Raw genomic sequence first — 56551 nt, forward strand, 5'->3', positions numbered from 1 at the left:
CTGCGGGCCTTCGCCTCCGCCGGCGTCGCGCTGGATCCGCCGTGCGAGGCGAAGCGGGTCTCCGCCATGCTGGGGCTGGTGGCGGCGGGGCAGGGGGCGGCGCTGCTGCCGGCGACCGCGGCCCAGCAGCGCTGCGAGGGCGTCCGGCTGGCCCGCATCGCCGACGGCGCCCGGCTGCCGCGGCTGGCCATGGCGCTGGCGGTGCCGCGCCGGCGGCTGGACGCGCCGATGCAGCGGCTGCTGGCGCTGCTGCCGGCTGGCTAGAGCGTGATCGCTTGCGGTGGACGCAGCGAAAAGCCGGACTCCCGCACTCCAGCCTGCCGCGAAGATGAAGGGCGCGTCCGGCATCCCGGCGACATCACCGACCATGGCGCGGTAGCGGTCGTCGGCGGCGGCGCGCGGCCTCGGGGTCGGCGGCCGGGGAGTCGAGCCCGATCCGGCTGTGATAGCTGCTGCACAGCTGGTGATGCAGACCCGGTGCCCGGCCCTCCTGCACCGCGGCGAGCTCGGCAACGCGGGTGCGCAGCCGGGCCGGCTCGTCGCGCCACAGCAGGATCTGCCCTGGACCCGGATCGGCTCGGGGAGGACGTCCCAATCGGCCGGCGCCGCGCGTTCCCAGTCCGGCAGCAGGTTGCGCGCGGTGCGGAACAGGTAGCTCCCGGCACCGGCCACCGGGTCCGGCGCCGTGGTCGCCAGCCGCAGCGAGGGCTCCTGCGCCAGCTCCTCGGCGGCGGCCGGGCTGCCGAGGCGCTTCAGCAGGAAGCGGGTCAGCGCCTTGCGCCGGTCGAGGAAGGCGGCGAGCAGCTTGTTGCGGTCGCCGCTCATGCGCGGGCGGATCTCCGGGGCCAGGGTGGCGATGCCGGCAGCCCTTGGCCTGGATGATAATCCTTCGCGAACGCTCGACAAAACTCGGCAGGCTTTGCATCCTATGTTGTCCCGCCGCGCCTGGGACCTGCCCTAGACTGCCGCGACGGTTCCCGGCGGGCCGGGAGAAGGGGCGAGGGTGGCGAAATTCGAGCTCGGCACGGCCGAGGGCGCGGCTCTGGAAGTCTGGGTCTCCAACGCCCAGCCGCTGACCGTCGGGCTGTGGTTCGCCCAGGCTCGCATCTACGACGCCGAGACGGCCCGGACGCTGCAGGTGCTGCGCGGCGAGGGCACCTCGGCCGAGGCCGCCCGCAAGGAGGCGCTGGCCCTGGCCTGGCGCGCCGCCGGCAAGGCCGATTAGCCGACGCCGGGCCCTGACGGCGGCCGCAGCAGGCCCTGCCACGCCGGGCCGCCAAATCAGCAGAATCTGCCCGCCTGCGTCGTTGGATTGGCAGCCGCGCCAGTCCATCCTGCCCGCAAGATGATCGTGAACGGGGCCAACCCGTCGATCAGGGAGTGCAGTGCCAGCCGCCGCGGAAAGCGGAGCGTCGTGGCTGCGTGGGTCACGGCGTGCGCTGGCTTGAGCGCAAGGGGGACCCGAGCATGAACGACCATTCCACGGACAGGATCTTGGCGGCGCCGGCCTTGCGCCGCCGCGCTCTGCTGGCGCTGGGCGCCGGCGCCGGGCTGGCCGCCGCGGCGCCCGGCTTTGCGCCGTCGGCCAAGGCGCAGCCGGCACAAGGCATGCGCAAGGGGCAGGTGGTGGTCGGCCTCAGCCAGGAGCCCACCGCCTTCAACCCGCTGATGCCCGGCATCGAGGTCGACGAGACGATCTGGATGAACGTCTTCGACACGCTCTGGTACCCGATGCCCGATGGCAGCCTGGTGCCCAGCCTCGCCACCGAGGTGCCGAGCACCGGCAACGGCGGGATCTCGGCCGACGGGCTGCGCTGGCGGGTGAAGCTGCGGCCGGGCGTCACCTGGCATGACGGCACCGCCTTCACCGCCGAGGACGTGAAGTACACGCTGGAGCTGATCGTGGCGCCGGGCTTCAAGTCGCGCACGCGGCTGGGCCATGCGCTGGTGCGCGACATCGAGGTGCTCGGGCCGCATGAGATCGCCTGGCGGATGGAGAGCGCCTTCGCGCCCTACCTGGCCTTCCTGTCCAACACCTATATCGTGCCGAAGCACCTGCTGGCCGCGGCCTCCGACCCGAACACCGCGCCCTTCAACGGCGCCCCGGTCGGCACCGGCGCCTTCCGCTGGGACCGCCGCGTGCCCGGCGACCATATCCAGCTGGCCGCCAACGAGAAGTATTTCGGGAAAGGCCCGTTCCTGGAGCGGGCCATCCTGAAATACGTCCCCGACATGACGGCGCTCTATGCGCAGTTCCGCACCGGCCAGGTCGACGCCATCATCGGCACCGGCATCCCGGCCAATTTCGTGGCCGAGGCGGAGAAGCTGCCGGGCAAGCGGATCTCCAAGGTCTCCAGCGGCTCGCTGGAGGTGCTGATGCCCAATCTCGGCCAGCCGGCGCTGTCGGACAAGGCGGTGCGCCAGGCGCTCTATGCCGGCATCAACAAGAAGGGCATCATCGACGTCATCTTCTACGGCCTGCACAAGCCGACCGAGAGCTTCGCGCCGCAGGAAAGCTGGGTCTACAACGCCGACCTGCCGGCGCACCGCTTCGACCTGGCCGCGGCCAACGCCATGCTGGACAAGGCCGGCTGGGCGCGCGGCGCGAACGGCCTGCGCGCCAAGGACGGCGTGCCGCTGGCCTTCGACATCTCGACCACCACCGGCAACGCGCTGCGCGAGCAGAGCCAGCAGCTGCTGCTGCAGGACTGGTCGAAGATGGGCGTCGCCGCCAAGGTCAACAACATGCCGGCGGCGGTGATCTGGGGCGAGTTCTATGTCCGCTCCAAGTTCCAGACCCTGCTGGTCGGCACCGGCTTCCGCAGCGGCATCGACCCGGATCCCTCGAACCGCTTCGCCAGCAACGCCATTCCGGTGAAGGGCGGGTCGGGCGGCAACTACATGCAATGGGAGAATGCCGAGGCCGACCGCATCATGGTCGAGGCCCAGGCAACCTTCGACACCGCGCGGCGCAAGGCGCTGTATCTGCGCCTGCAGGAGATCGTGCGGGACGAGCTGCCGATCCTGCCGATCTACCAATACGTCACCGCCGAGGGCACCAAGTCCAACCTGATGGGCTATGCGCCCAACATCAACGCCCGCCAGAACACCTGGAACATGCGCGAGTGGTACTGGGCGTGACGCCGTTCCCGATGACCCGCCTCCGCGAGGAGGCGGGCGCATGAGCGGCTATGTGGTGCGGCGGCTGGGGCAATCCCTGGTGCTGCTGCTGATGGTCTCGATGATCGGCTTCGCCATCCTGCACCTGGCGCCGGGCGGGCCGCTGTCGCAATTCGCCGCCGGCGGCGACATGACCCAGGAAGACCTGGACCGCATCGCGAAGGAGCTCGGCCTCGACCGGCCGCTGCCGGTGCAATATGTCGAATGGCTGTGGCGCATGCTGCAGGGCGACTGGGGGCGGTCCTATCGCGACCAGCAGCCGGTGCTGCAGATCATCGGCTCGCATATCGGCGCGACGCTGGAGCTGATGCTGACCTCCACCCTGGTCGCCATGATGATCGGCGCCTGGGTCGGGATCCTCGGCGCCATCCGCCGCTATTCGATCTTCGATTCCCTGGCCACCATCGGCGCCATGGTGGCGCTGTCGATCCCGACCTTCTGGTTCGGCCTGGTCGTCATCTATGTCTTCTCGGTCGGGCTGGAATGGCTGCCGGCCGGCAACCGCTACACCATCGGCGATGAATCCTTGCTGGACCGGCTGCACCACCTGATCGGGCCCTGCATGGTCCTCGCCCTGGTCAGCACCGCGGTCTGGAGCCGCTACATGCGCAGCTCCATGCTCGACGTGATCAACCAGGACTATATCCGCACCGCGCGCTCGAAAGGCCTGCCGGAGCGGCGCATCCTGCTGAACCACGCCGTGCGCAACGCGCTGCTGCCGATGATCACCATCACCGGCCTGCATCTGCCGGCGCTGCTGTCGGGCGCGCTGGTCACCGAGACGGTCTTCACCTGGCCAGGGATGGGGCGGCTGTTCCTCGACAGCATCAGCTACCGCGACTATCCGGTGGTCATGGGCATCCTGGTCTTCACCTCGGTGATGGTGCTGGCCGGCAGCCTGATCGCCGACCTTTTGTACAGTGTCGCCGATCCGCGCATGGGGGCGCCGGGCTGATGAGCACCTCTGCCTCCCCTGTTGCCGCGGCGCAGGTGATCCGGCCGCGCGGGCCCAGCGCCTTCCGCCGCTTCGCCCGGCACCGGCTGGCCGCCCTCAGCCTGGTGCTGATCCTGTCGCTGACGCTGGCCTGCATCATCGTCCCGCCGCTGCTGCCTTTCTCGGACACCGAGATCGACATCATGCAGCGCTTCGCCGGCCCCTTCACCGGGCCGCATCTGCTGGGCACCGACCCGCTGGGCCGCGACACCCTGGCCCGGCTGCTGATGGCCGGCCGCATTTCCCTGTCCGTCGGCTTCTCGGCGATGGCCATCAGCATGGTGATCGGCATCGCCGTCGGGCTCTATGCCGGCTTCTATGGCGGCCGCATCGGCGCCATCCTGATGCGCTTCGTCGACGCCATGCTGTGCTTTCCCTCGATCTTCCTGCTGCTGGCCATCTCGGCCTTCCTGCAGCCCTCGGTGGGGTCGATCATCATGCTGATCGCGGCCACCTCCTGGATGGAGGTGGCGCGCCTGGTCGAGGCGCAGATCCGCGCGCTGCGCGCCCGCGACTTCGCCGTCGCCGCCCGCGCCATCGGCGCCAACGACCGCCGCGTCATGTTCCGCGAGCTGCTGCCCAATGCCGTGGCGCCGATCGTCGTCGCCGCGACGCTGAACGTGGCCCATGCCATCCTGGCCGAAAGCTACATCAGCTTCCTGGGATACGGCATCCAGCCGCCGACGCCGAGCTGGGGCAACATGCTCGAAAACGCTCAAAGCTATCTGACCAGCGCGCCCTGGCTGGCCATCATCCCCGGCGCCGCGATCACGCTCGCGGTCACCGGCTTCAACTTCATCGGCGACGGGCTGCGCGACGCGCTGGACCCGCGGCAGGAGGCGCGGTGATGGAAGACGGCACCGTCCTCGACGTCCGCAATTTTTCGGTCAATTTCGGCATCCTGCCCGCCGTGCGCGACGTCTCCTTCACCCTGAGGCCGGGCGAGACCCTGGCGCTGGTCGGCGAAAGCGGCTCCGGCAAGAGCGTCACCAGCCTGGGCATCCTGAAGCTGACCCCGCCGGTGCCCTTCTGCCGCATCGAGGGCCAGGCGCTGCTGCGCACCCGGAAGGGCGCGGTGGTCGACCTGGTGCAGGCCTCGGCCGAGGAGATGCGCGGGCTTCGCGGCCGCGAGGCGGCGATGATCTTCCAGGAGCCGATGACCTCGCTGAACCCGGTGCATCCGGTCGGCGCCCAGGTCGGCGAGGCGCTGCGCTTCCACCAGGGCCTGTCGAAGCGTGCCGCCCTGGCCCAGGCGGCGGAGCTGCTCGACCTGGTCGGCATCCCGGATGCCCGGCGGCGCCTCGGCGCCTTCCCGCACGAGCTCTCGGGCGGCATGCGGCAGCGGGTGATGATCGCGCTGGCCCTGGCCTGCGAGCCGGTGCTGCTGATCGCCGACGAGCCGACCACGGCGCTCGACGTCACCATCCAGGCGCAGATCCTGGAGCTGCTGCAGCGGCTGCAGCAGAAGACCCGGATGGCCGTGCTGTTCATCACCCACAATCTGGGCGTCGTCGCCGAGATCGCCGACCGGGTGATGGTCATGTATGCCGGCCGCGTCGTCGAGCAGGCGCCGGTGCGCCGTCTCTTCCACGCGCCGCTGATGCCCTATACCCGCGGGTTGCTGCGCTCCGTCCCGCGCCCGGATTTCTCCGGCGCCGAGCAGCCGCCGCTGGAGGCCATTCCCGGCAGCGTGCCCGACCCGCTGGCGCCGCCCCCCGGCTGCAGTTTTTCTCCCAGATGCGGGCATTTTTCCCCAGGGCTCTGCGACAGCGTGGCACCTCCGCTGACCCACGCCGAGCCCGGGCACCTGGTCCGCTGCGCCCGCTGGGCCGATGTCGCGGGAGCCGCCTGATGTCCGATTCTTTGCTCGCTGTCCGCGACCTGCGGAAGTATTTCCCCGGGCCCCGCCAGGGGATACTCGGAAAGCACGCCACGCTGAAGGCGGTGGACGGCGTCTCCTTCGACCTGGCCCGCGGCGAGGTGCTGAGCCTGGTCGGCGAAAGCGGCTCCGGCAAGAGCACCGTGGGCCGCACCGTGCTGCGGCTCGACAAGCCGACCGATGGCAGTATCCGTTTCGACGGGCAGGAGCTGGCCGGGCTCGACGACCGCGGCTTGCGCCCCTTCCGCCGCCGCATGCAGCTGGTCTTCCAGGACCCCTATTCCTCGCTGAACCCGAAGATGCGGGTGGAGGACATCGTCGGCGCGCCGCTGGAGATCCACGAGCCCTCGCTGTCGCGCGACGCCCGCCGCCAGAAAGTCGAAGACATGCTCGGCCTGGTCGGGCTGCTGCCCAGCCATGCCGAGCGCTATCCGCACCAGTTCAGCGGCGGCCAGCGGCAGCGCCTCGGCATCGCCCGCGCGCTGATCACCCATCCGGAGCTGGTGGTGGCGGACGAGCCGGTCTCCGCCCTCGACGTCTCGGTGCAGGCGCAGGTGGTGACGCTGATGCTGGCGCTCCGCCGCCAGCTGGGCCTGACCATCCTGTTCATCAGCCATGACCTGGCGGTGGTGGGCTATCTGTCGGACCGGGTGGCGGTGATGTATCTCGGCCGGCTGGTGGAGCTGGCGCCGACCCGGGCGCTGTTCACGTCGCCGCGCCACCCCTATACCGAGGCGCTGCTCTCGGCCATGCCGGTGCCCGACCCGGATGCGCCGCGCCGCCGCATCACGCTGGCCGGCGACATGCCCAGCCCGCTCGACCCGCCCTCCGGCTGCGCCTTCCGCAGCCGCTGCCGCTATGCCGAGGCGGCCTGCGCCGCGACCCGCCCGGAGCTGCGCGAGGTCGCTCCGGGGCATTTCAAGGCCTGTCTGCGGGACGATCTTTCGCTTATTGCCCCCTCCATGGGGGTGGCCGCATGATCGGACGACTGACAGAAATCTGGCGCTATCCGGTGAGCTCGCTGGGCGGCGAGCGGCTGGAGGCGGCGGAATTGCTGGCCGAGGGGCTGGCGCATGACCGCAGCCACGGGCTGTTCGACGCGCGCAGCGACGAGATTTCCTATCCCAGCAAGGGCAAGCGCTGGCGCACGGTGCCGATGGCCTCCTCACGCTGGTCGGAGACGGCCGGGCTTGAGGTTTCCGCGGATGGCGTTTCGTTCGGTTCGCCGGAGACGCAGTCGACGGCCCTGGAAGGCATCCTGGGCTTTCCGCCGGCGATCCGCGAATACGCCGATGAAGGGCCGCAGCCGCGCTACTGGCGGGCGCCGCTGCATCTGCTGACCAATGCCGACATCGCGCGGCTGCGGGCGCTGCTGCCGGATGCGGTGCTCGACCTGCGCCGCTTCCGGCCGAACCTGATGGTCGAGCTGGACGATGCCAGCGCCGCCATGCCGCAGGATGCCTGGCTGGGCCGCGAGATCCGCCTGGGCGAGGTGGTGCTGCGCGCCACCATCCCCTGCGTCCGCTGCGGCTTCACCAGCATGGAGCAGCCCGGCCTGCCGATGGACCCCCGCGTGCTGCAGCACCTGGTGCAGGATTTCGGCCGCAACTTCGGCATCTATTGCGAGGTGGTGGTGCCGGGGCGGCTGCAGGTCGGCGACGCCCTGGCGCTGGGCGCGCCGGTGGCGGAGACGGTGTCCTAGGCCGGCCCGGCCATCTTCTGCACCACCAGCTGCAGCGCTGCGCGGGCCGCGGGGTCGAGGCGGCGATAGGCGCGCAGCAGCGCCTCCTCGTCGCCGGCCAGCAGGCCGAGGGTCGCCTGGTCGTCCTGCAGCAGCTCGGCCGGGGGCGCGGCATCCGGGTCCAGCCCGACCAGATAGGCGACCGAGGTGCCGAGTTCCTCGGCCAGCCGGACCAGCTTCGGCCCGCGCGGCGCCGGCGCCTTGCCCGCCCGAAGCTTCTCCAGCAGGTCGGGCGCCAGGCCGGCGCGCCTGAAGGCCTCCTCGGCGGTCAGGTCGAGGCGGTCCAGCCGGCTGTCGATGCGCGCGACCAGGGGGGATGTGGCGATCTCCATCCCCCTGCCATAGCGCATGCCGGCCGCCGCGTCAGGATCGCCGCGTCCGGATCGCCGCGTCAGGGCGCCTCGTCAGGGCGCCTCGTCAGGGCGCCTCGTCCAGGGCGGGCGTCGCCTCCGCCCCGGGGTTCTCCCCCGGTTCGTCGCGCCCAGCTCCATGCGGGCCAGTTTCGTCGGACAGGCTGCGCAGCATCTCCGGCACCGAAGCCGCCGGCTGCGGCCGGCTGAACAGGAAGCCTTGCGCCTCGCGGCAGCCCCGCTGCGACAGGGTCTGCAGCTGGTTCTCGGTCTCCACGCCTTCGGCGGTGGTGACCATGTCCAGCCCGGCGCAGAGGTCGGTCACCGCCTGGACGATGGCGTCGCTCTGCCGCGACAGGCCCAGCTCGCTGGTGAAGGAGCGGTCGATCTTCACCTTGTCGAAGGGGAAGCGCTGCAGGTAGCTCAGCGAGGAATAGCCGGTGCCGAAATCATCCATGGCGATGCGCAGGCCCAGCGCTTTCAGCCGGTGCAGGGTCTGCAGCGTGGCCTGGCTGTCCTGCAGCATCACCGTCTCGGTGATCTCCAGCTCCAGCCGCGTCGGGTCCAGGCCGGAATCCCGCAACGCCGCCTCCACCACCTCGACCAGCCCGCGGCTGGCGAATTGCGCCGGCGACAGGTTCACCGCCACCCGCGGCGCGCCGGGCCAGCCGGCGGCATCGGCGCAGGCGCGGGCCAGCACCCATTCGCCGATCGGCACGATCAGCCCGATCTCCTCGGCCAGCGGGATGAAGGCGTCGGGCGGCACCAGCCCGCGCTCCGGATGGCGCCAGCGCAGCAGCGCCTCCAGCCCGGTCACGTGGCGCGAGGCGACGTCGACGATCGGCTGGTAGTAGAGCTCGAACTCGCCCAGCAGCAGGGCCCGGCGCAGCTCGATCTCCAGCGCGCGGCGCAGCTGCATGGCGGCGTCCATCGCCGGCTCGAAGAAGCGCCAGCGGCCGCGGCCCTCGGACTTGGCGCGGTACAGCGCCATGTCGGCGCCCTTCAGCAGCATGTCGGCCTCCAGCCCGTCCTGCGGCGCCATGGCGACGCCGATGCTGGTGCCGACCACCACCTGGTGGCCGTTCAGCTCGAAGGGGCGGCAGATGGTCTCGACCAGGCGGCCGGCCAGGGTGATGGCGTCCTGCGGCTGCTCGATGCTGCTCTGGATCACGGCGAACTCGTCGCCGCCAAGGCGCGCCAGGGTGTCGGTGTCGCGCAGCTCGTCGCGCAGCCGGCCGGCCACGGCGCAGAGCAGCGCATCGCCGATCGGATGGCCCAGCGTGTCATTGACCTCCTTGAAACGGTCGAGGTCGAGGCAGAGCACGGCGAAGCCCTGGCCGCGCCGGGCATGCGCCAGCGCCTGCTCCAGCCGGTCGCGGAACAGCAGCCGGTTGGGCAGGCCGGTCAGCGGGTCGTGCCGGGCGATATGGGCGATGCGCGCCTCGGCCTCGTGCCGGGCGGTGACGTCGATCAGCACGCCCAGGCAATGCCGCGGCCGGCCGTCGGGATGGTATTCCAGCCGGGCGCGGGCCTCGACATGGCGCAGCCCCCCATCCTCGCGCCGCACCCGCCAGGCGCCGCCCGAGCTGCCGGCGCCGGCGGCCACGTCCTCGGCCAGCCGCGCCTCCCAGGCGGCGCGATCCTCCTCGACCAGGCCGCCGAACCAGGTGGCGGCGGGGACCGGGGCCCCGTCCACCGGGTGGCCCTGCAGCCGCCGCGCCACCCCGCCGGCCTGCAGCGTGCCGCTGGCGAAGTCGTGGCGGAAATGGCCGATTTCGGCCGCCTCCAGGCAGAGCCGCAGCAGCGCCGCCGCCTCGCGCCCGGCGGTGATGTCCTCCAGCGTGCCGACCCACTCCTGCAGCACGCCGTCCTCGTCCTGCAGCGGCACCAGGCGGATGCGCAGCCAGCGGCCCTCGGCGCCGGCATGGCCGTCGATCCAGGCCTCGGCATCGAGCGGCGCCACGGCCTGGCGCGCCGCGGCCCAGGCGGCCTGCAGCGTGGCCGGGTCGGCCGGGCCCAGCGCGGCGATCCAGGGCGCGCCTGCGGGCGCCTCCAGCCCGTGGCCCTCCAGCACCAGCCCTTCGGCATCGGTGCGCCAGATGGCGCTGCCGGCGGCCTCGACGATGGCGCGGTGGCGCCGCTCGCTGGCGGCCAGCGCCGCGGCGGTGGTCTCGCGCGCCGCCATCTCGCGCTGCAGCCCGGCATTGGCCAGCCGCATCTGCAAGGGCGAGGGCAGCGTCAGGATGCGCGGCAGCAGCAGCCAGAGCGCCAGGGTGGTGGCGACCGAGACCGCCGCCGTCGCCGCCTTCACCAGCGCCTGAAGGCCATAGGCCGGCAGCCAGAGCGTCGCCAGCTCGATCCAGTGGCCGGCGCCGCAGAGCAGGATGAAGGCGGCGAACATCCAGAGCACGGGCGCATAGACCAGGTCCGGCCGCCGCCGCACCACCTGCATCAGCACGACGGGAATGGCGAAATAGGACAGGCCGACCAGGCTGTCGGCGATGATATGGGTCCAGACCAGCCCGGGCTGCCACAGCAGGCAGAAGCCGTGCGGCGTCAGCCCCTGCGGATCGACCAGCCATTCCAGGAAACGGTCCATGCGGCATCCCCGAGGCGCGCGCGACGGCGCGGGCGCGATGGGCGGCGCCCCGTTCTTGCATGAACCGCCCTGGGGAAGCCGCCATCGAAGCAGCGTGGCGGAAAAGGCTTACGCTTCCGTGAAGTCTGGCGGCGGGGAAGTCACGCTGCATGCCGGGGCCCCTCAGAGCGCAGCGGCACGCCCGCGCGCGGCGAGACCAGGAAGCCGACCCGCTTCGGCCGTGGATCGCCCGGGGCGAGCGCGGTGACGCGGCAGCGCGCCAGCAGCACGCCCAGCAGCATGCCCAGCAGCAGCTTCAGCTCGGACAGCGAGAACCGCGCGCCGGGGCCCATCCGCTGGCCGCCGCCGAAGGGGAAGTACTCCCAGGGGGCGAAGCGGGATTCCAGGAAGCGCTCCGGGCGGAAGCGGTCGGGCTCGGGATAGAGCTCCGGGTCGTGGTGCAGGATGGCGGCGCTGGCGGCCACCGTCAGGCCGGCCGGGATCTCCCAGCCGCCCAGCTGCATGGGCTTGGCCAGCACCCGGTTGACATCGGTCACCGCCGGCCAGAGCCGCAGCACCTCGCGCACCACGGCGTCCAGATAGGGCAGGCCAGCCACCGCCAGCGGGTCGGGATCGGGGCCGAGCGGCGCCAGCTCATCGAGCAGCCGGGCCAGGCCATCGGGCCCACTGTGCAGCCAGTGCAGCGCCCAGCACGGCGGGACCACCGAGGTCTCGTGACCGGCAATCGCCGTGGTGATCAGGTTGTCGACCAGCGGGGCCTCGCTCATGGCGCTGCCATCCTCGTGCCGCGCCGCGACCAGCCGGCCCAGCACGTCGCCGCGCGCCGCCCCCTCGGCCCGGGCGCGGGCGACCGCCTGGCGCAGCATGTCCTCCAGCTATCCCGGCGCGGTCGCGAAACGGCGGAAGGGCGGCAGCCCCTCCTGCTGGTGATGGTGCTGGCGCTGGTCTTCATCGACCTGGTGCTCTCGGCGCAGTTCGAAAGCTTCCGCGACCCGGTGATCGTGCTGTCGGTGGTGCCGGTCGCCATCGTCGACGCCGGGCTCGGGCTGATCGCGGTGGGCGGCTCGCTGAACGCCTACAGCTTCATCGGCCTGGTGACGCTGGTCGGCCTGGTGGCCAAGAACGGCATCCTGATCACCGAATTCGCCAACCAGCTGCGTGACGAAGGCCGGACCATCGAGGAAGCCGTGGCCGAGGCCGCCGCCACCCGCCTGCGCCCGCTCCCGCGAAGACCTCGGCGCGGTGATGGTGGGGGGAATGGGGCTCGGCCTCGCTCGGGCTGCGCCTCGATGCCGAGGGTGAGGGTGGTCATGCCCGTCTCCTGCCGTGTGCCAAAGGACGGCTAGAGCCGCCGCAGCGCCAGCGCCAGCCAGTGCCCCGGCAGCGGCTGCCACTGCGCGACGCGCCAGGCCGCGACTGCGCCCGTCTCCGGCGGCGCGAAGAGCAGCCGCGGCGGGCCGAGCGCGAAGGCGAAGCGCTCCAGCCCCAGCCCGATGCCATGCCCGGTCGCCTTCACGAAGCTTTCCTTCAGTGTCCAGATCTGCAGGAAGGCGGAGGGCTGCTCGGCCGCGGGCAGGGTGCGCAGCATCGCGGCCTCCTCGGGGGCGAAGAAGCGGTCGGCCAGGCCCGGGGTCAGCGCCGGACGCGACAGCGCCTCGACATCCAGCCCGACATCGTCGGTCGCGGCCACGGCGCAGGCCACCAGGCTGCGGCAATGCGACAGGGAAAAACGCAGCCATGGGTGTCCCTCCACCTCGGGCTTGCCGGCGGCGCCGGTGGCGAAGCACCAGTCCTGCGGCGGCCGGCCGCCATGGTCGGACAACATCTGCCGCTTCAGCGCATGGGCGGCGACATAGGCGCGGCGATCCGCCTCGAAATGGAAGCGCGCGGCGCGGGCCTGCTCCTCCGGCGACAGCAGCGCCTGCCAGCGGGCCAGCGTCGCGGCATCGGCCGTGTCGGGCCGCAGCCAGCCCAGCCGGACCTCGCCGCGGCTCAGCATGGCCGCGAGGCCTCTTGACGGGCGCGGCTTTCCGATAGCCGGGGCACGACGGCGCGGGGCGGGGTGACGGCCATGGGGGCGACTATCATGGCGGCGGGCGCGACGGCAATTCCGCCGGGCGCCGCCCGCACCGTCACGCTTTCGCCGGCCAGGGCTCGCAAGACGACCAGATGGGCCGCGAGCTCCATGCGCAGGACGCCGTCTTCCGCGCCAGCCTGGCGCGTTGCGACCAGGCCGCCGGCCCGGTCGAGGGCCGCCGCCTGAGCCAGATCATCGATGGCCGCCCGATGGCCGAAAGCGCTGGCTTCGACCGGCAGATCGAGAGCGCGCCGGCGCTGCTGGCCATCGTCTGGAGCCTGGCGCAGAGCCTCTTCGCCCGCGGCATCCGCCCCGACCTGCTGCTGGGCTACAGCCTGGGCGAGACCATCGCCGCCACCGTCGCCGGCGTGCTCACCCTGGAAGACGCCTTCTCCCTGATTGTCGAGAATGCGCGCAGCTTCGAGGCGCTGCTGGCCCCGGCGGCGATGCTGGCGGTGCTGGCGCCGGCTTCGCGCGTCATGGCGCTGCCCGCCGTCGCCGCGGCAGATGCCGAGCTCGCCGCCGTCAACAGCCCGCAGCATTGCGTCCTCACCCTGCCGCAGGCGGGGCTGGCCGGTCTGACGGCGGCGCTGGGAGCCGAGGGCCTCGTCATCGCGGCGCTGCCGGTGCGCTGCGGCTTCCACGCCTCGCTGCTCGACCCGGCGGAGGGCGCGGTGCGCGCGGCCCGATCCGCTTCGAGGCAACGATCCGCGCGCTGGCTGGCGAAGGCCGGCCGCTGCCCTTCGTCGAGGCCGGCCCCACCAGCACGCTTGTCGCCTTCGCCCGCCAGGTGCTGGGCGCGCAGGCCCTGGCGCTGCCGGCGATCAACCAGTTCGGCCATGACCTGCGCAGCGTGGCCCTCACCCAGCCGGCGCTCTATGCGGTGGAGGCGCCGGGCCAGCTGGCGCGGGTCGAGGACAGCGGCCGCGCCCCGGATTTCGTCGCTGGCCACAGCCTGGGCGGATATGCCGCGCTGTTCGCCGCCGAGGCCTTCGACTTCGCCACCGGCCTCCGCCTGGTTCAGAAGCGCGGCGGGCTGATGGGCGCGGTCAGCGGCGGCGGCATGATGGCGGCGCTCGGCCTGCCGCTGGAGCGGCTGCGCGATCTTCTGGCAACCGACCCGGCCCTGTCCGCCGTCGACCTGAGCCCGACCCGGAGTTCCGCGAGATCGGCCCCGGCCACGTGCTGACGAAATGGCTGGCCGACATCCGCAAGGCGCCGGTGCCGGCGAACATCGCGCGGCGGTTCCGAGCGCCAGAGCGAGGGTCTGGGCCCTGGTGCCCCGCCTGCGCGACGGCGGCTGAGACGGCTTGCCACGCTGCCCGGCGGCTGCGCAGATGGCGGGCACCACCGGTCCCGAGGAGCCCGCCATGAAGCTGCCGCCCTTGCCCTTCACCGCCGTCCACTGGGACGCCCTGCCGGCCACCGAGCACAAGGGCGAGACCGGCATGGCGCTGTGGCGCACGCTGAACAACGGCGACGTGCGCATGCGCGTGGTGGAATATTCCCCCGGCTATCTGGCCGACCACTGGTGCGACCGCGGCCATGTCATCTACGTCATCGAGGGCGAGCTGCAGACCGAGCTGAAGGACGGCCGCACCTTCACCTTCGCGGCCGGCCATGGCTACACCGTGTCGGATTTCGGCGATCCGGCGCATCGTTCCTCCACGGTCACCGGCGCCAAGCTGTTCATCGTCGACTGAGCCAGCCTCAGCCGCTGCGCTTCGACCGCCCGACCAGCTGGGTCGGATTGACGAAGCGCAGCGCGATCAGCAGCCAGACCAGCGTCACGCTCATGTAGATCACCGCCATGGCGTCGATCGACTGCACCGCCCGCACGCCCGAGGCGAAGACGGCGTAGTAGAGCGCCACCACCAGCGTCTGGCTGGTCGGGCCGGCGGTCAGGAAGGTCAGCTCGAACATGGCGATGGTGCGCACCAGCACCAGCAGCAGCGCCGCCATGACTCCCGGTGCCAGCAGCGGCAGCAGCACATGCAGGAACAGACGCCCGGTGCCGGCGCCGAAGACGCGGGCGGCGGCCTCGACGCGCGGGTCGATCTGCTCGATGAAGGGGATCATCACCAGCACGACGAAGGGGATGCTGGGCACCAGATTGGCCAGGATGACGCCGGCCATGCTGCCGCCCAGCCCGCTCTGGTACAGCACCGTCGCCAGCGGGATGCCGTAGGTCACCGGCGGCACCAGCATGGGCAGCAGCAGCAGCAGCATGGCCAGCCGCTTGCCCGGGAAGTCGCGCCGCGCCAGGGCATAGGCCGCCGGAACGCCGAAGACGGCCGAGAGCACCACCACCGCCAGCACCACCTGGAAGGTGGTGAGCAGCACGTCGCCCAGCTGGAACTCGCTCCAGGCGGCGGCATACCAGCGCAGCGTCCAGTCGGCCGGCAGCCAGCTGCGCAGCCAGCGCGTCCCGAAGGAGCTGACGACGACGGTCGCGATCAGCGCCAGCAGGTTGACGACGAAGAAGCCGACCAGGGTCCAGAGCGCCGTGGCCCAGAGCCGGTCGACGAAGCGATGGCGGATCTGCATCGGCTCAGCCCTTCGCGCCGCCGGCGGGGCCGCGATAGAGCAGCCCGCGCAGCCCCAGCGCCATGCCGACCACGGCAAGCTGCGTCGCCCCCATGATCAGCGCGACGGTCGAGGCCATGGCATAGTCGTATTCCTCGAAGGCGGCCTGATACGCGGCGATCGAGATGACCCGCGTCGTCCGGCTGGGATCGCCCACCAGCACCGCGGATGGCAGCACCGAATAGGCCTGCACGAAGGACAGGCAGAAGGTGATGGCCAGGCCCGGCAGCAGCAGCGGCAGCAGCACGTGGCGGAAACGGCGCGACGGCCCGGCGCCGAGCGTCGCGCCCGCCTGCTCCAGCGCCGGATCGATGCCGGTGACATAGGAGAGGGTCAGCAGGAAGGTGAAGGGGAAGCCGGTGATCAGCAGCGACAGGAAGACGCCGGTATAGCTCTGCACCAGCTTCACCGGCGCGCCGATCAGGCCGAGCAGCATCAGCGTGCGGCTGAACCAGCCCTGCGGCCCGAAATAGTTCAGCATGCCTTCCGAGACCAGCACGGTGCCCAGCGTGATCGGCAGCACCAGCACGGTGATCAGCAGCCGCTGCCGCCGCAGATGCCGCACGCGCAGCGCGATGGGCAGCGCCAGCAGCAGGTTCAGCAGCGTCACCGGCAGCGCCAGCCGCATCGTCACCCAGACAGTGTCGCGGAAGAAGGGATCGCCGAAGAAGCGCGCGTAGTTGCCGAGCAGCGACCCGTCCTTCGGCCTGAACGACAGGAACAGCCCGTAGAGGAATGGATAGACGAAGAGCAGCACCAGCAGCGCCACCGCCGGCAGCACCAGCAGCGTGACGCCGTCGATGCCGCGCGCCGCCAGCCTGCCGCGCACGGTCACGGCTGCATCTCCGGATAGGCCAGCACGCGGCGCGGATCGGCGCCGAGGCAGAGCGTCTCGCCCAGGGCCGGGCGCTCGGCCGCGCGGAAATGCAGCGCGTCGCCGCGGGCGCTGCGCGCCAGGCCGTGGAATTCGCGGCCGATGAACTCGACGGCTTCCACCTGGGCGCGCAGATGCGGCGTGCCCTCGGCCACCGGCTGCAGGTCGTCGGGGCGCAGCGCCAGGGTCGCGGTCTCGCCTGCGATCGGCGCCGCCTCGATGCCCTGCAGCTGGCCGATGCCGAGATCGAGCGTCAGCACATCGCCGTCGCGCGCGAGGATGCGGGCGGCGAGCCGCGTGCGATAGCCCATGAACTCGGCGACATCGAGATGCGCCGGGCGCGCGTAGAGCTCTTCCGGCGCGCCCACCTGGCGAATGCGGCCGTCACGCAGCACGACGATGCGGTCGGCCAGCGACAGCGCCTCTTCCTGGTCATGCGTGACATAGATGGTGGTGGTGCCGAGCTGGTTGTGGATGCGGCGGATCTCCTGCCGCATCTCGATGCGCAGCTTGGCGTCGAGGTTCGAGAGCGGCTCGTCCATCAGCACCAGCGGCGGCTCGACCACGACGGCGCGGGCGATGGCGACGCGCTGCTGCTGGCCGCCCGACATCTGCCCCGGCAATTTCTCCGACTGCGATTCCAGCCGGACCATGGCGATGGCGGCGTCCACCCGGCGCTCGAGCTCGGGCTTCGGCACGCCGCGCATGCGCAGGCCGAAGCCGATGTTGCGCCGCGCCGTCAGATGCGGGAACAGCGCATAGTTCTGGAAGACCATGCCGAAGCCGCGCTCTTCCGGGCGCAGCGTGTCGATGCGGCGCTCGTCCAGCCAGATGCTGCCGCCGGTCAGCGGCAGGAGGCCGGCGATGCAGTTCAGCGCGGTGGACTTGCCGCAGCCCGAGGGGCCGAGGAGGGCGATGAACTCGCCGCGCTGGATCGTCAGGTCGAGGCCCTTCAGCGCGTTCAGCGCGCCGAAATCGCGTTGCAGCCCGTCGAGCCGCAGCGCGTGGAAGGCCGGGCCGGGAGCTGCGCCCATCAGCGCCGCGCGCCGACAAGCTGGTCCCAGCGCCGGAAGGCCAGCACCATCTGGTCCGGCTTCAGCGGCAGCTCGATCGGGTTGTTGGCGATGAGCTCGGCATACTCCGGGCGGCCGAACTCGGCGATCACCTCCTGGCTGCGCTTCGGCGCCATGCTGACGGGGACGCCGCGCACCGCGGGGCCCGGGTAGAGATAGCCTTCGTCATAGGAATAGGCCTGCATCTCCGGCTTCAGCGCGAAGGCCATCATGTCCAGCACGACGGCCATGCGCGGATCGGGAATGCCCTTGGGCACGCACATGAAGAAGGCGTCGGAGACCCAGTGGAAGCCCTTGATCGTGGCGACCTTGGCTTCCTTCGGCACGATGCCCAGCGCGCGCGGATTGATGTCCCAGCCCGTCGTGGTGATGATGATGTCGCGCGAGCCCTCGCCGAACTCCTTCATCGTCACGCCGGTGCCGGCCGGATAGGAGTCGATGAATTTCCCCAGCTCCTGCAGGTAGGACCAGGTCTTGTCCCAGCCATTGACCGGATCCATCGGATCCTTGTCGCCCAGGATATAGGGCAGGCCCATCATGAAGGTGCGGCCAGGGCCGGAATTGCTCGGCCGCGCATACATGAAGCGGCCGGGATGGGAGCGCGCCCAGGCCAGCAGATCCTCGGCGGTCTGCGGCACCTGCGGCACGCGATCGGGCATGTATTCCAGCAGCGGGCCAGAAGGGTAGTAGTTCATCACCACGCCGAAGCCGGCGCCCTGGGCGCGGTGCAGGTTCAGCGCGGCGGGCTCGTAATTCTCCTCGATCTTCGGGAACTTGTCGTCGAAGTCGGGAAGGATCCTGCGCCAGAGGTCGAGGCTGAGGCCGGCGGCCAGCCCGTCGCTGCCTGTCAGCACCAGGTCGATATCGGCGCGGCCGGCATCCTGCTGCGCCTTGATCTTGCCGGCCAGCTCCGGCGCCGGCGCCTTGACGAAGGTGACGCGCGAGACCAGGCGCGGATTGGCGGCGCGGTAATCCTCGAAGGCCTTCTGCATCAGCGCCAGCGCGCCGCCGACATCCATGATGGTGATGGCGGCGGGGCTCTGGGGCAGCGGCGGCGACGCGGCGCGGGCCGGGAGGGCGAGCCCGCCGGCGGCGACCGCGGCGAGGCCGCCGATCACCCGGCGGCGTGGCAGAGGCAGAGCAATGCGGTCATGCGACATCGTCATTCTCCAGGTTCGGGGCGGGATAGGCGCGTTCGATCGGGCCAAGACGCAGGCTGCGAAGATGCAGGCCCTCGTCCCAGCGGAGTTGTGTGGCGGGCAGGGTGATGCCGCGCGCCGCCAGCGCCGGGCGCAGCAGAGCCACCGGCCGGGCGGAGCCCATGGCCAGCGCCGTCGCCGCATCGGCGAGGCCCCAGCGCAGCAGGTTGCGCAGCGCGGTGTCGAGGCAAAGGCCCGAGCCCGCCAGCGACAGCTGCCCGGGCAGCCGTACCGCGCCGGCGGCGTCGCGCTCCACCCGCATGCCGGCGAAGTCGTAGAGCCCGGCCGGCGCGGCGGCGGCGGCGACGGCGTCGGTGACCAGGATGGCGCGCTCGCCGGCGGCGCGCAGCAGCACCTTCAGCGCCTGCGGCGGCAGGTGGATGCCGTCGGCGATCAGGCTCACCGCCAAGCGATCCTCGGCCAGCTGGGCGAAGATCGGATTGGCCAGCTTCGGCAGGTCCTGCGGCAGCCCGTTGCCGAGATGCGTGGCCAGCGTCGCGCCAGCATCCGCGGCGGCCCGGATGGCGGCGAAATCGGCGGCGCTATGGCCGATGGCGACCAGCTTGCCCGCCGCGCGGGCCCGCCGGATGAAGACTTCGGCGCCCGGCAGCTCGGCGGCGATCGTGACCAGCAGGATCGGGCGCTTCAGCCCGGCCTCCAGGCTTTCGACCAGCGCATAGTCCGGCGGCTGCATCACCGCCGGCGGATGGCAGCCGTGATAGCCCGGCGCCGGATTGAGGAAGGGACCTTCGAGATGATAGCCGGGGCACATCAGCGCGCCCAGCGGGCTTGCCTCGAGGGCCGCGTCGAGCGCCTCGAAACGCTCCTGCAGGGCCCTGGCGTCGGCGGTGATGATGGTCGGCAGCAGGCTGGTGACGCCGGTCGCCAGCAGCGCCTCCAGCGCGCCGGTCATGGCGGCGGCCGTCAGTGCCGCGCCGGCGTTGAAGTCGACGCCGGCGAAGCCGTTGACCTGCAGGTCGACCAGCCCTTCCGAGATCACGCGCCCGCCGTCCTGGTCAGGAGCGAGGCCGAGTCGGGATCAAGAAAGATCGTGGTGTCGGCATGGTTCTGCAGGATCGAGGCCGGGTGCAGCGGCGTCACCGGCCCTTCCAGCGCGTCGCGCACCGCCGCCGCCTTGCGCCGGTCCGGCGTGGTCAGGATGATTTTCCCGGCGCGCAGGATCTGTCGCACGCTCATCGAGATGGCTTGGCGTGGCACGGCCTGCAGCGTCGGGAACCAGCCTTCGCCCAGCTGCTGTCGGCGGCAGGCCTCGTCCAGCGTCACCAGGATGAAGGGCTCCTCGGTTTCGAAATCTGCCGGCGGGTCGTTGAAGGCGAGATGGCAGTTCTCGCCAATGCCGGCGAAGCAGAGGTCGACGCGCCGGCCCCGCAGCAGGGCGCTCAGGCGCTGCGCCTCGGTGGCCGGATCCGCGGCATCGCCCACGACCGGGTGGAAAACCGGCGCATCGCGCAGCGGCGCCAGGAAGCGCTGCCGCAGATAGCCCCGGAAGCTGGCGGGATGGCTGTCCGGCAGGCCGACATATTCGTCGAGATGGAAGGCGGTGACCCGGCGCCAGTCGATGCCGGGCGCCGCGGTCAGCGCTTCCAGCATGGCGAACTGGCTCGCCCCGGTCGCGACCACGATGCAGGCCTCGCCATGCTCAGCCAGGACATCGCGCAGCGCGGCCGCGCCAAGCTCGGCCGAGGCCAGGCCGAGCGCCGCGGCGTCGGGGCATATCCGGACATCGATCATCTTCTTGGACGTTCCGATCGAGACAGGGTTTCACAAGACCGGTTAGGATCAGGCCAGGGAATCAGATCCGTTGCAATTGAATTCTGAAATCGCATGTTCATAATTATGCCGAGACTGCCGAAGGGTCGCCAATGATCCTCGCCTTGCCCGACGAAGCCCGTTTCGAGGAGCCCGCCGCGCGCGACCGCGCCCGTGTCCTGTCGGCGCTGGCCGGCGGAAGGCTGAGCTCGCGGCCGGAGATGGTGGAGCAGCTCGGGCTGCGCTCCACCACCGCCTCCCGCTGCGTGGCCGAGCTGCTGCAGCGCCGCCTCGTGCTGGAGGCGTCCGGCGAAAAGCTCGGCCGCGGCAGGCCGGCGGCGCGGCTGATGCTGAACCCAAGGCGGCTTGGCGTCGCGGTGATCCATGTGGTGAGCCGCGCCTTTGTCGGCATGCTGCTCGACCTCGGCGGCCAGGCGATCGCGCGCGAGGTGTTGCCGGTTCCGGCGGAGGCCGACAACAAGGCGCTTGGCACGGCGCTGGCGGCGCTGGCCGGGCGACTGAAGGCCACGGCGCCGCGCGGCATGGCGCATGCGGGGACGGTGGTCTGCATTTCCGGCGTGGTCGATGTCGGGCAGCGGCGCTGGCTGGTCTCCTCGCGCTGGCCACGCATGCGGCATCTCGACATTGCGGCCGCGGTCGATCCGGTGGCCGGGCCGGTGCAGGTGGTGCGCCAGCTGGATGCCGAGCTGCGCGCCCAGGCGCTGGCCGACCCGGACGCCTATGCCGAGGGCGCTGTGCTGCTGCATTGGGGCTGGGGGATCGGCATGGGCTATGCCGTGGCGGGCGAGCCTTTCGGCGCCGCCGGCGGCCCTTTCGGGGAGATCGGCCATTGGCGCGTCGCCGCCGGCAAGCGCTGCGGCTGCGGCGGCGAAGGCTGCCTCGAGACCGTCGCCGCGCTGTGGTCGCTGCTGCCGCTGCTGCGGCGCCGCTGGCCGGAGCTCGCCGATGATGAGGACCGGCTGCTGGAGCAGCTGCGCCATCTCGACCTGGTGGCCGTGCCGGCGATGCGGGCCGCCGCGGCGGAGGTGGCGCGCGCGCTGGCCAATCTCTGCCGCATCCTGTTTCCCGCCCGGGTGATGATCAGCAGTCCGCTGATGGGCAATGCTCGGTTCTGGGCGGAGTTCGAGGCGTTGTTCCGCGCCGAAGGTCTGATGGAGGAAATGCCGCCGCCGCCGCTGCACCACGCGCCGCCCAGCGCCGGGCGCGGCATGATGGGCGCCGCGGGGCCGCTGCTCGGCCGCGCCCTGGAAGAGCTGCTGCGCTGATCAGCGATCAGCCAGGGCGGAAGCCGAAGCTGACCAGGTGTCGCGCCGCGCCGCCCGGCGGCAGCAGGCGCATCGACGGCTTCTCGGTGATGTCGCCGGCGAAGCCGACGGGATCGCCATGGCCGGTCCAGGATTCGAGGCAGACGAACGCCGCGCCGGGCGGCGACCACAGCGCCAGATGCGGCATGTCCTGCATCCGCAGGCTGATCGTGCCGCGCGGACCATTGTCGAAGCGCAGGCTGCGGCTGGCGAGGTCAAGGAAGCAGACGGCCTCATTCGCCAGCAGGGCGCGGGTGACGGGCAGCGTGCCTCCGGCCAGCGGCACCGGCCGGCGCTGTTCGGAAATCAGGCCGCCAGGGGCGATGACGGGGACTTCCGGCGTCTCCTCGGCAGGGAAGCGGAGCCGTGCCGACGCGGGATCGAAGTCGGTCAGGAAGCCGGGATGCAGGCCCAGCGCATAAGGCAGCGCTTCGTCGCCCGGATTGCGGATGGTGAAGCGCGCCGAAAATCCACTCGGCCGCAGCCGGTAGCGAAGCTCCAGCGCAAAGGCGAAGGGGAACTGCCTCCGGCTTGCCGCGTCGTCCTGCAGCCGCAGCGTGACGCGGTCCTCGGCTTGTGCCACGAAGCTGAAGGAAGACTGCGCGGCGAAGCCATGCACGCCCATCGGGTAGGCGCGGCCGCGATGGCGGATCTGCGCGTCGCGGCACCAGCCGACGACGGGGAAGAGCACCGGGGAGATCTTCGGCCAGTAGGCGGCATCGCCGTGCCACAGCAGATCCTGGTCGCCGACGCGCCAGCGGCGGGGCTCGGCGCCCAGCGTCGCGATGTCGAGCTGCGCGCCGTCGCGGCGCAGGGTGATGGTGCTGTCCGGCATGGCGCGGCCTCCCACGGCGGTTGAAGCCGGGAAGGCCGCGCCTGGCAAGGGTTGTCAGGCCAGCCGGGCCGGACGGACGTAGATCAGCACGGCGATGACGCCCAACACCGCGATGGCGCCTGCCAGGATGAAGGCGCTGGTGAAGGAGCCGGTGCTCTGCACCATGTATCCGGTGACCGCCGGGCCGATGATGCCTGCGGTGTTCGCCAGCCCGTGGATGAAGCCGCCGACGCCGCCGACATGGCTGGCCGGCACCGTATCCTGCACGATCGCCCAGTAGATGCTGCCCGTCAGGTACAGCGCGCAGACGGTGACGGCGACAAGGGCGACGGCGCTGGTCGCCGTGGTCATGAAGCCAGCCAGGATGATGGCGATGGCGGCGACGCCCAGGCAGGTCGACAGCACGATCTTGCGCGAGAACAGCGCGTCGCCCGTGCGGCGATAGATGGCGTCCGACAGGAAGCCGCCGCCGATCAGGCCAACACACCCCAGCAGCCAGGGGATGACGGTGACGAAGCTCATGTCGTGCAGCGACAGCCCGCGCGCCATGGTCAGGTAGCTCGGGAACCAGGTCAGGAAGAAGAACAGGATGTAGTTGTAGCCGAAGAAGGCGAAGGCCGTCGCCAGCACCACGGGGTTGCGCAGGTACCGGCCCAGGCCGCCGGCCTGGCCGCCGTCCTGCGCCAGCGGAGCAGGGCGGTCTGCCGCGATCTCGCGGCGCTCCTCGGCAGTGACGCGCGGGTCGGTCGCGGGATCGTTGCTGGCGAGCGCCATCCAGAAGGCCAGCCACACCAGCCCGATGGCCGCGACAACGAAGAAGGAAAACCGCCAGCCGAACTGCACGACGCAGAAGCCGACCAGCGGCCCGGCGATGGCGCCGCCCAGCGGCGTGCCGCCATTGGCGATGCCGACCGCGCCACCCGCCTCGCGGCGAGGGAACCAGTTGCTGACCGCCTTGTTGGCGGTGGCCGAGAACGGCCCCTCGCCGATGCCGAAGCCGATGCGCACCAGCATCATCGAGACGAAGCCGGTGGCAAGCCCCGTGGCCGCGCAGAAAACCGACCAGACGCCCATCGAGGCCGAGAAGATGCGGTGTGGCCCGGCACGGTCCGCCAGATAGCCACCGATGAAGTTGAAGATGGCGTAGCCGAAGAAGAAGCTGCTGAAGATCAGGCCCATCTCGCTGGGCGAAAGGCCAAGATCAGATGAGACCGCCGGCGCCGCAATGGAGAGCGCGCTGCGGTCCATGTAATTGATGATGCCTGCCAGGAACAGCAGGAAGACCACCAGGTGTCGACGCTTTTTCCACACGCCCGTTGCTCCCAATCCATTGTCTGGAACGGCGGGCGGGACCGGTTCGGGCGGCCGACGGGCGCCGGACAATTCCCTTCCCGGCCCCGGCGATGCCCGGGGTTCCTCTGTTGTGCCGGAAGATGCATGCTAGAATGGTAGAATGTCAACGGGCCCAAGCCGGCGCTTCCCAAGCCCGGCCGGACCGGTCCAGACTGGTAGTGAAGCGAGGAAAGCCATGCACGCCTGCGTCCTGCACGCCGCCCGGGATCTGCGCATCGAGACGCGCGATCTGCCGCCATCGGCGCCCCATGAGGTCCGCCTGCGCGTCCGCGCCGGCGGCATCTGCGGCTCCGACCTGCATTATTTCTTCCATGGCCGTGTCGGCGATTTCGTCATCCGCGAGCCGCTGGTTCCCGGTCATGAATTCGCCGGCGAGGTCGCCGAGGTCGGCGCCGCCGTGCAACGCCTGGCGCCCGGCATGCGCGTCTGCGTCAACCCGTCGCGCAATTGCGGCGCCTGCCCGCGCTGCCGCGAGGGACGGCCGAACCTCTGCGAGCGTGTCTTCTTCATGGGCAGCGCCAGCAAGTTCCCGCATATGCATGGCGGCTTCGCCGAGTTCACCACCGTCGCCGAAGGCCAGTGCTTCCCGGTCTCGGCGGATTTGCCCTTCGCCGAGATGGCCATGGCCGAGCCGTTGTCGGTGGCGCTGCACGCCGCGCATCGCGCCGGCAATCTGATGGGGCAGAAGGTGCTGGTGACCGGCGCCGGGCCGATCGGCCAGCTGGTCATGCTGGCGGCGCGCCGCGGCGGTGCCGCGCATCTGGCGATCACCGACATGATCGACCCGCCGCTGGCCGCCGCCCGTGCCATGGGCGCCGATGCCAGCTTCAACGTCGCCGAAGGCACCGGGGCGCTGCAGGAGGCCGCGGCGGCCATCGGCGGCTATGACGTGGTCTTCGAGGCGTCCGGCGCCAATGCCGCGCTGAATGCCGGACTGCTGGCGGTACGGGCCGGGGGCATCGTCGTGCAGGTCGGCTCGCTGCCCGGCGGCGAGACGCCGGTCATGGCCAACCGCATCATGGCGCGCGAGATCGACCTGCGCGGCGCCTTTCGCTTCGGCGAGGTCTTTGCCGATGCCGTGACCTGTCTGGAGAGACGGCTGATCGACATCCGCCCGCTGCTGACGGCGAAGTTCCCGATGGCCCAGGCGAGCGCCGCCTTCGACGCCGCCCGCGACCGCGCGACCAACCTCAAGGTCGTTATCGAGTTCTGATTTCTGTCGGGCTGCCGCCTTCGCGTGGCAGCGCTGCTTCCGGCACTCAACCTGCGGCGCGATCGTTCGCGTTGCGCCGCATGTCTGTCAGGTCGCGTCGAAATGCGACGGGAAGCGCGTGGCCAGCTGCGGCAATGAAGAAAGCACCTCGGACAGATGCTCGGCCATGGCGGCCTCGGCGGCGTCGGGGTCGCGCGCGGCGAGGCCTGCCAGGATGGCGCGATGCTGGCGCAGCAGCACCGGCCCCGGCGTCGCATGCGTCGGCACGCTCAGGAAGCGCACGCGGTCCATCTGCAGCTTCACCTCGGCCAGCGCGTCCCAGGCGGTCTCCTGTCCCATGCAGCGCGCGAAGCCCTGGTGCAGCGCGTCGTCCAGCGCCAGGAAGCCGGCATGGTCGCCGCGCTCCAGCGCTTCCTCCTGCTCGTCGACGTTGCGGCGCATGGCGCGGAGATCGGCGTCGGCCACGGCGCTGGCGGCCTGGCGGATGATGGCGCGCTCGACCGCCTGGCGGACGAAGCGGCCACCCTCGACGGCGCGCACCGAGATGCGGGTGACCAGCGTGCCGCGCTGCGGCAGGATGCGCAGCAGGCCGCTTTCCGACAGGCGGATCAAAGCGTCGCGCACCGGCTGGCGGCTGACGCCCATGATCTGGGCGAGCTCCGCCTCGGGCAGGGTCTGGCCGGGCTGCAACTGGTTGCGGATGATGGCGTCGCGCAGGAAACGCGCGATGTTCAGCCCGACAGGGCCGGAATGGTCCATCCGGCTGAAGGATTCCAGGACCTGCAGCGGCGCCATTGTTTGTCCAGTTCTCTGTGGTCACGGTTCTCGCGGCCCGGCGGGGCCTGCCGGCATACTACTATACGATTGCTGCTACCGTGCGAAGTCGGGATGACCATTCTGTTAGCCAAGGCTACCGGCATTTGTCCGCCCAGGCATACCAGTGCTCCAGCCTCAAGCTAATTTATTGACTTTGAAGGGTTTTACATCGAGAGCTGGCAATTCACCGATCCCCCATCTCGAAGCTCCAGAGCTATTCTTTCAGCGACAATGTTAATTCAGGCGGCTCCTATCAGCCAGACCGTCTGTTCTTCTTCAGTGCTGGCCCAACGCTACTTGAACGCACCACCTGTATGCAACCTGCAGCCGGCAGCTGCTTGGCCCAATTGGCCTTTGCTTCAGTAATCGGCACCCTGTCTCGGCAGCAGCCCCGACCCACGGAGCGTGATCGGGTTGGCGGTAAGCCGATGGGAGGCGCACTCCGCTAGCCATCGGAGGTAGTCGTCGGCATCCCGGTGCGGCAGTGGGGCCAGCCCCACGTCACCGATGGTGACAAGCCGAGCCCCGTGCGGCGGGGCGGATGTGGTGACCGGTGCGGCGCCGACTAGCATGGTGGCCGCCTCGACCAGCGCGGCCGGGTCCAGCGGCCCAACGGTCACCGTCGCGGCCCGCAGCAGGTTCAATGGCAGTCATGGAGCGGGCGCTGGGCTGAAGCCGTCGGCCGGGCGCCAACTGCGATCATGGTACGGACGGCGCCGTTGCCGTCCGCAGGGCAGTACCAGCGACCCGAGCCGTCGCGGCGGAACTCGGCGCAGCTCGGCTCGACCTTGCTGATCCGGCCGGTTCGTGGCGTCGTTGCCTTCAGCGGGACCTCGTCCGAGGCGTGGATCAGAATGCGCCGTGTGTCGGCGACAGGGATAACCCACTCGGCACCCGGGACCTCGACCAGGAGGACCGCGTCCGGCTCCCGCACCCTGCCATGGAGGTTCGGGGCGGCCTCGAGCAGGCGCCGCAGCATGGCAGGGGCCGCGGCCTCGGCGGGGTCGTCCAGGCGCACACGCGATGGCTGGTGTACGAGCAAGGCCGTCGGCTTCCGTGCCTGCGGTGGAATGGGGCCGAGCTGGGACGCTCGTGGCCGATCTCTTCCCTGACGGCCTCGGCCAACCCCTCGATGCCAAGGACCAGCGGGCCGCCAGCCAGGGCGGCGGCGCCTGCCATGCCGCCGGGCGGCAGCGTGGGCGAGGGGCAGGATGCGGAAGTGCTGGCGATGGGATCCGGCAGGGTGCCACCGCAGGCCCAGGGTGCAGGCCTTGTCGGCGGGCGGCGGCGCGAATGGCATGAGCCCGCGCGGGGCGCCGAGGCGATAGAGGGGGTCAACCTGCGCGCCCAGCCCACGGTCGGCGCGTAGGCCCACAGATTGGCGGTGCGACATGAAAACTGCCCCAATGATCCGGCTTGACTGGCTGCCTACACCCCGGAGCCAGCAGGGTCCAAGCGTCCGTCGGCCGCCTGAAATTTTGCCTCATCGTGACGTCACGGAATGATCTGAGCTGCTGCAGCCAGGTCGCCTGCTCCATCTCGCTGCGCGAGGCGGTTCTTTCCCGCCGCTCCCATGGCCGCTGCTGCCATGCTCACGCTACCGCTGCGTACCCCTCCCGGCGCGGGTCGGCCGCTCCCACGAGGACGCCACTGTCAGGATCCCTCGAAATGGCCTGCATACCTCCCGTCAGAATTGTCCAGGGCGGCGTGTCCTCGATGACATGGCCGCGGCTGCTGAGCTCGGCGAGGACGGCAGCATCGATGCGGCTTTCGGGATTGACCAGACGCCCGTCCCAGAGACGGGTGCGCGGCGCCTCAATGGCCTGCTGCAGCCCCAGGCCGAAATCGAGGTACTGGACGAGGGCTTGCGGCTGCGTCTGGAGGATGCCGTAGCTGCCGGGGGTCCCCAGGGCCAGGATGGGCTGACCGTCACGGGTGCTGATCGTCGGCGCAGTCGGGAAAGCCAGTGGCTCGCCCGCGCGAAGTGGATTGCCGCCGCGGAGGTCCGCCTCGGCCCAGTAGAGGAAGTCGTTCAGGCAGATGCCGGTCCCGGGCACGACGACGCCGGAGCCGAAAAGGTCGCCCAGGCTCTGCGTCACGCAGACCATGTTGCCGAACCGGTCGGCGACGGAGAAGGAGGTGGTGTTCTCGCGGTTCGGATCGGGCAGCCGCGGCAGCCATTGCTCGGTCGGGCCCTCCAGGGCTTTCCCGGATCTTATCGCGGCGATCAGCCTGTCGCGGTTGTCGTCCCCGAGCAGCCGCGCCAGCTGTCGTGCATCCGGCTTGTTGTTGTAGATGCGCTCCCCGGCGGCTAGGCGGATCGCGCGCCACATCAGGTCCAGATGCTCGACGCTCTGCGGCTCCATCGCCGCAATGTCGAAAGCTTCCAACATCTTCATGGTCAAGATGAACTGGAAGGACTCGCTCGGCGGCGGCAGCGTGTGGATGGTGATGCCGCGGTAACCGGTTGTGAGCGGCTCGCTCCAATGCGGCTGCACCTTGTCCAAGTCGGCCATGCTGATGAAGCCACGCATCCCGCGGAGATGCTCGACCAGCTTCTCGCCCAGCGGGCCGCGGTAGAAGTGGTCAGGGCCGCGCGCCGCAATGGCCTCCAGCGTCTCGCCCAGCGCCTGCTGCCGGAGGATCTGATGCAAGGCGACCTGCCCGGTGCCGCCGGTGTAGTTCGCGTTCCATGCCTCGAACAACGGAAGGTCGCGGAGCACATCGACCGCCTTGTTCAGGTGCCGGGTGTTCAGCTCGCTCAGCGGGAAGCCCTCATGGGCGAGGGCAATGGCGGGGGCGAAGGTCTCGGCCAGCGATCGGGTGCCGTGCGCCCTCAGCAGTTCGCACCAGCCCGCCAGGTTGCCCGGCACGCCAGGAGAATGCGCCCCGCGGCGCATGTCTTCGCGGACCTTGTACAGGCCCTCCGGGAACGCCATCGGTACGTGGGTGATAAAGTTCAGAGTGCGGACGCGCCCCTCTGCGGCGACGTAGCAGGCGGCAACGCCCTGACCGGCCAGCCCCGACATGCCGGGCTCCACCACGTTCAGCGCCGCCGCGGTGGCCACGGCCGCGTCGAAGGCGTTGCCGCCCTTCGACAGGATCCCGGCCCCCGCCTGGGCCGCCAGGGGATGCGCCGCGGCCACCATGCCGGTCAGCGAGGAAACGATGGGTCGCGAGCCATCCATGGCCGGTCCTCCGGGAGCGAGCGTTTCGTCGGGCAGCGGTGGCGCGTCAGCTGCGCCGGATGCTCCAGGGCAGCGGCATGCTGGTGGAGAGGCGGCCGGTCAGGTCGCTGCGCAGCGCCGTGGTCGGATAGTATTGCCCCAGCATGATGGTGGGCGGCGCGGCCCAGGCCTCGAACTGGATGGCGTCGACCAGCTGCTGGCGCTCGTCATCCGAGGCTGCGTCGACCCAGCGCTCGACCAGGCCTTCGATCGTGGCGTTCTCGTGCCAGCCGAAATAGCCGCCGGCGCCCAGGCCGCGGACATAGTCGTTCAGCCCGGGGTTCATCATGGTCGTGGCTCCGGCCCAGCTGTGGAAGATGCTCCAACCGCCGGACTCGACCGGCGCCTTGGAGGCGCGGCGCTGCACCAGCGTGCCCCAATCCATCGATTGCAGATCGACCTTCATGCCGAGCCTGGTCAGCAGGTCGGCGGTGACGAAGCCGAGCGGCGCGATCGAGGGGAAATCGGTGGGGTTCATGATGACGACCTTTTCCCCGGCATAGCCGGCGGCGCGGATCGCCTCCCGCACCTTGCCCAGATCACGCGGGCCACTGAGCAGATCGCTGCCGAGCTCCCGCGAGAAGGGCATGCCGCAGGGGAACATCGAGGCGCATCGCTGCCAGCGGATAGCATCGCCGGTGACGGCCTGCATGTAGTCGGCCTGGTCGATGGCGCCGAGGATGGCGCGGCGCAGGCGGCCATTGTCGAAGGGTGCCGCCTGGCAGTTGAAGCGCAGGAAGGACAGCAGGCCATGATTGTCGATCGGCTCGAGCCGGACGTCGCGGCTGCGCGCGAAAGTGGCGTTCAGGTCCGGCATGGTCTGCTCGAGCCAATCGACCTCGCCGCGGACCAGGGCCGCCGACGCCGTCGAGGCATCCGGCACCGTGTGCCACTCGACGCGATCGAAATGCGCCCGCTTGCCGCCTGCCAGGAAGCTCGACGCCTCGTCACGCGGCCGATAGCCATCGAAGCGGGCATAGGCGGCGCGGTTGCCGATCGACCATTCGTCCTTGAAGAAGCGATAGGGACCGGATCCCACCATCTCGGTGACCTGGGTGGTGGGCTCGGTCAGCGCCAGGCGCTCCGGCATGATGAAGGGCGGGAAGTTCGCGCGCTTGGCCAGGGCATCGAGCAGCAGCGGAAAAGGTTTTTTCAGTGCCAGGCGGATGGTCAGGTCGTCGACGGCTTCCCATTTCTCGGTCACCCGGCTCAGCATCTGGCCGTAGGCGTCGCGCTTGCCCCAGCGCAGCAGGCTGGCGATGCAATCGCGCGCCCGCACCGGCTCGCCGTCATGGAAGGTCAGGCCCGGCCGCAGCCGGATGGTCCAGACGCGCCGGTCGTCCGAAAGCGCGTGCCCGGCGGCCATCTGCGGGCGCGGCTGCAGCGTGTCGTCGAGGGCGTAGAGCGTGTCGAAGATGGCGTAGCCGTGGTTCAGGGTGACCGCGGCCGTCGTCCAGATCGGATCGAGGTTGGCCAGGTCGGCCTGCGGCACGACGCGCAGCGTCCGGGCGCGGGCGGATTGCGCCAGGGCAGGGCGCGCCAATCCAGCGGCGCAGCCCAGGGCGAGCAATCCGCGGCGATACATGGCCATCTGGTCGCGTCTCCAATCCTGTTCGGTTGCGGGAAGCCGGGAGGGCACCCGAGTGTCACGACGGGGTGGCCTTCTCTGGGGCGGTGCACAGCGCCCGCCGCACCGCGTCGACGGCCTGTGCGACGGCCTGGTCATCGATGCGGGCGTGCGTGACGAAGCGGAGCGTCGTCTCGTCCAGGGCCAGCGCCAGCACTTGCTCGCGGCGCAGCCGGTCGACGATCTCGGAGGCGGCGCTGCCCGCGGGCAGGGTGAGCAGGACGATGTTGGTGTCCGGCGCCCGACCCGCGAGGGGGCCGAATGCCTCGGCGAGCTCCCCGTGCAGACGCCCGGCACGCTCGTGGTCGGCGCGGAGCCGTTCGGTCCGGCCGTTCAGCGCCTCGATCGCCGCCGCCGCCAGGAACCCCACCGGGCGCCAGGCGCCGCCCAGCGTGCCGCGCACCGCGACGGCCTCGCGGATGAAGTCGCGGGGACCGAGCAGCAGAGAGCCTGCCGGTGCACCGAGGGCCTTGTTCAGGCTCAGCGACAGGCTGTCGGCGCCTTCGGCCAGAGGAGCTAGCGGAAGGCCAGTCGCTGTCTCAGCGTTCCAGAGACGCGAACCGTCCAGATGGACCCGCAGGCCGGACGCGCGGCTCAGCTTGCCGATGGCGGCACCCCAGCCTGCCGGAGCCAGCGTGCCGCCCGCCCTCATGTGCGTGTTCTCCAGCCAGACCAGGCGGGTTGGCTGGGTACCTGGCCCGTGGGACTGTGCCAGCGCCGCCTGCACCGCCGCCGGGCCCAGATGCCCGCACCGCCCCGCCAGCCGCCGGACGGCGACACCCGCCAGCCCCGCCGTGCTGGCGGCCTCGCTGCTCGCCACATGGCTGTCCGAGGCGGCCAGGATGGCGTCACCCGGGCGGCACCAGAGCCGCAGCGCGATCTGGTTCGCCAGGGTGCAGGTGGGCACGAAGAGAGCATCCTCGAAGCCCGCCAGCTCGGCGACTTCGCGCTCCAGGCGCAACTGGAAGGGATCGTCGCGAAAGCCCATCTCCGGCATGCCCCGGGCCGCCTGGAGCATCGCCTGCAGCGCGGCGGGCGGAATGCCGGACATCAGGTCCGAGCGGAAGTCGGCGATCCTCGGCATCGCCGGGCCTCAGCGCATCGGGGGCGCATAGACCAGGCCCCCGTCGCGCCACAGCCGGTTGATGCCACGCTCCAGGCCAAGCGGCGTCAGGTTGCGGTCGTAGCTCTCGCCGTAATTGCCGACCTGGCGGATGATGTCGAAGGCCCAGGCTGCGCGGAGGCCCAGCATCGGGCCGAAATCGCCCACCACGCCGAGCAGGCGCTGCACGGTCGGATTGTCGCTGGCGCGCATCGCCTCGGCATTGGCGGAGGTGACGCCGTACTCTTCGGCCTCGATCATCGCCCAGATCGTCCAGCGGACGATGTCGCCCCAGCGGTCGTCGCCCTGGCGGACCACGGGAGAGTAGGGCTCCTTCGACACGATGTCGGGCAGAATGACGTGTTCCTCAGGCCGGGGGATCGTGGCGCTGAGGCGCGCGCCGAGGAGCCCTCGATCGGTGGTCAGGACATCGCAGCGGCCGTTGACATAGGCCTGGGCGGCGTCGTCGCCGCGCTCGATGACCACCGGCGTGAAGCTCATGCGGTGCTGGCGGAAGTAGTCGGCCAGCGTGAGCTCGGTCGCGCTCCCGGGCGAAACGCAGATCGAGGCGCCGTCCAGGTCGCGGGCCGAGCCTGCGCCGGAGGCGCGGCGGACCAGGAAGCCCTGGCCATCATAGTAGTTGATGGCGGTGAAGTTGACCCCGAGCCCTGCATCGCGGGCGAAGGTCCAGGTGACCTCCATGGTCAGCACGTCGATCTCGCCGCTTTGCAGCGCCGGGAAGCGGGTTTGGCCGGTGACCGGCCGGTAGCTGACCTTGCTGGCGTCGCCGAAGATCGCCGCGGCCAGCGCCCGGCACACATCGACGTCCAACCCCCGATAGGTGCCGGTAGAATCCGGCGCGGCGAAGCCCGGCACGCCGCTGTTGACGCCGCAATTCAGCACGCCGCGTGCCCTCACCACCGCCAGGGTATCGCCGGAGGGCGGAGCCTGCGCCTGCAAGGGCGGTGGGATGGCCAGAGCCAGAAGCAGGGCGGCGGCCAGGGGCAGGTGGGTGCGGCGGTGCATAGGTTCCTCCTGGGAGGATGAGGAACCCTATACGATTTAGAGTCAACATATACGATTGGAGTCGCCGCCCCCTTGCCATCGGCGCTCGGGGATCGGACATAGTGACGGCTGTGACACCGCCTGCCACCCACAAGGCCCGCCGCCCGGCCTCCCGCGCCGACACCACCCAGCCGTCCCAAACGGATGACCGGCAGGATCGCCTGCGTGCCATCGCGGCCCGGATCAGCCGGGAGGCCAAGCCGGTCCCGGCCTTCGTCGCCGCCGTGCTGCGCGAGGCTATCATTGTCGGTCTGCTGCCGGGCGGTGAGGCGGTGCGCATCGAGCCACTCGCCCGCGCGCTGGAGGTCAGCACCATCCCGGTCCGCGAGGCGCTGCGGGAGCTGGAGGGCGTCCGGCTGGTCGGCTTCGAGCGCAACCGCGGCTTCGTCGTTGCGCCCGAAAGCGCGTTGGAGCTTCAGGACGCCTGGGAGGCGCGGCTGGCGCTGGAGCCCCTGGCGCTGCGCCTGTCCATCCCGGACCTGACCAGCCGCGACACCCGGTTGGCGCGCGCGATGCTGGCGGAGGTGGAGCAGGGCTTCGCCGTCGAGGAGCTCTTTGCCTGGAACCTGCGCTTCCACATGGCGCTCTACGCCCCATGCGGTCGGCGGCACATCCTGGCCTTCATCGAGCAGGCGCATGCGATCTCGCATCGCTACGGCAACGCGACGCTGGTGGCGCGCGGCGTCGCTGCGGTGCCGGACTACATCACCGCAGAGCATGTGGCCCTCGTCGAGGCTTGCGAACGGCGGGATACGGAGGCGGCGCTGGCCATCTTGGAGGGGCATTTGTCGACGGCGGCCGAGCGGGTCCAGCTGAACTATGCGAAGCTGCTGGGAGAGCGGCGGTCCCGGGATGCGAAGGTGTCGTCGTCCCTCAAGTGACCCACCGAGGCAGGCGGCTTCTCACCCACTGTGGTCAGCTCTGTGGACCCAAGATCTATGAAGCCCGAGGTCCATCTGGTCCGTGACGCCGTGACCGAACGAGCCGAATCGCCGAGCGCTCCGGCGATGCGACCATCGGCCCCCCGTGCGCGGAGGGGAGCCGGAGGCTAAACTCCGGCCAGGAGCCCGCGGACGGGACGACTGTCCGCAGCCGCACCCGCGTGCGGCCGCGCGACACCGCACCATCGGCTGTGAAGCGGCGGCACAGCAGATCGACGTCCAGCACACCGCGCTCACGAGCCTCCTTCCCCAGCGGAGGCACCATGGCGATGTCATCCTGCTGGGGTGCATCTACTGAGAGGAGTATTACCTCTCCTGCGAACGAATATTTTCTTGCTTACGCAGCGCGTCGTTCCCGGCGGCTAACGCCTGAGACCGTGCTCCGGAGACCTCGCCGCTTGCGATAGACGCGCCGCCTTTCTCACTCACGACCCACTGCCATTTGTTTGAGCCACGCGGGAGAATTTTTACTTCGAGTTTCGGCTTGCTAGGTTTCGGCAATTCCTGCCCCTCCGGCTTCGTCGCTCGTATGTCGTCGTGCCCCTTCATTAGATCGGGTGGTCGGAAAATTGCAAAAGCTACTTCGAGCCTTGGCTACTGATACACTTGGCGAGCCGCAGCCGCTCTCCCGACACTTCCTGATGTGGATGCGCGCTGCATGCTGCTGGCTGCGTGGAACTCAGCTCAGCCTGACCACCATGAACTCTCGGAAGGCGTCGGTGAACCTTCTATGCGGCCAGACCTTTCGGTTCCAAGGGCGGGGAGCAGGCGATGAGCCGGGCAGGCTGCATCCTGAACCTGGCGGCCGGCGGCCGGCGGCAGGGCTCTTGTGCTCCTAGGGACAGGTTGGGCATAGCGGCGCATTTGGGTAGTCTGGCGCTGTTCGAACCGTATCTGCTGAATTCTTGAGTGGCTGTTCCCGAGGGATTACAGGCTCATCCTTCGTCCTCTCCGAATAGCCTTCGTCTGGCCGCATCGTCGCTCGGTGCCAGCGGACCTAGCCCGACGTAATCCACACGGCGGCTGGGGTCCGCGACGATGCGGGGCAGGGCGCGCGCACGAAGGGCGACAGCTTCGGGCCGGGGGTCGAGGAACAGTGTCCTGATCCACCCGGTGATGCGGCGGACCGCGCCATAACGGCCGTCATGCTCGGCAGCATACTCCCGGGCTGCAACCTCCCAGTCTTCGTTTGCAAGGAGCCGGTCCCGCAGCGACCGAGCATCGCCGAGTGCCAGCGAGAGACCAGCGCCGAAGGAGGGATCGCTCGATGCAGCCGCGTCCCCGATCAATGCCATGCCATCGCGGTAAGGATTGGGGACCCAGTTGTCAGCGCCCGGGAAAGAGGCAATGGGACCGATGAGCTCGGCGGAGGCAAACCATTCCGACGGGGCTCCGGCGGCAATGCTGCCCGCCGCGAAGTCCGCCAGACTGCGCGGCCCGGCAAGGCGACGCCGCCCATGGCTGCCTGCGACATCAAACCATGCGAAATAGCTGCGACAGCGTCCGCGGCTCAGCGGCGCGCTGAAGGAGAGGCGCCCGCCGGCAGGATCCATGATGGAGGTGATTCGGTCGGTGGGTGCCCCGTACCCATGCATGAGTGCTCCGGCCACAATCATCCGGTCCGGTTCCCGGTGCACTTGGAAGCCACCCCAACCCCGACAGGCCGAGTTGCGGCCGTCTGCCCCCACAACCAAGCGCGTGTCGAATTCCTCATTGGCACCCCCCGGCGTCCGCACGCGGATGAGCGGGCGTTGCCCCGGCGTAACGCCTTGCACCACCACGCCTCGGCGCACCTCGGCCCCGGCTGCTTCTGCGGCCTGCAGCACGACCTCCTGCATCTCCGGGTGGTGGAAGTTGAGGGCGGGCAAGCGGTGCGGCGTGGTGTCGACCAGATCGCGCGGAGACCCCGAGGGAAGGCCGCCGACGCGCGACGACCAGAGCCGCACCTCATGGCCACCTTGGGCCCGAAGCAACTCGTGCAGCCCAAGGAGGCGCGCTTCCGCGACGCCCCAGCAGTGCAGCTGCTCGCCCCGCACCCGGTCGCGGAACGCCGTCTCCCGCTCAAGCACAAGGACCTTTGCGCCAGCCCTGGCAAGGGCATAGGCCAGTGATGCACCGGCTATGCCGCCGCCCACGACAGCCAGGTCATGCCGCACCGATCCCCTCCATCGCCAAGCTGGGACCTGAGCGAAGGGCCGCGTCAGCATCCCTGCCAGATGAACTCAAGGGAAGGTACGTTATCGAAACGGAAGGTGTGGAGCTATAGCGCTCTTCGACCTGGTCCTGCAGGGGGTATGAGGCCGAATCCAGATGGCAGGAGAAGGGCAATGCTCGAACTCACTGTTCAGCTCAAGTCAGCAAATTAGAGAGCGGCCTGAAGCGGGTGGTCACCTTGTCCTCGGCATCATGGCCAAGCAATTGCTGAAGCCCTCGCTCCATGGTGGCGGTCCGAGGCGGAAGGGCGATTGAGAGGTCATCCTCGTCGGCCGGCACGTTCCGGAACGTTGCTCTAGCGGGATCGTTAGAAGCCGTATGACCAACGGCACCTGGCTTCCTGAACCCTATATCGTTGCCTTCACCTGCTTCGGTATCCTCATCGCCCTCGTTGCCTGGCTGCCGCTGGTTCTGAGGCGATTGCCGCTGTCCTTGCCGATCATCTGCATCGGGCTCGGGGCAGCGCTGTTTTCCTTGCCGCAGGTCGCGCTGAATCCGTTGCCGCTCGCTCACCCCGAGATCGCCGAGCGGTTCACCGAGTTCGTGGTGATCATCGCGTTGATGGGCGCAGGGCTGAAGCTCGACCGCGTCTTCAGCTGGCGCCGGTGGGCTGTGACATGGCGCCTGCTTGGCATCACGATGCCACTCGGTATCGGCCTTATCGTGCTTCTGCTGGGATGGGGGCATGGCTATCCCTGGACCGCAGCCCTGTTGATGGCGGCCAGCCTCGCGCCGACCGATCCGGTCCTCGCCTCCGACGTTCAGGTTGGTCCCCCAAAGACAGGGCAAGAGGATGAGGTGCGTTTCGGCCTGACCTCCGAAGCCGGGCTCAACGATGGCCTCGCCTTTCCGTTCGTGCATCTCGCCATCGCGCTCGGCGCCGCGGCCAGCACTGGCGAGCCCTGGTTCATCGATTGGGTCACCTACAGGGTGCTCTGGGAAATCGTCGGTGGGGTGGTAGCCGGTTGGCTGATCGGCCGCGCCTTCGGCTGGCTCACCTTCCATGTTCCGGCCAAGACCAAGTTGGCCAGGACGGGCGACGGGCTCATTGCGCTCTCCGCTACCCTCGTCTCCTACGGCTTGACCGAGATCATCCACTGCTACGGCTTCCTGGCCGTCTTCGTGACGGCGCTGACGTTCCGCAGCACGCACAGGGACCACGACTTCCAGGTCCAAATGCATGAGATGACCGAGCAGATCGAGCGCATCGCCATGATGGTGCTGCTGCTGCTGTTCGGCGGCGCGCTGGTACGGGGCCTGCTCGCGCCGGTCACCTGGGCCGATGCCATTGTGGCCGTCATGGTCCTGCTGGTCATCCGACCGCTGACCGGCCTCGTCGGCCTGCTCGGCTTCAAGGCCGCTCGTACCGAGAAGCTGACCCTCGCCTTCTTTGGCATCCGTGGCGTCGGATCGCTGTACTACCTGGCCTACGGGCTCAACCACATGGAACTGGCCGAGGTGGAGCGACTGTGGGGGCTGGTTGGACTGATCGTGCTGCTGTCGGTTCTCCTGCACGGGCTGACGGTCACGCCGATCATGCGGTTCCTGGATCGCGCGCAGGGCCGGAACCCGGATGCCGAGGAGGCGGCGCCACCTCCCGGGTTGAAGGGGCCCGGAGGAGCGCCCGAGCCGATAGAACAAAGGTGAGGCAAACGCTGGCACCCACATAGTTGGGCTCAAACCGCGCCTCCGATGCACGACGCATTGGCTTCCACTTGTCCGCCGGGCAACAGCGTCGGGTCACCGTCTCGCCGTGAGCCTCAGCGAAAGTGAGGGAGGCCGGTAGCTCCGTCGCCCGCCGTCGCAGGCTGATCAACCCACGGGGCCAGGTCACCATCTGCCAAGGCGCGGCCAAAGGACATGTCCTAGATCCGGTCGAGCGTGCAGTCCGCAAGGACCGCTTGGCTCGGGCCCTGCAGCACAAGGCGCCCGCGCTCCATCATCAGCAGACGGTCGCAGCAACGAGACGCCAAGCTCAGTTCGTGCAGCAGCACCAGCGCGGCGCCGCCGGGCGTTCGGGCGCGCAACCGCTGCATCATCCACCACTGCTGCGCGATATCCAGCGCAGCGCCGGGGTCTGCGGCCAGCAGCAGTGGCGGCTCGGCGGCCAGGCTGCCGCCGGGTCTTGAACGCTTCCTGGCGGAGCAGGCAATCGTGGGCACGCCCCCCGAATGTCTGCGGTCCATCCTGGCCCTGGAGGCGTCGACTGGCATCGGCTCGCTCAGCTGCGTCTTCAACGGCAATGGCGTGCTGGGGAATGAAGCGACGCTTACGGCGACGGCCCTGTTTGAACGAGAGGTGTTGCCGGGCCTTTGATTTCCGCGCCGCAGGGCGGCGGCTTTTCGATACAGAAACACGGAGCCATACGAAGTCGCAGGCTCGACCAGGCAACCAAGGGCATTGTTCTGTGATGGAACGCTCCAGCTTTCGAGGCGTTTAGAGGGACTCACGGCACCGGAGGACAAGATGACCGACCATCCGCCTGAGGGCCCCAAAGCCAACTACACTCGAGAGCAGTCGACTGGAGGCTACATCCCCAAGCCTCCGTCAGCCAAAGAGGTCGACAAGATTTCCGAAGCTCAAGCTCTAATCACTGACGAGTGGACGGGCGAGCCGCGTTCAGGAGATAAGCGCAACGCGAAGCCGTAGGAGCCAGCTGCAGCAATGCTGTAGGGAACAGGGCGAAGACACTCTCGCAGACGACTAGCCTGGCCACCTACTCTTTGAAGATGGCGGCTATCGCTCCGCCCGTTACATTCTTGATCATTTGCGATGAGCCAATGCCCTCAGGCTGACTCGACGGTGTCCTGGATTCAGGGAAGACCGTCGGAAAGGCAGCGGTCGTGGCGTGCATGTAAGTGGCAGGCGTGACCACCACAGCGGAGGGCTCGGCCCGGTTCGTTTGGCTTGCATGGGCATTCTGGTAAGAGCTCCGCCGCCCGGCCGAAAAGCATGCTTCAGGCCGCACGGGCGGATCGGGTCATGCCTAGCCGGTAGGGAACGGATGTTTGCCCACCGGCGTCAGTGCTAGGGCGACCGATGAGGCGCGCTCGCCGGAGCTAGAACGAGGTCGGAAGTTGCGCAGGCCACCGTCATTGCCGCATGCCTTGTGAGGCAATGTCTCTGCCTTCGGCGGAGCTTGGTCAGATTGGGCTAGACCTTGCCCCCGATCAGGCAGCGCAAAGCTGGCGATTTGCGGAGATGATCCCGCTGACGGCCCGCTGGCCTTCGGGTGTACTGCGTTACCCTGCGCAACGAGCCCGGCAACCGGGTGTTGGGACGATCATGATCGCAGACCAAGACACCCCAACGATGGAAACCGAGATCAAGTTCCTCCTCCCGGATGACATGCAGGAAGCGGTAGACGCGCATCCACTGCTGCAAGGTGCCGAAAGCCAGTCATCCCGCCAGGAAGTCACAACCTATTACGACACCTCGGCCCATGCATTTCGGCGGGCTGGTGCGTCGCTCAGGGTGCGCGAAGCCGGCGGCCGCTTCGTGCAGACGCTGAAGCTACCGCGCGAGGAGAACGCCTTCTCCCGTCTCGAATGGGAATGGACGCTGCCGGGGGAAGAGCTGGATCTGTCGCTGTTACGGGACACCCCATTGCGAGACCTGGCTTTGGAACAAGTGGAACCGATCTTCACCTGCGGCGTCACCCGCACCGTGCGCGCCCTGCGGCCGTCCTCCGGCGGCCTCATCGAGGTGACCACCGACTTCGGGTTGATCCGCGCCAACGACCGCATGCTGGCATTGAGTGAAGTTGAGCTTGAACTCAAGGGTGCAGCACCTGTCGCGCTGTATGAGGTCGCACAGGCGCTGCAATCGACCCTTCCTTTGCTGCTCGGTGCCGAAAGCAAGGCTGCACGTGGATGGCGCCTCGTGACCGGCGCGCCGCCCGAAGCGGTCAAGGCGGATGCCCCCACTGTGTCCGTAGGCATCACGGGCACCGAGGCCTTCAGCCAACTCGTATCCAGCCTCATCGTGTCCTTGGTGGACAATCAGCCTGCCGCAGCTGCAGGGGATGCCAAAGGCGTGCACCGCATGCGCATAGCAGTGCGTCGCCTGCGCACTGTCCTGAGCTTGTTCCGGCCCCACCTTGCCGAGGGGGATGAGGCTCGCTTCACCGAGGCACTTCGCCGTTTGGGCCGCATTCTGGGCGAGGCCCGGGACTGGGATGTGTTCTGCTCGGAAACCCTGGTGGGTGCCGCAGGCAGCGTCCCGGCCCCGTTCCTGATGGCCCTGCGGGAGGCTGGGGAGGCTGAACGGCAGAATGCGCATTCCAGGCTTTCTGATGAATTCGCGCAGCCTCATCTGACACGCCTCGTCATCGACCTGTCGGCCTGGGCCCTCGATGCAGGGTCGGAGGGAGATGGTGTTGCACTGTCTCGTCCGATCGAAGGCATCGCACCGGATATGATCAAGCGACTGGAGCGTAAGGTCAGGAAGCGGGGCAAGCACATCCGGCGCCGCGGCGACGAAGAATTGCATGCGCTACGGAAAGCCTTGAAGCGCTTCCGCTATGCTCTGGAGTTCATGACGCCGTTGATGAAGGCGGGGCAGGTCAAGGACCAGCTGCAGCACTGCAGGGGGTTGCAGGAAGATCTGGGCATCTTCAACGATGCCGTCGTGGCCGGGACACTTGCTCAACGTCTGGCCGACGCAAAGCCGGAACTCGACCCTGCTGCAGCAGCCCTAACTGCTTGGGCGGAGGAGCGACGAAGCGCAGCGCTTAAACACCTTCACACGGCATGGCGCGAGTTTAAGGAAGCTCCGAAGCCTTAGGCGGCGAAGTAGCGTCGAGCCAAACGTGTCAGTGCTTGATCGGGCTCAAGGAAGCCGAACTGGCCAGTTCTCGATTGGCATCTGACGCCTGGCTGTCGATCGTCGCCCTGGCAGGCGCCGACGGCATCACCTCATCGCGGCTGCGGGCGAGAGCCGGCCAAGCTACGCTGGTGCATGCCGTGGCACGAGCAGTACGGCAGCTAACCCGTGACGAACATCCACAGCGGCTACGCCAGCAAGAGGGCGCCTTCATTCTGCGAAATTTCGGAAGGGGCCTGCAAGCAGCCGCACCTTTGGTCTTTTTGGAGCTTCGAGCCGGGCGCACGGCGGCGCACGATGCCTTTCACCGCGGTCGCCTTTGGTCGCCAGCTCAGCACACCTTGTCGGGACTTCGGCCAGGAGAGCGGCTCCGTTGCGTCGTCGACCGGCATCCCGCCGGACGGTTGGGTGCACTCGGGGGGCAGATCGAGCGCGCCGGCGACGAGGTCCTCATCCTGGCGGATCACTCTCTGAAGGATCTTCAGGGCCTCCTTGCTGACGGCGCGGAGGAGCGTAACGAAGAGCTCAACAGCGTCAACACGCTGCGCTTGTTGGGCCGCTGGACGCGGATGATACTGTGGCCGATCAGTCCTCGATCCCGAGGCGTAAGCACCATTCTATGAGCTGGGCCGCATGCTGCCGGAGCCGCTCTACCACCGCGTGGCCGACGTCATGGAGGCGCTGGTGAAGTTCACCCTGCTGACGCGGACGTCTCCACGTCCCTGAACGATCGATACAGTGAGCGGATGCCGCGGACGGAGAAGCAGGCCGACGCCATTTTGGCGGTGGCCTGTAGAGCAGTGGCGTAGAGCGTTCAGAAGCGCCGCAGACTGCTGATCTGTGTGGCAGCAACTGGAGGACGCGTATCGGCCGGATTGGCCGGAAGCTGCCGGTCAATCCCGAAGAAAGCCTTCTAAAAAAGCAGACATGAGCCGGTCACCCACGGCGTCCGACTCATGATGCGATCCTTGACAGCAGAGAGGCGGGGAAAAAGGGTAGCAAGAAGGACAGTGCAGAAGAAAACCTTTGCCGCCGTGAAATCCCCGGCCTACCTGAATGCAATGCGGGCCTTCGAGGCCAGCGCGAGGCACGGCAGCTTCTCCGGGGCTGGCGAGGAGCTGAACGTGACGGCGGCAGCCGTCGGGCAGCTGGTTCGAGGCCTTGAGGAGTGGCTCGGCGTCGCCTTGTTTCATCGCGGCACCTCGGGGCGGTCCCGCCTCGTTCCAACCGAGGCAGCGGAGCGGGCCCTGCCAGACATCCGGGCCGGGCTGGACCGCCTGAGCCTCGGCTTGGAGCGGCTGAAGGAGGCATCGGCCAATGGTGTCCTGACCGTGACCGTCAGTCCGGCTTTCGCGGCCAAATGGCTGCTGCCGCGGATCGAGCGCTTCCAGACTCGCTGGCCGGACACGGACGTCCGGCTGGACACCAGCCTGAAGCTGGCAGACTACCTGGCGCAGGGCATCGACGTCGGCGTGCGCTACGGCACCGGGAACTGGCCGGGTCTTGCTGCTGACAAGCTGATGGATGAGGAGGTCTATCCGGTCTGCTCCCCTCTCCTGCGCGACAGGTTGGACCTGCGTGCGCCGGCTGACCTGGCGCGGCAAACCTTGATCCACGACCTGTCCGTTGACGCCAGCATCGGCTTCCCGAGCTGGGACACCTGGTTTCGGACAGCCGGCGTCGAGGTTGCTGCCGTTGAGCGCGGCATGCGGATCAACAACTCCGCCGCCGTGCTGCAGGCCGCTGCTGAGGGGCGTGGAATCGCGCTGGCCCGCAGCATCATGGCCCAGGATGACGTGGCGGCAGGGCGTCTGGTGCGCCTGTTTCCGGAGACCAGGCTACCCTCAGCGCTCGCCTATTACGTGGTGTACCGACCGGAATGTGCGTCGTTGCCCCGCTCCCAGGCTTTTCGAAAGTGGCTCTTCGAGGAGGCAGAGCAGCGGGCGTAAGCGGTGTGGACCAGCCCAGAGAGCTGCCCTGGGCAGGTTCGGAAAAGTTTTTCTTTGCGATCCCTCAAGTTCTTCCCATTCGCGAATTCCTCCAGGACAGGCCACATCATCTGTCGAAGGCCCGCCGCCGTGCGACCAACCGGTTCTCGGCCGCAGGATCGTCGACGGGCAGCGAAGGCGGAAATGTCGGCCTCCGCGCTCCTGAAGGTGACACGATGTCTCTCCCGGTTCTTATCGTCGGCGGCGGCCTTGCCGGACTGACCGCCGCCCACCTGCTCCACAGGGCCGGAAACGACGTCCTGCTGCTGGAAGCGCGCGAGCGTTTGGGTGGCCGGATCCTGTCGGCGGATGCCGCAGGGCAGGTGTCGGAGGACGGCTTCGACCTTGGGCCATCCTGGTTCTGGCCGGACATGCAGCCCGCGATGGGCAACCTCATCGCCCAGCTCGGGCTCTCCGCCTTTCCTCAGCATGACGAGGGCGACGTTCTCGTCGAGCGCAACACGCAGGCGGCACCTCAACGTTACCCGGGCATGCGGCAGATGCCGCGCTCTATGCGCCTCGCGGGCGGCACCGGCGCGGTCGTCGCGGCGCTCGCCTCCACACTGCCGCAGGACACCCTGCGGACCGGCGCGCGCGTGACGCACCTCGCGCTCGAGGGAACCGATGTCGAGGTCACCTTCTCGGCCGGGAACGGTAGTCCGGGAAAGGTCAAGGCAAGGCACGTCCTGATGGCCGTGCCGCCGCGCCTCCTGCAGGCGAGTGTCACCTTCCGGCCCGCCCTCGATGCGGCGACCTCCCGCCGCTGGCGCACGGCCCCGACCTGGATGGCACCCCACGCCAAGTTCGTCGCGATCTACGACCGCGCGTTCTGGCGTGCCGGGGGCCTGTCCGGCATGGCGCAGAGCATGGTCGGACCGCTGGCCGACATCCACGATGCGACCACCGCGACGGGCAAGGCCGCCCTGTTCGGCTTCCTCGGGGTTCCCGCCGCCCGTCGGACGGCGGTCGGTCGCGAGGCCATCATCGCGGCGTCCGTGCAGCAGCTCGCACGGCTGTTCGGCCCGGAAGCCGGTGTGCCCCGTGCGACCCTGCTCAAGGATTGGGCATTCGACCCGCTGACGGCGACGCCGGACGACCAGGCCCCCGGTGGTCACCCGATGCCAGCCACAGAGCCGTGGGTCACAGGTGAATGGCAGGGGCGCATCTGGATGGCGGGCAGCGAGGCCAGCCACACCGAACCCGGCTACCTCGCCGGTGCGGTGGAAGCAGGCGGGCGCACCGCCAGGGACGTCATAGACAGGCTCGCGGGCGCCAGGGCGGGGCAGCGCGCCTCAGTCGGCGCCGCTGCTGACACCGGGGGGATGGAGCCGTGAGGACCACCTATCGGGCCATGCAGGTGACCACGCCGGGCACCCTCGAGCTGGTCGAGCGCGCCATGCCCAGGCCCGGCGCCGGCGAGGTCCTGATCGAGGTCGAGGCTTGCGGCATCTGCGGCGCAGACGCCGCCGACATCGACAGGGCTGACCCGAACCTGCGGCCGCCGCGCGTGCCTGGCCACGAGGTGGTCGGTCGCATCGCCGCGCTCGGCGATGGGGTGCCCACCATCTGGACGCTCGGCCAACGGGTCGGGGTCGGGCGGCTGGGGGGCCACTGCAACGCGTGTGCGCAGTGCCGCCAGGGGCAGTTCCAGCTCTGCGAGAGCCAGCCCTTCGTGGGCGCCTCCCGCGACGGCGGCTACGCGGAGATGATGCTGGCCCGCGGCACGGGCCTCGTCGCCATCCCCGACGAACTGCGCTCGGAAGAGGCGGCGCCCATCCTCTGCGCGGGCATCGCCACCTTCAACGCGCTGAAGAAGTCGGGCGCCGAGGCGGGCGATCTGGTGGCGGTGCTGGGCATCGGCGGCCTTGGTCACATGGCCCTGCAATACGCCCGCCGGATGGGCTTCCGGGTGGCAGCGGTGGGACGCGGCCAGGACATCGCGGAGGACGCGCTCCGGCTGGGCGCGCACCTCTACATCGACACCCGCCAGGAAGATGCGGCGGCCAGGCTGAAGTCCCTGGGTGGCGCCAAGGCCATCCTGACCACGATCGGCAACGCCGAGGCGGTGTCCTCGCTGATGGCGGGGCTGGCGCCACGCGGACGCCTGGTCCTGCTCGGCGCGGGCAAGGACCCGCTGCCCGTGTCGGCCGGGCACCTCGTCGTTGGCGAGCGGGGCGTGCTCGGCTCGATGACCGGCACGCCCTACGAGAACGAGCGGACACTGGACTTCAGCGTCCTGACCGGCGTGCGGCCGCAGATCGAGACCATGCCACTGGAACGGGCCTTCGATGCCTATCGGCGGATGAAGTCCGGCGACGTGACGTTCCGGATGGTCCTCACCATGGGGAGTGCGAGCGATGCGTCTCAACCATGACCTGACCCGACCGGTGATCGTGAACGCGGCGGAACTCGACTGGGTGCCGAGCCCTGCCGCCGGCGTCGACCGGCGCATGCTGTTCCGCGTCGGCGGCGAGGTCGCCCGCGCCACGAGCATCGTGCGCTATGCCCCCGGCAGCGCCTTCCCTCGCCACACCCACTCCGGCGGGGAGGAGATCCTGGTGCTGGAGGGCACCTTCCAGGACGAGCACGGCGACTACCCGGCGGGGTGCTACTTCCGCAACCCGCCCGGCACCTCGCATGTCCCTGCGGCAAGGGACGGCTGCGTCATCTTCGTTCGGCTCTGGCAGTACCGCCAAGGCGACCAGACGCAGGTCGTGCGCCAGCCAGGCCAGGGGCAGCCGGTCGAACCCCGTCCGGGCGCCACCTCGGCAACGGTGCTGTTCAACGACGGGCACGAAGAGGTACGGCTCGAGGCGTGGAGCGCCGGGGGGCTGGTTACAGTCGCGAACCCGCGCGGCCTCGAATTCCTGGTGCACTCGGGTGCGCTGACCGCCAACGGCGAGGCCATGGGGAGCCAAGGCTGGGGCAGGCTGCCCGTCGGGACCGACCTGCAGGCCGAGGTCGGCCCGGCCGGCGCGACGGTGTGGCTGAAGGACGCGCCTTTGCTGCATCCGGATGTCCTCGCCATGCCCGGCTAGGCGCGCCACCTCAGACCATCACCAGGCAACGATACGGCAGGTTTGGCGGCGGGCACGGCCCGCCTCCGCTCCCGCACGTCCACAGCTTTGCAAACCTTGAGAACAGGAGTTCCTCCATGACGCGTTTCGAAGGCAAGGTCGTCGCGATCACCGGCGGCGGATCGGGCATCGGCAAGGAAACGGCGGCCCGCTTCCTGGCGGAGGGCGCCAGGGTCGTCATCAATGGACGCGACGCCTTGAAGCTCGAGGCAGCGGCGCGCGAGCTCGACGCCAGTGGCCAGAACGTCGTGGTCGTGGCGGGCGACATTGCGAACCCGGCCACCGGTGCGGCGCTCGTGGATGCCGCGGTGTCCCGGTTCGGCCAGCTCGACGTGCTGGTCAACAATGCCGGGGTGTTCAATCCAAAGCCGTTCCTCGAGCTGACCGAGGCGGATTACGACTGGTACCTCGACACCATCCTGAAGGGGAAGTTCTTCACCGCCCAGGCCGCCGCCAAGGCGATGAGGGAGAAGGGGGGCGCCATCGTGCAGACCGGCTCGATGTGGGCGATCCAGGCGATCGGCGCCACGCCGTCGGCGGCCTACTCCGCCGCCAATGCGGGCGTGCACGCCATGGTGCGCAACCTCGCCATCGAGCTGGCCCCGCATCGGATCCGCATCAACGCCGTGGCACCGGCCGTCGTCGAGACGCCGGTCTACAACACCTTCATGAGCGATGAGCAGGTCAGGGACGTCCTGCCGACCTTCAACGCCTTCCATCCGCTTGGCCGCAATGGCCAGCCGCGGGACGTGGCCGAGGCCATCCTGTTCCTGGCATCCGACCAGGCGGCGTGGATCACCGGCACGGTCCTGCCCGTCGATGGCGGCGTGACGGCCGGGCGCCAGTAAGCCGAGGCCGGTACATCGGTGGTGGTGACGCTCCGAGGACCAATGCCATCTTGGCCACCGTCACCGCCATCAGTCGCCCCACGTCACAGAACAGATCGGCTGCTCTCCGCCTGAGGAAATCCCTGTCACAGACCACCGCAACGGCAAGTTCAGTGCATGCCGACGACGACGAGTACGAGAAGGGCAACGTGCTGCGGCCGGCTGTCGTGCAGGCGCTGGCCGGGGCGAACCCGACCGTCGTCTCCGCGGGGGCAAAGCAGGCACTCATCGGACGATGCTCCGGCCTTCCGGGGTCCGGCACGTCTGCTTTACGGGACGCTGCTTGGCTGACGGAATGTCTGAGAAGGGCGCAAAGCAGAAGCCTTGTGCAGATCCCTCAGGTGAAGACGTTCCACCTGCCTTGGGTGTTCATCGCGGGCCGGGGAGGGAAGGGCAGGGGCGGCGGCGCTCGACGTTTTATCGCCCGAGCCGGGTTTGGCCGGAAGCGGAATGGCCGCTTCCAGGGAAGGACTCGACGCAGGCAGACACGGCTGGCGGTTGGCTGAGAATGCCCTGGCACCCGATCGGCTTACCCGAACGAGGGACTGGTGCAATGCCGCTCCCGCCATCGCGCCATCTCCCACCGCCAAGGACACCGACCTTACCCTCGGTCACCAGGTAGGGCAGCCCACGCTTAGCGATGGCGGCCCTGCGCTGCCGCATGTCCTCGGCCGTCCGCGGCTCGGTCTCGAAGGTGGCGGTGCCATGGAGAACGTGGTGCCGGTAGATGGCGGCGACGGCGTCCATGTCGGCCTCCGTAGCAAGCCGGATGGTTATTGCGGCAGGCTGTTTGGCGGGGACGGATGGGTTCGGGTAGCGCACGGACGCATCGTTTTTCTGTGGGACGGATGACTCTCAGCGGCGTCCAAGCGCGTACGGCTCGAACGCCAGCCCCATCAGGATGTTGAGCATGGCGGCGCCGCACAGCACGGCCAGCGTGGTGAAGGTGCCGAACCAGTCCAGCAGCCAGGCGCCGAGGAAGGGCGAGGCCGCCTGCGCGACAAGCAGGCTCAGCCGGTGCGGCTGCCCGCTTGGTCTCGGTCGCGCAGCACGTCGTTCCCTTGACCAGCTCCGCCTCCGGCCGCGGGGAGCAGCAGGCGACCGGGGTCAGCGGGGGAGCGCAGCAAGAGGACACCGCGTCGGCGTCGGCGGCGCCGGGCAGACCGCGGCTCGAGCTGCAGACGCCAGTCTCCGGCAGGTCGAGCTCGGCCCGGCGGGCGGCCTCCAGGTCGCCCGCGAGGAAGGCGGCGATGGAGCGCACCTGCTCGTGGCCCGTGGCCAGCGGGAAGGTCGGCGCCCGGCCGTAGCTCACCATTCCAGCGGGGAAAAGCCCACTGTCCGGCTGCTGGAGTTGGAAGGCGCCGTGCGGCCGGACGGTGCCGCAGGAGTGCAGGTTGGGATCGATGAGCGTAGCCAGCACCCGCGGGCACTCAAGCGCCGGGTTCAAATTCATGCAGGCCTCGGCAAGGATTCCGAGGTTGGGCCGCAGCCCTGTGGCGACCACCATCTCGTCGGCCTTCGCCGTCCGGCCCCTCCAAGCTCATGACCTCCAGGGAACCAACGAGACGCGCGCTTCCTCTGTCCAAAGCGAAGATCCCTCGCTGCCATGGCGCCTGGTGCGGATGCCTACGCTCGCCGACTGCACAGCGACTTTCGAAGCCACTCGGTTGACGCTGGTTCAGCCGCGCTTCTCCAGCAGCCCGCCATCGACCGGCAGGATGACGCCGGTGATGTAGCGGGCCTCGTCCGAGGCGAGGAACAGCGCGGCGTTGGCGACGTCCTGGGCGGTGCCCATGCGCCGCATCGGCACCAGCGCCTCGCGCTCGGCCCGGACCACCTCGCGCGGCACGCCGCGTTCCTGGGCACGGCGCTCGATCGCCATGGGCGTGTCGATCAGGCCGGGCAGGATGACATTGGCGCGGATGCCGTGCGCGGCGTTCTCCATCGCGATGTGCTGGGTCAGGGTGTTCACCGCGCCCTTGCTGGTCTTGTAGGCGACCGTCGTCCGCGCCGAGAGCGACGCTGTGGAGGAGACGTTGATGATGCAGCCGGAATGCTGCGCGACCATCTGCGGCAGCACATGCTTGCAGGTCATGAACATGCCCTTGAGGTTCATGGCCATGATCTCGTCCCACATCGCCGCATCCATCTCGGCGGTCTTCCGGTCGCCGCGGGAACGGCCGACGTTGTTGTGCAGGATGTCGATCCGCCCGTATTCCCGGATGCAGGCGCGGGCGATCGCGGCGCAGTCATCCTCCCGGGTGATGTCGGCCTGCAGCACCGCCGCGAGATGGCCATGCTCCGCCACGGCCGCCTGCGTCGCCGCCGCCTAATCGGCATTGATGTCGACCAGCAGCAACGCGGCGCCCTCCTCGGCGAAGCGCTTGGCGACGGCACGGCCATTGCCAAGCGTCTCCCCGGGCTGCTGGCCCGCGCCGACGATGATGGCGACTTTCCCCTCGAGGCGGCCCTTGCCCATGCGGGTCTTCCTTTCTTGCGATCCTGGCCCGGACATCAGTCGGAGACGATCCGCCCGTCGGTGACGACACGGCGCCAGCGGGCTTCCTCGGTCCTGAGGAATTCCGTCATTTCGGCCGGGGTCGAGACGGCGACGGTCAGCCCCTCGCCGGTCAGCCGCGCCTGATAGCCGGGGGTGGCTGCGGCGCGCTGCAACGCCGCCTGCAGCCGTAACAGCACCGGCGCGGGCGTCGCGGCGGGGGCGAAGGCGGCATACCAGACCTCGGCCTCGTAGCCCGGCAAGGTCTCGGCGACCGTCGGCACCCCGTCATAGGCCGCGCTTCGCTGCGGCGAGGTGAGGGCGACCGCCCGCAGCCGGTTCGACTTCACCAGATTGGCGACCCCGCCAGCGGTCGCGAAGACCATGTCGAGCCTGCCGCCGAGCAGGTCGGTATAGGCCGGGCCCGCGCCGCGATAGGGCACGTGGATGATGTCGAGCCCCGCGGTCAGCTTGAACAGCTCCGCCGCCAGATGCACGGCCGAGCCATTGCCGGAGGATCCGTAGGACAGCGCCCCCGGCGCCGCCTTGGCGTCCCGGATGATGTCGGCGACCGAGCGGTGCGGGCTGTCGGGACGGACGACGATGACGTTCGGCCCGTGGCAGATCCGCGCCACGCCGGTGAAGTCGCGCAGGGTGTCGTAGGGAAGGCCCTTCACCAGCGACGCGTTGATGGCGAGCGCCGAGGTGGTCAGCAGCAGCGTGTAGCCGTCCGGCGGCGCCTTGGCGACCAAGTCGGAGCCTGGCACCGTGCCGCCGCCCGCGCGGTTGTCGATGACCAGCGGCTGGCCGAGCTCGGTCGACATCAGCTGAGCGAGTTCGCGCCCGACCACATCCGTGCCGCCCCCGGCGGCGAAGGGCACCACCACCCTGATCGGGCGAGACGGGAAGCTCGGCTCCGTCGCCAGGGCGGGCAGGGCAGCCAGGCCGCCGCAGGCCTGCGCCAGCCCCAGGCGAAGCCAGTCGCGCCGTGACATCGTCATCCTTGCTCCCTCCCTCTCATGAACGGTCGAGCCATTCCGCACGGTCGCCACCCAGCTCTGGCGTCGGCCGGTCCCAGCGCGGCGGCGTCTGTGACATCCGCAGCACCGGGCCGAGCGTCAGCAGGTCGCCGTGAATGCCCTGCTCCCGAACCTGCAGCGGGGCGAGCTGCGCCTCGGTCAGCACCTCGGGCGCTTCCTCGAAGCCTGCGACGAGGCCTTGGCGCTGCAGCAGCATGGCCGACTGGCAGAGAGAAACCTTGATCGACTGGCTGCCACCCTCACGGGCACGTCGTGCCAAAGCGAGCATGACGCCGTAGGCGGCGAGATAGCCGGTGGTGTAGTCGCAGACCGGCGCGAAGATCAGCTTCGGCTGGCCCGCCCCGGTCAGGCGGCCCTGGGCCTCGCTTAGGCCGGTCACCGCCTGGGCGACCTGCTCCCATCCGGCGCGATCGGCGAAGGGGCCACCGGAGCCGAAGCAGCTGACGGACAGGTGGACAAGGCCGGGCCGCAGCCGGGCCAGAACAGCCGCGCCGAAGCCGAGCCGCGCCAGGGCGCCGGGACGGTAGCCGTCGACCACGACATCGGCCTCGCGGACCAGCTCCGCAAAGCGGGCGGCGCCGCTCGGGGTCTTCAGATCCAGGAAGCAGCTGCGCTTGCCATGGCTGGTGTCCCGGACATGCTCCGGCGTCTGCGGCAGGTCCGGGCTGGTCACCATCAGCACGTCGGCGCCCTGCTCGGCGAGGCCGCGGCTGCCGACCGGCCCGGCCAGGATGCGCGTCAGGTCCAGCACGCGGATGCCGGCGAGCGGGCGGGGGCCGGCGGGCAGCGGTTCCGGCGGCGACGCGCCCAGCCGGTCGATCTCGACCACCGGCCGGCCCGCCAGGTAGGCGCCCTGGGGATGGGCACGCCATTCCTCGGCGCTGCGGATCAACCCGCCACAGGCCCCGGCCGCGGCGATGGCCTCTTCCAGCGCCGCGCCCTCCCAGCCCGCCACGGCGGCGCGGACGGCCTCCGGCGTGTTCTCGCAGGCCAGGACGCCGAGCACGCGGGCGCTGAGCCGCGGCAGGTTGAGATGCGGCAGGAACCAGCGCCCGTCGCGGGTCGGCCAGGGCTGGGTGACGCGCAGCATCTGCGCCATGGCTTGCGGGATCGGCACATGGCGGTGCTGCCCGTCAGCGCCCCGCGCCCGGGTGTAGTCCACCGTGCGCAGGGTGGCGGCCGCCTCCGGCACCCGCACCTCGATCCGCTGCCGGGCATGGCCGCGCAGCGCCCAAAGGTCGTTGGCGGCGACGCCGCAGGCCGCGATGGCCGCCGCGGCGACCTCGCCCGCCTTGAAGGGCGTGCGGAAGAAAGGGTCGGCGCCCTCGATGGACACCTCGGCAGCGGGCGGCGCAGGGCCGCCGCGGATCGCCATGAGTGTGTCGAAGGCGCGGGCCTGGTGGGGAGGGGCGCTGTCCATCAGTCAGGCTGCATGCCGGATTGCCGCACGACCGGAGCCCATTGGGCGATCTCCTTCCTGATGAAGTCGGCGAGGAATTCAGGGCTGGTGTCGGCGGGAACACCAATGCCGAGGTCGCGGAAGCGCGCCTGGAGCGCGGGCTGGCCGAGCCAGTGCCGCACCAGCCCGTTCATCCGGTCGCGGATCGGCGGCGGCAGCCCGGCCGGGCCCGCCAGCCCGTTCCAGGAGTTCACCACGTAGTCGGGCACGACCGAGGCGATGGGCGGCACCTCCGGCAGCACCTCGATGCGCGCCGCGGAGCTGACGCCGAGGATGCGCATCCGCTTCGCGGCATGGTGCGGCAGCCCGGCCTGGACATTGTCGATCACCAGGTCGACGCGGCCGCCCAGCGTGTCGGTCCAGGCCGGGCCGCTGCCGCGATAGGGGACGTGCAGCAGCGGCAGGCCGGTGCGAAGCCGCAGCAATTCCCCCGCCATATGGCCCGAGGTGCCATTGCCCGCCGAGGCGTAGGTGAGCTCCCCCTGCTTCCACTGCGCCAGCCCGGCCAGGTCCTGGATCGGCGACTCCGCTCGCACCGCGACCACGACCGGCTGCAGCGACAGCAGGGCGATCGGCGTGAAGTCAGCGATCGGGTCGAATGGCAGGCGCCGGTACAGCGTCGGGTTCACGCCATGGGTGCTGATGGCGATGGTGCCCAGCGTGTAGCCATCCGGGGCGGCGCGGGACAGCGCCTCGACGCCGATATTGCCGCCAGCGCCTGCGCGGTTCTCGATGACAAATCCTGGCCCGTCGGCGGCGCTGGCCTGGGCAAAGAGCAGACGGCCCACGACATCGGCGCCGCCGCTGGGGCCGAAGGGAATGATCACGGTAACTGGCTTGCTGGGCCAGGCGGCCTGCGATGCGGCCTGCGCTTGGGCGGTGCGGGACGTCGCTGTCAGAAGGCCGCCCAGCGGCAGGGTCAATGGCAGGGCCAGCGCCTGGCGGCGCGTTGGTCGGTGCACGGTCTCTCTCCCATGAGCCGGTCGGGCGGCCCTTGGGCAGAGTTGTGGAACAGGGAATTTATAGGTTCAAATACCGATTGCCCCTGATCTCATGAGGAATGGTTATGAACTTGACGCCGCGCGAGATGGCGCTGTTCCGCCAGGTCATGGAGCTGGGTGGGGTGACCGCGGCGGCGGCGGCGCTGAACATCTCGCAGCCCGCCGTCAGCAAGATGCTGCAACAGGCGGAGGATCGGCTGGGCTTCCGGCTGTTCCTGCGTCAGCGGAAGCGGCTGGTGCCGACCTCCGAGGCGCTGTCGCTGTTCCCCGAGGTGGTCGGCGCGCTGGCGGGCATCGAGCTGGTGCAGCGGCTGAGCCGCGACCTGCGCGAAGGACGCGGCGGGCTGCTCAGTCTCGCGGTGACGCCCACCCTGGCGCATGGGCTCGCCCCGCGGCTGGTCCGGCAGTTCCGCCAGGCGCATCCGGACGTGTCACTCTCGCTGCGCGCCCATCCGCTGCAGGAGGTCATCCGGCTGGTGATCGACCATCGGGTGGAGCTGGGCCTGGTCATGGGCCCGGTCGGCGATTCCAGCGTCATGGTACGCGACCTGGCCGAGCGGGAACTGGGATGCGTATTGCCGCCCGGTCATCACCTGGCCGGGCGCGCGGCGCTGACGGCGCAGGATCTGGCGGCGGAGACGTTGATCTGCGTCGCGCCCCACCAGCCGGTGCGGGTCCTGCTGCAGCACGCCTTCGAGCAGGCCGGTCTGCCGCTGGCTGTCGCGATCGAGGTCTCGCAATCCTCGATCGCCTGTGCCTTGGCTGAAGAAGGCGCGGGCATCGCCGTGCTGGACGGCTTCGCGCTGATGTCGGCCCGAGCCCGCGGCGCCGAGGTCCGGCCCTTTCGGCCGCGCGTGGCGGTGCAGGCCAGGCTGCTGCAGTCGCGGCGACGGCCCCTGTCGAGGCAGGCAGAGGGGTTCGTCGACCTCGCAATGCGGGAGTTGTAGATGGTCGTTTGGGTGGGGGGACACGCCCTCAGCCGCCTTCCTGGTCCAGGACACATAAGCGGACCTTGCTGAGGAGGTCGTGAGCTACTCGCTAACGATGGGATTGGGCTCAAGGCGAGGGGATTTGCGCGTCCTGGTTCTTGCTCAAACCTCTGGTGCGGCAAGGCTCAGCAACAGGGTGACCAGGCCACCCTCTTCCCCGGCCATCCTCGCTTCGGCAAGTTTGAACCGCCGCGTCTCCCTCTGATGCTGCTCGGGCCAGTTCACCAGTTGCCAGTTCACCCAGACTGGAAAAACTCGGACTTTGCAGAGCACCCTCCGCCCATCGTCGAAGCGCTTTTCGTGGGTGACCTCGCCGACAGCCTGCGGCGCCACCTTGCCGACCAGCCCGGCTTCCTCGGAAGCTTCTCTGGCGGCGAGATCATGGGGTGCCACCCTGACTTCGGCCCAGCCCTTAAGCACCATTCCCTGCCCCGCATCGCGCGGGGTCTCAAGCATGACCATGATCTCCCTGTCACGAACCGGGAGCGGGAGCGCAGCGCACTGCCACCCCGGTCGCTGCTGCGGGGGCCTAGAGGGAGCTGCTTCGGCATTATGGGTGAAACGGCTTCGGTCTGGTTTCCACTGAACTGAGCACCAGTTGGCTTTCTTATCAACCAGATGGCACGTGCCGGCGTTGCAGGTCAGCAAACCTGAAGGATCACCACCATGCGCCTGCGTCTGCTCACCGCCATCACCGGCGTGGCCCTGCTGGCCACCCCGCTGGCAGCCACCGCCCAGACCGCTCCTGCTGCCGGTACGCAGGCAGGCCTGCGGATCGAGGCCAATCAGATCCGTGCCAAGCAGCTGATGGACCGCGACGTCTACACCACCGATAACACGGAGATCGGCGAGGTCGAGGACTTGGTGATCGACCCCGCGAATGGCCGCATCGTCAGCGTCGTCATCGAGGTGGAGAACCGTCTCGGCCTCACCGACAAGTATGTGGCGGTGGACCTGAACCAGCTTCGCCTGACGCCGGGTGAGCGGCGGATCACCATCGACATGACCCGCGACAACGTGCGCTCGCTGCGTGGGATTACCTACAACGACTGACGTCGGATGCTAGCGCCTCATGTGCTTGATCTCCATCGGGCGCGTGAGGCGCCTTGGGCCTAGGAGTTCCGGTTCGGCTGGAAGGCAGCGTGGCGGGTGCCGCTCCGGGAAGCCCCCGTTTGAGCAAGCTGGCTGCCGCGAGGTAGGCTCGAGATGGAGCGCCTCGGCTATGCTCTGAAGATCCTGGAACCACTCATGAAGATGAATCGATTCGAGGGTCGTCTGCAGCGCCTCTGGGCATTGCAAGAAGACCTGGGCATCTTAAATGACACCGTTATTGTCAAGGCGCTCGCGAAGCGGCGGACCGTTTGTTGAACCGGAACTGGATCCCGCTGCGGCGTCGCTGGCGTCATGGGTAGAGGGGCGACAGACGGGTGCGCTCGACCGTCTCTATACCGCGTGGCGCGAATTCAAAGAAGCTCCGAAGCCGCTTATCGCCGCGCAGGCCTAGGCCGGATTGACATCCGGTCTGGTGACACCTTGCCACCCCCATTTTCGTCGGGCCTTGGCGGCGCTGATCGCTAAGCGGGCCGCTGGTTTCATACAGTCGAGTCCAAGAAAGCCGGGCCGCTGGCGGATGGTTGATCCAGATGGTCGCGCCTTGAGCGACGTAATCTCAACGTGGCTTCAAGCGTTCTCCAGTGCACGCACAACGCAGCGGAGAAAACATGTCGAGCCGCATTCTGCCAAGTCAACGTCGAGGGCTGCTTCAGATGGGAGGCGCCCTGACAGGCCTTCTTCTGGCCCGGCCTGCGGCGGGACAAACGGGCTATGCTCCGCCGACCGGAGTCGACACAGGCCACGTCACAGATGGCAAAGTCGAGTTTCCGAATTGGCGTGCGGCAGCCGATCCAAGTACCCCGCCACCGCCGGCTCCACTGCCACCGGCTCAGCGGGTGGGCTTCGCCATCGTTGGCCTCGGGCGTCTTAGCCTCGAGGAACTCCTGCCTGCATTTGCCGAATGTGGATTTGCCAAGCCCGCAGCGCTGGTCTCCGGGACGCCTGACAAGCTGCAGGCGGTGGCAAAGCAGTACGGCGTTCCTGAAGCCTCCTGCTATGACTACGCATCCTTCGACAGGCTTAGCGATAACCCGGACGTCAAAGCGGTCTACATCGTTCTGCCCAACGGTATGCATCGCGAGTACGTCGAGCGCGCAGCTGCGGCGGGCAAACATGTCCTATGCGAGAAGCCGCTGGCGAATAACGCAGAAGAGGCCCGCGCCATGATAGCTGCCTGCGAGCGCGCGGCGGTGAAGCTGATGGTCGCTTATCGCATCCAGTACCAGCCGCACAACCTGGCGGCGCTGCGCATCATTCGGCGCGGTGACTTCGGGCGTCTGGTCGGCATGACGGCTGTGAATGTGCAGACCGTCGCCGCGAATGGCACTCAGCAGTGGCGGCACAAGAAGGCCATGGCGGGCGGCGGAGCTTTGCCGGATATCGGGCTCTACTGCCTGAACACGGCGCGCTTCCTGAGCGGTGAGGAGCCGGTCCAGGTCCATGCCAACCTGTTCAGCCCAGAAGGAGACGCACGCTACGCCGAGGTAGAGGAAACGGTCTCCTTTACCCTTCGCTTCCCTTCCGGCTTCATCGCCAACTGCTTCACCAGCTATGGCGCGCGTGACGACAAGTACCAGCGGTTAAACCTTGCAGCGGCTACGATCGACATGCCGAATGCCTACAAATATCAGGGGCA

52 protein-coding genes and 2 pseudogenes (1 of these 54 cut by a window edge) are annotated in these 56551 nt (G+C 69.4%); 27 read left to right on the forward strand and 27 right to left on the reverse strand.

Translation table 11 applies throughout. From position 1 onward, the window contains the following. The coding region (locus tag BKE38_RS00005; RefSeq protein WP_242662114.1) for a LysR substrate-binding domain-containing protein at positions 1-264 on the forward strand (264 nt) is incomplete at its 5' end. Between the two features lie 366 nt (positions 265-630). Here BKE38_RS00005 and BKE38_RS33745 read toward each other — a convergent pair. Continuing rightward, a pseudogene (locus tag BKE38_RS33745) lies at positions 631-825 on the reverse strand (sigma factor); the annotation flags it as partial. A gap of 178 nt (positions 826-1003) precedes the next feature. On the opposite strand from BKE38_RS33745, the gene BKE38_RS00015 reads away from it, so the two are divergent. The 7 genes from BKE38_RS00015 (at position 1004) to BKE38_RS00045 (ending at position 7755) form a co-directional block, all read left to right on the forward strand. Next, positions 1004-1225 carry a hypothetical protein gene (locus tag BKE38_RS00015; protein WP_076955328.1) on the forward strand — a complete coding sequence of 74 codons (222 nt, stop codon included), beginning with the start codon at positions 1004-1006 and terminating at the stop codon, positions 1223-1225. Positions 1226-1467: 242 nt separating this feature from the next. Then, positions 1468-3141 carry a peptide ABC transporter substrate-binding protein gene (locus BKE38_RS00020; RefSeq protein ID WP_076955329.1) on the forward strand — a complete coding sequence of 558 codons (1674 nt, stop codon included), beginning with the start codon at positions 1468-1470 and terminating at the stop codon, positions 3139-3141. Between the two features lie 40 nt (positions 3142-3181). Further along, entirely contained in the window at positions 3182-4135 is a 954-nt protein-coding gene (locus BKE38_RS00025) for an ABC transporter permease (protein ID WP_076955330.1), read from the forward strand. Beyond that, positions 4135-5022 carry an ABC transporter permease gene (locus BKE38_RS00030; protein WP_076955331.1) on the forward strand — a complete coding sequence of 296 codons (888 nt, stop codon included), beginning with the start codon at positions 4135-4137 and terminating at the stop codon, positions 5020-5022. The genes BKE38_RS00025 and BKE38_RS00030 overlap by 1 nt, the downstream gene beginning before the upstream one ends. Next, positions 5022-6026, forward strand: a complete 1005-nt coding sequence (locus tag BKE38_RS00035; RefSeq protein ID WP_076955332.1) for an ABC transporter ATP-binding protein — start codon at positions 5022-5024, stop codon at positions 6024-6026. The genes BKE38_RS00030 and BKE38_RS00035 overlap by 1 nt, the downstream gene beginning before the upstream one ends. Then, positions 6026-7033, forward strand: a complete 1008-nt coding sequence (locus tag BKE38_RS00040) for an ABC transporter ATP-binding protein (protein WP_076955333.1) — start codon at positions 6026-6028, stop codon at positions 7031-7033. The genes BKE38_RS00035 and BKE38_RS00040 overlap by 1 nt, the downstream gene beginning before the upstream one ends. Further along, a complete protein-coding gene (locus BKE38_RS00045) occupies positions 7030-7755 on the forward strand; it encodes an MOSC domain-containing protein (RefSeq protein WP_083747185.1) in 726 nt (241 codons plus the stop codon). The genes BKE38_RS00040 and BKE38_RS00045 overlap by 4 nt, the downstream gene beginning before the upstream one ends. On the opposite strand, the gene BKE38_RS00050 is transcribed toward BKE38_RS00045, so the two are convergent. The 3 genes from BKE38_RS00050 to BKE38_RS00060 form a co-directional block, all read right to left on the reverse strand. Continuing rightward, positions 7752-8144 carry a helix-turn-helix domain-containing protein gene (locus BKE38_RS00050; RefSeq protein WP_242662115.1) on the reverse strand — a complete coding sequence of 131 codons (393 nt, stop codon included), beginning with the start codon at positions 8142-8144 and terminating at the stop codon, positions 7752-7754. The two genes, BKE38_RS00045 and BKE38_RS00050, sit on opposite strands and share 4 nt — an antisense overlap. Before the next feature lie 67 nt (positions 8145-8211). Further along, positions 8212-10743 (reverse strand): putative bifunctional diguanylate cyclase/phosphodiesterase, encoded by a 2532-nt coding sequence (locus BKE38_RS00055; protein WP_076955336.1) that lies wholly within the window; start codon positions 10741-10743, stop codon positions 8212-8214. 140 nt (positions 10744-10883) lie between these two features. After that, positions 10884-11609: a cytochrome P450 gene (locus tag BKE38_RS00060; protein ID WP_076955337.1), complete on the reverse strand. Its 726-nt coding sequence runs from the start codon at positions 11607-11609 to the stop codon at positions 10884-10886. Here BKE38_RS00060 and BKE38_RS00065 point away from each other — a divergent pair. Then, entirely contained in the window at positions 11526-12089 is a 564-nt protein-coding gene (locus BKE38_RS00065) for an efflux RND transporter permease subunit (protein WP_408887414.1), read from the forward strand. The two genes, BKE38_RS00060 and BKE38_RS00065, sit on opposite strands and share 84 nt — an antisense overlap. Here BKE38_RS00065 and BKE38_RS00070 read toward each other — a convergent pair. Next, a complete protein-coding gene (locus tag BKE38_RS00070; protein WP_076955339.1) occupies positions 12086-12742 on the reverse strand; it encodes a 4'-phosphopantetheinyl transferase family protein in 657 nt (218 codons plus the stop codon). The two genes, BKE38_RS00065 and BKE38_RS00070, sit on opposite strands and share 4 nt — an antisense overlap. Before the next feature lie 170 nt (positions 12743-12912). Here BKE38_RS00070 and BKE38_RS33750 point away from each other — a divergent pair. The 3 genes and pseudogenes from BKE38_RS33750 to BKE38_RS00085 all read left to right on the forward strand — a co-directional run. Continuing rightward, positions 12913-12993: pseudogene (locus BKE38_RS33750) on the forward strand (hypothetical protein); the annotation flags it as partial. A gap of 617 nt (positions 12994-13610) precedes the next feature. After that, complete coding sequence (locus BKE38_RS00080; protein ID WP_076955341.1) at positions 13611-14009, forward strand: acyltransferase domain-containing protein; 399 nt, start codon at positions 13611-13613, stop codon at positions 14007-14009. 148 nt (positions 14010-14157) lie between these two features. Next, on the forward strand, positions 14158-14523 hold the full coding sequence (locus BKE38_RS00085) for a DHCW motif cupin fold protein (protein WP_420014284.1): 366 nt from the start codon (positions 14158-14160) through the stop codon (positions 14521-14523). Positions 14524-14530: 7 nt separating this feature from the next. Here the strand turns inward: BKE38_RS00085 and BKE38_RS00090 are convergent, their stop codons facing one another. The 6 genes from BKE38_RS00090 to BKE38_RS00115 are packed head-to-tail and all read right to left on the reverse strand — an operon-like array spanning position 14531 to position 20304. Then, positions 14531-15367, reverse strand: a complete 837-nt coding sequence (locus BKE38_RS00090) for an ABC transporter permease (RefSeq protein WP_076955343.1) — start codon at positions 15365-15367, stop codon at positions 14531-14533. Between the two features lie 4 nt (positions 15368-15371). Further along, entirely contained in the window at positions 15372-16241 is an 870-nt protein-coding gene (locus BKE38_RS00095) for an ABC transporter permease (RefSeq protein WP_076955344.1), read from the reverse strand. Further along, positions 16238-17314, reverse strand: a complete 1077-nt coding sequence (locus BKE38_RS00100; protein ID WP_076955345.1) for an ABC transporter ATP-binding protein — start codon at positions 17312-17314, stop codon at positions 16238-16240. Before BKE38_RS00100 ends, BKE38_RS00095 begins: the two co-directional genes overlap by 4 nt. Then, positions 17314-18513, reverse strand: a complete 1200-nt coding sequence (locus BKE38_RS00105) for an extracellular solute-binding protein (RefSeq protein WP_083747186.1) — start codon at positions 18511-18513, stop codon at positions 17314-17316. Before BKE38_RS00105 ends, BKE38_RS00100 begins: the two co-directional genes overlap by 1 nt. Beyond that, positions 18503-19552 (reverse strand): N-acetylglucosamine-6-phosphate deacetylase, encoded by a 1050-nt coding sequence (locus BKE38_RS00110; RefSeq protein ID WP_076955346.1) that lies wholly within the window; start codon positions 19550-19552, stop codon positions 18503-18505. Before BKE38_RS00110 ends, BKE38_RS00105 begins: the two co-directional genes overlap by 11 nt. After that, positions 19549-20304, reverse strand: coding sequence for a glucosamine-6-phosphate deaminase (locus BKE38_RS00115; RefSeq protein WP_076955347.1), 756 nt, complete (start codon positions 20302-20304; stop codon positions 19549-19551). Before BKE38_RS00115 ends, BKE38_RS00110 begins: the two co-directional genes overlap by 4 nt. A gap of 143 nt (positions 20305-20447) precedes the next feature. On the opposite strand from BKE38_RS00115, the gene BKE38_RS00120 reads away from it, so the two are divergent. Further along, positions 20448-21608 (forward strand): ROK family protein, encoded by a 1161-nt coding sequence (locus BKE38_RS00120; RefSeq protein WP_165694080.1) that lies wholly within the window; start codon positions 20448-20450, stop codon positions 21606-21608. Between the two features lie 7 nt (positions 21609-21615). On the opposite strand, the gene BKE38_RS00125 is transcribed toward BKE38_RS00120, so the two are convergent. Both BKE38_RS00125 and BKE38_RS00130 read right to left on the reverse strand, forming a co-directional pair. Beyond that, the gene (locus tag BKE38_RS00125) at positions 21616-22482 is read right to left on the reverse strand and encodes an aldose 1-epimerase family protein (protein ID WP_076955349.1); all 867 of its coding nucleotides are present in this window, start codon (positions 22480-22482) and stop codon (positions 21616-21618) included. A 54-nt stretch (positions 22483-22536) separates the two neighbouring features. Beyond that, positions 22537-23793 (reverse strand): MFS transporter, encoded by a 1257-nt coding sequence (locus BKE38_RS00130; RefSeq protein WP_076955350.1) that lies wholly within the window; start codon positions 23791-23793, stop codon positions 22537-22539. A gap of 217 nt (positions 23794-24010) precedes the next feature. On the opposite strand from BKE38_RS00130, the gene BKE38_RS00135 reads away from it, so the two are divergent. Then, positions 24011-25048 (forward strand): L-idonate 5-dehydrogenase, encoded by a 1038-nt coding sequence (locus BKE38_RS00135; protein ID WP_076955351.1) that lies wholly within the window; start codon positions 24011-24013, stop codon positions 25046-25048. Positions 25049-25135: 87 nt separating this feature from the next. On the opposite strand, the gene BKE38_RS00140 is transcribed toward BKE38_RS00135, so the two are convergent. From BKE38_RS00140 to BKE38_RS00175, 6 genes are all read right to left on the reverse strand, one after another. Beyond that, positions 25136-25843, reverse strand: a complete 708-nt coding sequence (locus tag BKE38_RS00140) for a GntR family transcriptional regulator (protein ID WP_076955352.1) — start codon at positions 25841-25843, stop codon at positions 25136-25138. A gap of 661 nt (positions 25844-26504) precedes the next feature. Continuing rightward, complete coding sequence (locus BKE38_RS00150) at positions 26505-26843, reverse strand: hypothetical protein (RefSeq protein WP_076955354.1); 339 nt, start codon at positions 26841-26843, stop codon at positions 26505-26507. A gap of 613 nt (positions 26844-27456) precedes the next feature. Continuing rightward, on the reverse strand, positions 27457-29052 hold the full coding sequence (locus BKE38_RS00160; protein ID WP_076955356.1) for a gamma-glutamyltransferase family protein: 1596 nt from the start codon (positions 29050-29052) through the stop codon (positions 27457-27459). A 46-nt stretch (positions 29053-29098) separates the two neighbouring features. Next, on the reverse strand, positions 29099-30682 hold the full coding sequence (locus BKE38_RS00165; RefSeq protein ID WP_242662117.1) for an ABC transporter substrate-binding protein: 1584 nt from the start codon (positions 30680-30682) through the stop codon (positions 29099-29101). Positions 30683-30737: 55 nt separating this feature from the next. After that, positions 30738-31802 carry a threonine aldolase family protein gene (locus BKE38_RS00170; protein WP_076955357.1) on the reverse strand — a complete coding sequence of 355 codons (1065 nt, stop codon included), beginning with the start codon at positions 31800-31802 and terminating at the stop codon, positions 30738-30740. A 9-nt stretch (positions 31803-31811) separates the two neighbouring features. Continuing rightward, positions 31812-32846, reverse strand: coding sequence for an amino acid ABC transporter substrate-binding protein (locus BKE38_RS00175; protein ID WP_076955358.1), 1035 nt, complete (start codon positions 32844-32846; stop codon positions 31812-31814). A gap of 101 nt (positions 32847-32947) precedes the next feature. Here BKE38_RS00175 and BKE38_RS00180 point away from each other — a divergent pair, with 101 nt between their 5' ends. Continuing rightward, positions 32948-33766 carry a GntR family transcriptional regulator gene (locus BKE38_RS00180; protein WP_165694081.1) on the forward strand — a complete coding sequence of 273 codons (819 nt, stop codon included), beginning with the start codon at positions 32948-32950 and terminating at the stop codon, positions 33764-33766. Positions 33767-34761: 995 nt separating this feature from the next. Here the strand turns inward: BKE38_RS00180 and BKE38_RS00185 are convergent. Then, positions 34762-35982 (reverse strand): FAD-dependent oxidoreductase, encoded by a 1221-nt coding sequence (locus tag BKE38_RS00185; RefSeq protein ID WP_207553442.1) that lies wholly within the window; start codon positions 35980-35982, stop codon positions 34762-34764. 376 nt (positions 35983-36358) lie between these two features. Between BKE38_RS00185 and BKE38_RS00190 the strand changes: the two genes are divergently transcribed. Beyond that, a complete protein-coding gene (locus BKE38_RS00190) occupies positions 36359-37687 on the forward strand; it encodes a cation:proton antiporter (RefSeq protein ID WP_076955361.1) in 1329 nt (442 codons plus the stop codon). A gap of 218 nt (positions 37688-37905) precedes the next feature. Here BKE38_RS00190 and BKE38_RS00195 read toward each other — a convergent pair whose 3' ends face one another. Continuing rightward, the gene (locus tag BKE38_RS00195) at positions 37906-38277 is read right to left on the reverse strand and encodes an ATP-binding cassette domain-containing protein (protein WP_131829442.1); all 372 of its coding nucleotides are present in this window, start codon (positions 38275-38277) and stop codon (positions 37906-37908) included. Between the two features lie 1075 nt (positions 38278-39352). On the opposite strand from BKE38_RS00195, the gene BKE38_RS00200 reads away from it, so the two are divergent. The 7 genes from BKE38_RS00200 (at position 39353) to BKE38_RS00230 (ending at position 46777) form a co-directional block, all read left to right on the forward strand. Continuing rightward, positions 39353-40825, forward strand: coding sequence for a CYTH and CHAD domain-containing protein (locus BKE38_RS00200; protein ID WP_076955363.1), 1473 nt, complete (start codon positions 39353-39355; stop codon positions 40823-40825). 35 nt (positions 40826-40860) lie between these two features. Beyond that, on the forward strand, positions 40861-41487 hold the full coding sequence (locus BKE38_RS31195) for a hypothetical protein (protein ID WP_131829443.1): 627 nt from the start codon (positions 40861-40863) through the stop codon (positions 41485-41487). Between the two features lie 387 nt (positions 41488-41874). After that, the gene (gene gcvA, locus BKE38_RS00210; protein ID WP_242662118.1) at positions 41875-42813 is read left to right on the forward strand and encodes a transcriptional regulator GcvA; all 939 of its coding nucleotides are present in this window, start codon (positions 41875-41877) and stop codon (positions 42811-42813) included. A gap of 5 nt (positions 42814-42818) precedes the next feature. Then, positions 42819-44186: a flavin monoamine oxidase family protein gene (locus tag BKE38_RS00215; protein ID WP_207553443.1), complete on the forward strand. Its 1368-nt coding sequence runs from the start codon at positions 42819-42821 to the stop codon at positions 44184-44186. Then, the gene (locus tag BKE38_RS00220) at positions 44183-45226 is read left to right on the forward strand and encodes an alcohol dehydrogenase (protein ID WP_076955367.1); all 1044 of its coding nucleotides are present in this window, start codon (positions 44183-44185) and stop codon (positions 45224-45226) included. The genes BKE38_RS00215 and BKE38_RS00220 overlap by 4 nt, the downstream gene beginning before the upstream one ends. Next, a complete protein-coding gene (locus BKE38_RS00225; RefSeq protein ID WP_076955368.1) occupies positions 45210-45890 on the forward strand; it encodes a cupin domain-containing protein in 681 nt (226 codons plus the stop codon). Before BKE38_RS00220 ends, BKE38_RS00225 begins: the two co-directional genes overlap by 17 nt. A gap of 116 nt (positions 45891-46006) precedes the next feature. Beyond that, on the forward strand, positions 46007-46777 hold the full coding sequence (locus BKE38_RS00230; protein ID WP_076955369.1) for an SDR family NAD(P)-dependent oxidoreductase: 771 nt from the start codon (positions 46007-46009) through the stop codon (positions 46775-46777). 1717 nt (positions 46778-48494) lie between these two features. Here BKE38_RS00230 and BKE38_RS00245 read toward each other — a convergent pair. From BKE38_RS00245 to BKE38_RS00260, 5 genes are read right to left on the reverse strand one after another with little or no spacing between them, the layout of a single operon-like run. Further along, entirely contained in the window at positions 48495-49124 is a 630-nt protein-coding gene (locus tag BKE38_RS00245; RefSeq protein WP_207553444.1) for an SDR family NAD(P)-dependent oxidoreductase, read from the reverse strand. A 21-nt stretch (positions 49125-49145) separates the two neighbouring features. Continuing rightward, a complete protein-coding gene (locus BKE38_RS32745; protein ID WP_207553445.1) occupies positions 49146-49295 on the reverse strand; it encodes a hypothetical protein in 150 nt (49 codons plus the stop codon). A gap of 35 nt (positions 49296-49330) precedes the next feature. Continuing rightward, positions 49331-50314 carry a tripartite tricarboxylate transporter substrate binding protein gene (locus tag BKE38_RS00250; protein WP_076955370.1) on the reverse strand — a complete coding sequence of 328 codons (984 nt, stop codon included), beginning with the start codon at positions 50312-50314 and terminating at the stop codon, positions 49331-49333. 16 nt (positions 50315-50330) lie between these two features. Beyond that, the gene (locus tag BKE38_RS00255; RefSeq protein WP_076955371.1) at positions 50331-51773 is read right to left on the reverse strand and encodes a CoA transferase; all 1443 of its coding nucleotides are present in this window, start codon (positions 51771-51773) and stop codon (positions 50331-50333) included. Further along, the gene (locus tag BKE38_RS00260; protein WP_165694082.1) at positions 51773-52639 is read right to left on the reverse strand and encodes a Bug family tripartite tricarboxylate transporter substrate binding protein; all 867 of its coding nucleotides are present in this window, start codon (positions 52637-52639) and stop codon (positions 51773-51775) included. Before BKE38_RS00260 ends, BKE38_RS00255 begins: the two co-directional genes overlap by 1 nt. Before the next feature lie 260 nt (positions 52640-52899). On the opposite strand from BKE38_RS00260, the gene BKE38_RS00265 reads away from it, so the two are divergent. Next, complete coding sequence (locus tag BKE38_RS00265) at positions 52900-53760, forward strand: LysR family transcriptional regulator (RefSeq protein WP_076955400.1); 861 nt, start codon at positions 52900-52902, stop codon at positions 53758-53760. Positions 53761-53904: 144 nt separating this feature from the next. Here BKE38_RS00265 and BKE38_RS00270 read toward each other — a convergent pair whose 3' ends face one another. Continuing rightward, positions 53905-54258: an NUDIX hydrolase gene (locus tag BKE38_RS00270; protein ID WP_131829444.1), complete on the reverse strand. Its 354-nt coding sequence runs from the start codon at positions 54256-54258 to the stop codon at positions 53905-53907. A 210-nt stretch (positions 54259-54468) separates the two neighbouring features. Here BKE38_RS00270 and BKE38_RS00275 point away from each other — a divergent pair, with 210 nt between their 5' ends. The 3 genes from BKE38_RS00275 to BKE38_RS00280 form a co-directional block, all read left to right on the forward strand. Further along, positions 54469-54855, forward strand: coding sequence for a PRC-barrel domain-containing protein (locus tag BKE38_RS00275; protein WP_076955373.1), 387 nt, complete (start codon positions 54469-54471; stop codon positions 54853-54855). A gap of 153 nt (positions 54856-55008) precedes the next feature. Beyond that, entirely contained in the window at positions 55009-55170 is a 162-nt protein-coding gene (locus tag BKE38_RS31705) for a hypothetical protein (protein ID WP_165694083.1), read from the forward strand. Positions 55171-55751: 581 nt separating this feature from the next. Beyond that, positions 55752-56551, forward strand: partial view of a Gfo/Idh/MocA family protein gene (locus BKE38_RS00280; RefSeq protein WP_242662119.1) — the 5' portion only. It continues 268 nt past the right edge of the window; only the first 800 of its 1068 coding nucleotides appear in the window; its start codon is at positions 55752-55754; its stop codon lies beyond the right edge, outside the window.

The sequence above is a fragment of the Teichococcus deserti genome (genome assembly GCF_001982615.1).
In the GTDB taxonomy this organism is placed as follows: domain Bacteria; phylum Pseudomonadota; class Alphaproteobacteria; order Acetobacterales; family Acetobacteraceae; genus Pseudoroseomonas; species Pseudoroseomonas deserti.

Bases quoted from the DNA above. Each gene is read 5' to 3' on its own strand.
- BKE38_RS00020 (WP_076955329.1), top strand. From the start codon at position 1,468: ATGAACGACCATTCCACGGACAGGATCTTGGCGGCGCCGGCCTTGCGC.
- BKE38_RS00025 (WP_076955330.1), top strand. From the start codon at position 3,182: ATGAGCGGCTATGTGGTGCGGCGGCTGGGGCAATCCCTGGTGCTGCTG.
- BKE38_RS00030 (WP_076955331.1), top strand. From the start codon at position 4,135: ATGAGCACCTCTGCCTCCCCTGTTGCCGCGGCGCAGGTGATCCGGCCG.
- BKE38_RS00035 (WP_076955332.1), top strand. From the start codon at position 5,022: ATGGAAGACGGCACCGTCCTCGACGTCCGCAATTTTTCGGTCAATTTC.
- BKE38_RS00040 (WP_076955333.1), top strand. From the start codon at position 6,026: ATGTCCGATTCTTTGCTCGCTGTCCGCGACCTGCGGAAGTATTTCCCC.
- BKE38_RS00045 (WP_083747185.1), top strand. From the start codon at position 7,030: ATGATCGGACGACTGACAGAAATCTGGCGCTATCCGGTGAGCTCGCTG.
- BKE38_RS00050 (WP_242662115.1), bottom strand. From the start codon at position 8,144: ATGCGCTATGGCAGGGGGATGGAGATCGCCACATCCCCCCTGGTCGCG.
- BKE38_RS00055 (WP_076955336.1), bottom strand. From the start codon at position 10,743: ATGGACCGTTTCCTGGAATGGCTGGTCGATCCGCAGGGGCTGACGCCG.
- BKE38_RS00060 (WP_076955337.1), bottom strand. From the start codon at position 11,609: ATGCTGCGCCAGGCGGTCGCCCGCGCCCGGGCCGAGGGGGCGGCGCGC.
- BKE38_RS00070 (WP_076955339.1), bottom strand. From the start codon at position 12,742: ATGCTGAGCCGCGGCGAGGTCCGGCTGGGCTGGCTGCGGCCCGACACG.
- BKE38_RS00085 (WP_420014284.1), top strand. From the start codon at position 14,158: ATGGCGGGCACCACCGGTCCCGAGGAGCCCGCCATGAAGCTGCCGCCC.
- BKE38_RS00090 (WP_076955343.1), bottom strand. From the start codon at position 15,367: ATGCAGATCCGCCATCGCTTCGTCGACCGGCTCTGGGCCACGGCGCTC.
- BKE38_RS00100 (WP_076955345.1), bottom strand. From the start codon at position 17,314: ATGGGCGCAGCTCCCGGCCCGGCCTTCCACGCGCTGCGGCTCGACGGG.
- BKE38_RS00105 (WP_083747186.1), bottom strand. From the start codon at position 18,513: ATGTCGCATGACCGCATTGCTCTGCCTCTGCCACGCCGCCGGGTGATC.
- BKE38_RS00115 (WP_076955347.1), bottom strand. From the start codon at position 20,304: ATGATCGATGTCCGGATATGCCCCGACGCCGCGGCGCTCGGCCTGGCC.
- BKE38_RS00125 (WP_076955349.1), bottom strand. From the start codon at position 22,482: ATGCCGGACAGCACCATCACCCTGCGCCGCGACGGCGCGCAGCTCGAC.
- BKE38_RS00135 (WP_076955351.1), top strand. From the start codon at position 24,011: ATGCACGCCTGCGTCCTGCACGCCGCCCGGGATCTGCGCATCGAGACG.
- BKE38_RS00140 (WP_076955352.1), bottom strand. From the start codon at position 25,843: ATGGCGCCGCTGCAGGTCCTGGAATCCTTCAGCCGGATGGACCATTCC.
- BKE38_RS00150 (WP_076955354.1), bottom strand. From the start codon at position 26,843: ATGCTGCGGCGCCTGCTCGAGGCCGCCCCGAACCTCCATGGCAGGGTG.
- BKE38_RS00160 (WP_076955356.1), bottom strand. From the start codon at position 29,052: ATGGATGGCTCGCGACCCATCGTTTCCTCGCTGACCGGCATGGTGGCC.
- BKE38_RS00165 (WP_242662117.1), bottom strand. From the start codon at position 30,682: ATGGCCATGTATCGCCGCGGATTGCTCGCCCTGGGCTGCGCCGCTGGA.
- BKE38_RS00170 (WP_076955357.1), bottom strand. From the start codon at position 31,802: ATGCCGAGGATCGCCGACTTCCGCTCGGACCTGATGTCCGGCATTCCG.
- BKE38_RS00175 (WP_076955358.1), bottom strand. From the start codon at position 32,846: ATGCACCGCCGCACCCACCTGCCCCTGGCCGCCGCCCTGCTTCTGGCT.
- BKE38_RS00190 (WP_076955361.1), top strand. From the start codon at position 36,359: ATGACCAACGGCACCTGGCTTCCTGAACCCTATATCGTTGCCTTCACC.
- BKE38_RS00200 (WP_076955363.1), top strand. From the start codon at position 39,353: ATGGAAACCGAGATCAAGTTCCTCCTCCCGGATGACATGCAGGAAGCG.
- BKE38_RS00225 (WP_076955368.1), top strand. From the start codon at position 45,210: ATGCGTCTCAACCATGACCTGACCCGACCGGTGATCGTGAACGCGGCG.
- BKE38_RS00230 (WP_076955369.1), top strand. From the start codon at position 46,007: ATGACGCGTTTCGAAGGCAAGGTCGTCGCGATCACCGGCGGCGGATCG.
- BKE38_RS32745 (WP_207553445.1), bottom strand. From the start codon at position 49,295: ATGGGCAAGGGCCGCCTCGAGGGGAAAGTCGCCATCATCGTCGGCGCG.
- BKE38_RS00250 (WP_076955370.1), bottom strand. From the start codon at position 50,314: ATGACGATGTCACGGCGCGACTGGCTTCGCCTGGGGCTGGCGCAGGCC.
- BKE38_RS00255 (WP_076955371.1), bottom strand. From the start codon at position 51,773: ATGGACAGCGCCCCTCCCCACCAGGCCCGCGCCTTCGACACACTCATG.
- BKE38_RS00265 (WP_076955400.1), top strand. From the start codon at position 52,900: ATGGCGCTGTTCCGCCAGGTCATGGAGCTGGGTGGGGTGACCGCGGCG.
- BKE38_RS00270 (WP_131829444.1), bottom strand. From the start codon at position 54,258: ATGCTTGAGACCCCGCGCGATGCGGGGCAGGGAATGGTGCTTAAGGGC.
- BKE38_RS00275 (WP_076955373.1), top strand. From the start codon at position 54,469: ATGCGCCTGCGTCTGCTCACCGCCATCACCGGCGTGGCCCTGCTGGCC.
- BKE38_RS31705 (WP_165694083.1), top strand. From the start codon at position 55,009: ATGGAGCGCCTCGGCTATGCTCTGAAGATCCTGGAACCACTCATGAAG.